Origin of the sequence: Micrococcus sp. TCR-5, assembly GCF_052220525.1 — a bacterium.
GTDB classification, from domain to species: Bacteria; Actinomycetota; Actinomycetes; order Actinomycetales; family Micrococcaceae; genus Micrococcus; species Micrococcus luteus.
Map to the genome: position 1 here is coordinate 56,829 of NZ_JBQPDO010000004.1, position 57,671 is coordinate 114,499.

Annotated in this window: 52 protein-coding genes (2 of these 52 cut by a window edge); 7 read left to right on the forward strand and 45 right to left on the reverse strand. The window is 74.4% G+C overall.

Annotated elements, in window-relative coordinates:
- The 4 genes from ctaD to ACTSKS_RS03740 all read right to left on the reverse strand — a co-directional run.
- Positions 1-385: the beginning of an aa3-type cytochrome oxidase subunit I gene (ctaD, locus tag ACTSKS_RS03725; protein ID WP_052007134.1), read on the reverse strand. 1,325 nt of this gene lie to the left of the window's left edge; only the first 385 of its 1,710 coding nucleotides appear in the window; it begins with the start codon at positions 383-385; its stop codon lies beyond the left edge, outside the window.
- Entirely contained in the window at positions 385-1,302 is a 918-nt protein-coding gene (gene ctaC / locus ACTSKS_RS03730) for an aa3-type cytochrome oxidase subunit II (RefSeq protein ID WP_036336539.1), read from the reverse strand. Before ctaC ends, ctaD begins: the two co-directional genes overlap by 1 nt.
- A gap of 278 nt (positions 1,303-1,580) precedes the next feature.
- Positions 1,581-1,973 carry an iron-sulfur cluster insertion protein ErpA gene (erpA, locus tag ACTSKS_RS03735; protein WP_002854644.1) on the reverse strand — a complete coding sequence of 131 codons (393 nt, stop codon included), beginning with the start codon at positions 1,971-1,973 and terminating at the stop codon, positions 1,581-1,583.
- A gap of 118 nt (positions 1,974-2,091) precedes the next feature.
- On the reverse strand, positions 2,092-3,495 hold the full coding sequence (locus ACTSKS_RS03740; RefSeq protein WP_036384731.1) for a dipeptidase: 1,404 nt from the start codon (positions 3,493-3,495) through the stop codon (positions 2,092-2,094).
- A gap of 80 nt (positions 3,496-3,575) precedes the next feature.
- Between ACTSKS_RS03740 and ACTSKS_RS03745 the strand changes: the two genes are divergently transcribed.
- Complete coding sequence (locus ACTSKS_RS03745; protein ID WP_036384729.1) at positions 3,576-4,196, forward strand: DUF3043 domain-containing protein; 621 nt, start codon at positions 3,576-3,578, stop codon at positions 4,194-4,196.
- A 66-nt stretch (positions 4,197-4,262) separates the two neighbouring features.
- Here the strand turns inward: ACTSKS_RS03745 and ACTSKS_RS03750 are convergent, their stop codons facing one another.
- On the reverse strand, positions 4,263-5,390 hold the full coding sequence (locus ACTSKS_RS03750) for a quinone-dependent dihydroorotate dehydrogenase (protein ID WP_442927301.1): 1,128 nt from the start codon (positions 5,388-5,390) through the stop codon (positions 4,263-4,265).
- Between the two features lie 55 nt (positions 5,391-5,445).
- On the opposite strand from ACTSKS_RS03750, the gene ACTSKS_RS03755 reads away from it, so the two are divergent.
- Positions 5,446-6,555 carry an alpha/beta hydrolase gene (locus tag ACTSKS_RS03755; protein ID WP_442927302.1) on the forward strand — a complete coding sequence of 370 codons (1,110 nt, stop codon included), beginning with the start codon at positions 5,446-5,448 and terminating at the stop codon, positions 6,553-6,555.
- Here ACTSKS_RS03755 and uppS read toward each other — a convergent pair.
- From uppS to hrcA, 10 genes are all read right to left on the reverse strand, one after another.
- Positions 6,495-7,358: a polyprenyl diphosphate synthase gene (gene uppS / locus ACTSKS_RS03760; RefSeq protein WP_442927303.1), complete on the reverse strand. Its 864-nt coding sequence runs from the start codon at positions 7,356-7,358 to the stop codon at positions 6,495-6,497. The two genes, ACTSKS_RS03755 and uppS, sit on opposite strands and share 61 nt — an antisense overlap.
- Positions 7,355-8,176, reverse strand: coding sequence for a DNA repair protein RecO (gene recO / locus ACTSKS_RS03765; protein ID WP_101967656.1), 822 nt, complete (start codon positions 8,174-8,176; stop codon positions 7,355-7,357). The genes uppS and recO overlap by 4 nt, the downstream gene beginning before the upstream one ends.
- Positions 8,173-9,906 (reverse strand): 2-isopropylmalate synthase, encoded by a 1,734-nt coding sequence (leuA, locus tag ACTSKS_RS03770; protein ID WP_101967655.1) that lies wholly within the window; start codon positions 9,904-9,906, stop codon positions 8,173-8,175. Before leuA ends, recO begins: the two co-directional genes overlap by 4 nt.
- Positions 9,907-10,243: 337 nt before the next feature.
- On the reverse strand, positions 10,244-11,209 hold the full coding sequence (gene era / locus ACTSKS_RS03775; protein WP_036336555.1) for a GTPase Era: 966 nt from the start codon (positions 11,207-11,209) through the stop codon (positions 10,244-10,246).
- 43 nt (positions 11,210-11,252) lie between these two features.
- Positions 11,253-12,578, reverse strand: a complete 1,326-nt coding sequence (locus ACTSKS_RS03780) for a hemolysin family protein (RefSeq protein WP_248086573.1) — start codon at positions 12,576-12,578, stop codon at positions 11,253-11,255.
- Between the two features lie 11 nt (positions 12,579-12,589).
- Positions 12,590-13,063: an rRNA maturation RNase YbeY gene (ybeY, locus tag ACTSKS_RS03785; RefSeq protein ID WP_010078622.1), complete on the reverse strand. Its 474-nt coding sequence runs from the start codon at positions 13,061-13,063 to the stop codon at positions 12,590-12,592.
- The gene (locus ACTSKS_RS03790; RefSeq protein WP_036336560.1) at positions 13,053-14,126 is read right to left on the reverse strand and encodes a PhoH family protein; all 1,074 of its coding nucleotides are present in this window, start codon (positions 14,124-14,126) and stop codon (positions 13,053-13,055) included. Before ACTSKS_RS03790 ends, ybeY begins: the two co-directional genes overlap by 11 nt.
- Before the next feature lie 40 nt (positions 14,127-14,166).
- Positions 14,167-14,928, reverse strand: a complete 762-nt coding sequence (locus ACTSKS_RS03795; protein ID WP_248086574.1) for a 16S rRNA (uracil(1498)-N(3))-methyltransferase — start codon at positions 14,926-14,928, stop codon at positions 14,167-14,169.
- On the reverse strand, positions 14,925-16,058 hold the full coding sequence (dnaJ, locus tag ACTSKS_RS03800; RefSeq protein WP_248086575.1) for a molecular chaperone DnaJ: 1,134 nt from the start codon (positions 16,056-16,058) through the stop codon (positions 14,925-14,927). The genes ACTSKS_RS03795 and dnaJ overlap by 4 nt, the downstream gene beginning before the upstream one ends.
- Before the next feature lie 75 nt (positions 16,059-16,133).
- Positions 16,134-17,147 carry a heat-inducible transcriptional repressor HrcA gene (hrcA, locus tag ACTSKS_RS03805; RefSeq protein ID WP_100059048.1) on the reverse strand — a complete coding sequence of 338 codons (1,014 nt, stop codon included), beginning with the start codon at positions 17,145-17,147 and terminating at the stop codon, positions 16,134-16,136.
- A gap of 170 nt (positions 17,148-17,317) precedes the next feature.
- On the opposite strand from hrcA, the gene ACTSKS_RS03810 reads away from it, so the two are divergent.
- Positions 17,318-18,178, forward strand: a complete 861-nt coding sequence (locus tag ACTSKS_RS03810) for a DUF3097 family protein (RefSeq protein ID WP_036317197.1) — start codon at positions 17,318-17,320, stop codon at positions 18,176-18,178.
- A 94-nt stretch (positions 18,179-18,272) separates the two neighbouring features.
- Positions 18,273-18,692 carry a DUF4870 domain-containing protein gene (locus tag ACTSKS_RS03815; RefSeq protein WP_002854682.1) on the forward strand — a complete coding sequence of 140 codons (420 nt, stop codon included), beginning with the start codon at positions 18,273-18,275 and terminating at the stop codon, positions 18,690-18,692.
- A 15-nt stretch (positions 18,693-18,707) separates the two neighbouring features.
- Here ACTSKS_RS03815 and hemW read toward each other — a convergent pair whose 3' ends face one another.
- Positions 18,708-19,988 carry a radical SAM family heme chaperone HemW gene (gene hemW, locus ACTSKS_RS03820; protein ID WP_036317191.1) on the reverse strand — a complete coding sequence of 427 codons (1,281 nt, stop codon included), beginning with the start codon at positions 19,986-19,988 and terminating at the stop codon, positions 18,708-18,710.
- Positions 19,989-21,848 (reverse strand): translation elongation factor 4, encoded by a 1,860-nt coding sequence (lepA, locus tag ACTSKS_RS03825; RefSeq protein ID WP_036317188.1) that lies wholly within the window; start codon positions 21,846-21,848, stop codon positions 19,989-19,991.
- Between the two features lie 111 nt (positions 21,849-21,959).
- On the opposite strand from lepA, the gene ACTSKS_RS03830 reads away from it, so the two are divergent.
- Together ACTSKS_RS03830 and rpsT are read left to right on the forward strand one after the other, a co-directional pair.
- Positions 21,960-22,622, forward strand: a complete 663-nt coding sequence (locus tag ACTSKS_RS03830; protein ID WP_061867301.1) for a type II toxin-antitoxin system PemK/MazF family toxin — start codon at positions 21,960-21,962, stop codon at positions 22,620-22,622.
- A 195-nt stretch (positions 22,623-22,817) separates the two neighbouring features.
- Positions 22,818-23,084, forward strand: coding sequence for a 30S ribosomal protein S20 (gene rpsT, locus ACTSKS_RS03835; protein ID WP_002854699.1), 267 nt, complete (start codon positions 22,818-22,820; stop codon positions 23,082-23,084).
- A gap of 101 nt (positions 23,085-23,185) precedes the next feature.
- On the opposite strand, the gene holA is transcribed toward rpsT, so the two are convergent.
- The 6 genes from holA to ACTSKS_RS03865 all read right to left on the reverse strand — a co-directional run bounded on the left by holA (position 23,186) and on the right by ACTSKS_RS03865 (position 32,811).
- Positions 23,186-24,205, reverse strand: coding sequence for a DNA polymerase III subunit delta (holA, locus tag ACTSKS_RS03840; RefSeq protein ID WP_036317182.1), 1,020 nt, complete (start codon positions 24,203-24,205; stop codon positions 23,186-23,188).
- Between the two features lie 10 nt (positions 24,206-24,215).
- Complete coding sequence (locus ACTSKS_RS03845) at positions 24,216-26,816, reverse strand: ComEC/Rec2 family competence protein (protein WP_223247540.1); 2,601 nt, start codon at positions 26,814-26,816, stop codon at positions 24,216-24,218.
- Complete coding sequence (locus tag ACTSKS_RS03850) at positions 26,813-27,670, reverse strand: ComEA family DNA-binding protein (protein ID WP_036313756.1); 858 nt, start codon at positions 27,668-27,670, stop codon at positions 26,813-26,815. The genes ACTSKS_RS03845 and ACTSKS_RS03850 overlap by 4 nt, the downstream gene beginning before the upstream one ends.
- 129 nt (positions 27,671-27,799) lie before the next feature.
- Positions 27,800-28,774 carry a DegV family protein gene (locus ACTSKS_RS03855; protein WP_036313753.1) on the reverse strand — a complete coding sequence of 325 codons (975 nt, stop codon included), beginning with the start codon at positions 28,772-28,774 and terminating at the stop codon, positions 27,800-27,802.
- Between the two features lie 46 nt (positions 28,775-28,820).
- Positions 28,821-31,328, reverse strand: coding sequence for a leucine--tRNA ligase (leuS, locus tag ACTSKS_RS03860; RefSeq protein WP_061867305.1), 2,508 nt, complete (start codon positions 31,326-31,328; stop codon positions 28,821-28,823).
- Between the two features lie 157 nt (positions 31,329-31,485).
- Positions 31,486-32,811: a YkvI family membrane protein gene (locus ACTSKS_RS03865; RefSeq protein WP_036336588.1), complete on the reverse strand. Its 1,326-nt coding sequence runs from the start codon at positions 32,809-32,811 to the stop codon at positions 31,486-31,488.
- Positions 32,812-33,083: 272 nt separating this feature from the next.
- Between ACTSKS_RS03865 and ACTSKS_RS03870 the strand changes: the two genes are divergently transcribed.
- Positions 33,084-34,139, forward strand: coding sequence for an alpha/beta fold hydrolase (locus ACTSKS_RS03870; protein ID WP_036336590.1), 1,056 nt, complete (start codon positions 33,084-33,086; stop codon positions 34,137-34,139).
- Between the two features lie 66 nt (positions 34,140-34,205).
- Here the strand turns inward: ACTSKS_RS03870 and ACTSKS_RS03875 are convergent, their stop codons facing one another.
- From ACTSKS_RS03875 to alaS, 22 genes are all read right to left on the reverse strand, one after another.
- Positions 34,206-36,368 (reverse strand): primosomal protein N', encoded by a 2,163-nt coding sequence (locus tag ACTSKS_RS03875; RefSeq protein ID WP_309225964.1) that lies wholly within the window; start codon positions 36,366-36,368, stop codon positions 34,206-34,208.
- 13 nt (positions 36,369-36,381) lie between these two features.
- Positions 36,382-37,644, reverse strand: coding sequence for a methionine adenosyltransferase (metK, locus tag ACTSKS_RS03880; protein WP_010078605.1), 1,263 nt, complete (start codon positions 37,642-37,644; stop codon positions 36,382-36,384).
- Between the two features lie 15 nt (positions 37,645-37,659).
- Positions 37,660-38,946, reverse strand: coding sequence for a bifunctional phosphopantothenoylcysteine decarboxylase/phosphopantothenate--cysteine ligase CoaBC (gene coaBC / locus ACTSKS_RS03885; RefSeq protein ID WP_098092671.1), 1,287 nt, complete (start codon positions 38,944-38,946; stop codon positions 37,660-37,662).
- Between the two features lie 7 nt (positions 38,947-38,953).
- Positions 38,954-39,394, reverse strand: coding sequence for a DNA-directed RNA polymerase subunit omega (rpoZ, locus tag ACTSKS_RS03890; protein ID WP_010078603.1), 441 nt, complete (start codon positions 39,392-39,394; stop codon positions 38,954-38,956).
- Between the two features lie 66 nt (positions 39,395-39,460).
- On the reverse strand, positions 39,461-40,111 hold the full coding sequence (gene gmk, locus ACTSKS_RS03895) for a guanylate kinase (RefSeq protein WP_010078602.1): 651 nt from the start codon (positions 40,109-40,111) through the stop codon (positions 39,461-39,463).
- A gap of 71 nt (positions 40,112-40,182) precedes the next feature.
- Positions 40,183-40,497: an integration host factor, actinobacterial type gene (gene mihF, locus ACTSKS_RS03900; protein ID WP_010078601.1), complete on the reverse strand. Its 315-nt coding sequence runs from the start codon at positions 40,495-40,497 to the stop codon at positions 40,183-40,185.
- A gap of 138 nt (positions 40,498-40,635) precedes the next feature.
- Complete coding sequence (gene pyrF, locus ACTSKS_RS03905) at positions 40,636-41,523, reverse strand: orotidine-5'-phosphate decarboxylase (RefSeq protein WP_036336596.1); 888 nt, start codon at positions 41,521-41,523, stop codon at positions 40,636-40,638.
- Positions 41,520-44,825, reverse strand: coding sequence for a carbamoyl-phosphate synthase large subunit (gene carB / locus ACTSKS_RS03910; protein ID WP_078025475.1), 3,306 nt, complete (start codon positions 44,823-44,825; stop codon positions 41,520-41,522). The genes pyrF and carB overlap by 4 nt, the downstream gene beginning before the upstream one ends.
- A 3-nt stretch (positions 44,826-44,828) precedes the next feature.
- Positions 44,829-46,013, reverse strand: coding sequence for a glutamine-hydrolyzing carbamoyl-phosphate synthase small subunit (gene carA, locus ACTSKS_RS03915; protein WP_041103701.1), 1,185 nt, complete (start codon positions 46,011-46,013; stop codon positions 44,829-44,831).
- A complete protein-coding gene (locus ACTSKS_RS03920) occupies positions 46,010-46,636 on the reverse strand; it encodes a PH-like domain-containing protein (protein ID WP_442927304.1) in 627 nt (208 codons plus the stop codon). Before ACTSKS_RS03920 ends, carA begins: the two co-directional genes overlap by 4 nt.
- Positions 46,633-48,012 (reverse strand): dihydroorotase, encoded by a 1,380-nt coding sequence (locus ACTSKS_RS03925; protein WP_442927305.1) that lies wholly within the window; start codon positions 48,010-48,012, stop codon positions 46,633-46,635. The genes ACTSKS_RS03920 and ACTSKS_RS03925 overlap by 4 nt, the downstream gene beginning before the upstream one ends.
- Positions 48,009-48,992: an aspartate carbamoyltransferase catalytic subunit gene (locus tag ACTSKS_RS03930; RefSeq protein WP_036313715.1), complete on the reverse strand. Its 984-nt coding sequence runs from the start codon at positions 48,990-48,992 to the stop codon at positions 48,009-48,011. Before ACTSKS_RS03930 ends, ACTSKS_RS03925 begins: the two co-directional genes overlap by 4 nt.
- Positions 48,993-48,995: 3 nt before the next feature.
- On the reverse strand, positions 48,996-49,604 hold the full coding sequence (pyrR, locus tag ACTSKS_RS03935; RefSeq protein ID WP_036313707.1) for a bifunctional pyr operon transcriptional regulator/uracil phosphoribosyltransferase PyrR: 609 nt from the start codon (positions 49,602-49,604) through the stop codon (positions 48,996-48,998).
- 168 nt (positions 49,605-49,772) lie between these two features.
- Positions 49,773-50,225 carry a transcription antitermination factor NusB gene (gene nusB / locus ACTSKS_RS03940; RefSeq protein ID WP_044659811.1) on the reverse strand — a complete coding sequence of 151 codons (453 nt, stop codon included), beginning with the start codon at positions 50,223-50,225 and terminating at the stop codon, positions 49,773-49,775.
- Positions 50,218-50,781 (reverse strand): elongation factor P, encoded by a 564-nt coding sequence (gene efp, locus ACTSKS_RS03945; RefSeq protein WP_002857030.1) that lies wholly within the window; start codon positions 50,779-50,781, stop codon positions 50,218-50,220. Before efp ends, nusB begins: the two co-directional genes overlap by 8 nt.
- Positions 50,782-50,901: 120 nt before the next feature.
- Positions 50,902-52,071, reverse strand: a complete 1,170-nt coding sequence (gene aroB / locus ACTSKS_RS03950; protein ID WP_081097731.1) for a 3-dehydroquinate synthase — start codon at positions 52,069-52,071, stop codon at positions 50,902-50,904.
- Positions 52,068-52,772, reverse strand: coding sequence for a shikimate kinase (locus tag ACTSKS_RS03955; RefSeq protein ID WP_044659812.1), 705 nt, complete (start codon positions 52,770-52,772; stop codon positions 52,068-52,070). Before ACTSKS_RS03955 ends, aroB begins: the two co-directional genes overlap by 4 nt.
- The gene (gene aroC, locus ACTSKS_RS03960; protein WP_036336604.1) at positions 52,769-54,004 is read right to left on the reverse strand and encodes a chorismate synthase; all 1,236 of its coding nucleotides are present in this window, start codon (positions 54,002-54,004) and stop codon (positions 52,769-52,771) included. The genes ACTSKS_RS03955 and aroC overlap by 4 nt, the downstream gene beginning before the upstream one ends.
- A gap of 79 nt (positions 54,005-54,083) precedes the next feature.
- Complete coding sequence (locus tag ACTSKS_RS03965) at positions 54,084-55,007, reverse strand: shikimate dehydrogenase family protein (protein ID WP_113914224.1); 924 nt, start codon at positions 55,005-55,007, stop codon at positions 54,084-54,086.
- Positions 55,007-56,275, reverse strand: coding sequence for an endolytic transglycosylase MltG (mltG, locus tag ACTSKS_RS03970; RefSeq protein ID WP_442927306.1), 1,269 nt, complete (start codon positions 56,273-56,275; stop codon positions 55,007-55,009). Before mltG ends, ACTSKS_RS03965 begins: the two co-directional genes overlap by 1 nt.
- The gene (gene ruvX, locus ACTSKS_RS03975) at positions 56,272-56,793 is read right to left on the reverse strand and encodes a Holliday junction resolvase RuvX (protein WP_052006958.1); all 522 of its coding nucleotides are present in this window, start codon (positions 56,791-56,793) and stop codon (positions 56,272-56,274) included. The genes mltG and ruvX overlap by 4 nt, the downstream gene beginning before the upstream one ends.
- A gap of 7 nt (positions 56,794-56,800) precedes the next feature.
- A protein-coding gene (gene alaS / locus ACTSKS_RS03980) for an alanine--tRNA ligase (RefSeq protein WP_113914220.1) crosses the window boundary here: on the reverse strand, positions 56,801-57,671 show its 3' end. 1,841 nt of this gene lie beyond the right edge of the window; 871 of the gene's 2,712 nt are visible here — the last part of the coding sequence; its start codon lies off the right edge, out of view; it ends in the stop codon at positions 56,801-56,803.

Genomic DNA, 57,671 nt, shown 5'->3' on the forward strand with positions numbered 1-57,671 from the left:
ACCAGAACGCCAAGGCGTTCAGACGCGGGAAGGACACGTCCGGAGCACCGATCTGCAGCGGCACCAGCACGTTGGCGAAGCCCGTGAAGAGCGGGGTCGCGAACATGAGCAGCATGAGCGTGCCGTGCATGGTGAACAGCTGGTTGTACTGCTCCTTCGTCTGCAGGATCTGCATGCCGGGCTCGAAGAGCTCCGCGCGGATCATGAGGGCCATGACGCCGCCGATGCAGAAGAAGACGAAGGACGTGATCAGGTACATGTACCCGAGCACCTTGTGGTCGGTCGTCGTCAGCCAGCTGACGACGATCTTGCCCAGCGAACGGGGCACCACACGAGGCTGCGCCTGTGAGCGCACCTCATCCGTTGCGTACTCGTAAGTGGTCATCAGTGGCTACCTCCACCGCGGGGGGTCTGGAGATCGCGCTCCATCGTCCCGGCGCCGTCAGGGTTGTTGTTGGGATTGCGGCTGTACTCGTCGCCCACCTGACCCGGCTCCATCTCCTCGAGGCGCTGGACGAACTCCGCCTCGTCGACGACCTCCACGTTGAAGAGCATCTCGGAGTGGGACTCGCCGCACAGCTCGGCGCACTTGCCGTCGTAGCTGCCCAGCTCCTGGGGGGTCAGGTACAGGTGGTTGGTCTTGCCGGGCACCATGTCGCGCTTCTGGAGGAACTGCGGGATCCAGAAGGAGTGGGCCACGTCACGGGACTTCAGCTCGAAGTGCACCGGCACGTCATTCGGCAGGTACAGGACCGGAAGGGTGTCACGCACGCCCTCGGTGCCGTCCAGCTGGGCCTGGATGCCGGAGTAGTAGGCCTCGATGACCTCGCCGTTCTCCTGCTCGTAGGAGTAGTTGAAGTCCCAGGACCACTGCTTGCCGTACACGGTGACGGTCAGCGGCGAGTCGTCCACGGGGCGGTCGACCTCGGTCTGGACGCGGTCGGTGAAGCCCCAGAAAGTGAAGACCATCAGGATCGGGATGGCCGTGAACATGGTCTCGAGCGGCACATTGTAGGCCGTCTGCTTCGGGAAGCCCTGGTCGTTCTTGCGGCGGCGGTACGCCACCATGCACCAGATCATGGCGCCCCAGGCCAGCAGGCCGACGACCATGGCCGCGATCCAGGAGTTCACCCACAGGTCGGTGAGCTGGGCGTTGTGGTTGGTGGTGTCCCGGGTGCCGGGGTACCAGCCGCGCTGGACCTCTGCCGAACAGCCGGTCAGCACCAGGAGCGCCGTGGTGCCCACGGCACCGGCGGTCCAGCGGCGGCGGGTCCGACGTCCGGCGTCATTCTGTGCTCTCACAGACGGCCTTCCTCTTCATCTCGTGTGCGAGGGGCGTCCCCGCTCCCCCGGCGATTCGGCGGCTTCTCGCAGCGTCCTCGCAGGGAGCACGGGTATGCCCTGATGATTCAGAGCCAGTCTAAGCCGAAACACGCGGATTCTCCGCACCGTGACACGTGCCGATCGTGTCTGGGAGTCGGGTCCGAGCATCCTGGGCGCGGTGCCCGGGCACGACGACGGCGGGCCGGCCGAGGCCGACCCGCCGGTTCGCGGTCCGTGGCGCTCCGGGCGCCCGCAGATCAGTGGAAGGAGTCGCCGCAGGCGCACGAGCCGCCTGCGTTGGGGTTGTCGATCGTGAAGCCCTGCTTCGAGATGGTGTCCTCGAAGTCGATGGTCGCGCCCATGAGGTAGGGCACGCTCATCTTGTCGACGATCACCTCGACCCCGTCGTAGTCACGGACGGTGTCGCCGTCGAGGACGCGCTCGTCGAAGTAGAGCTGGTAGATCAGGCCCGAGCAGCCGCCCGGCTGCACGGCGACGCGCAGCCGCAGGTCCGTGCGGCCCTCCTGCTCGAGCAGCGAGCGCACCTTGCCGGCCGCCACGTCGGTCAGCTCGACCTCGTGCGGGGGCAGGCCCTCGGCGTCCTGGGTCGCGCCGATCTCGACGCCGGTCTCCTCTGCGGACAGAGCCATCGTGACCTCCTCAGATCATGGGGCGCGGACGGGGCCGTCACGCGCGTGTGGTCTCCCGGGCAACACTAGCCGCCCACGGGGCATTCCCGGCCCGCCGCACCGACGGGCCGGGCGGCGCTCACGCCGAGAGCCGCGCGAGCCAGAGCGCCTCGGCCACGACGGCCCGCTGGAAGTCGTCGATGTGCAGCGACTCGTTGGCCGAGTGCGCCCGCGTGTCCGGGTCCTCCACGCCCGTGATGAGGAGGGTGGCCTCCGGGAAGACCTCGGCGAGGTCCGCGGTGAACGGGATGGAGCCGCCCATGCCGATCGCCCGGGGCTCGACGCCCCAGGCGTCCTCCAGGGCGGCCATCATCGCGGCCGCGGCGGGGGCCGAGGTGTCCGTCGTGAACGGCTGACCGAACTCCCCCGCGGTGACCGTGGTCTCCGCGCCGAGCACCGCCGCGGACTGCGCCTCCAGGTGGGTGCGCAGCGCCTCGAAGGCCTCCGCGGGCTCCATGCCGGGGCCCAGGCGCAGCGAGAACTTCGCGCGCGCCGCGGGCTGGATCGTGTTCGAGGACTCCGCGACCGAGGGCGCGTCGATCCCGATGATGCTCAGCGCGGGAGCGTTCCACAGCCGGTCCGCGACCGGGCCGCGGCCGGCCAGGGTCACCCCGTCCAGCACGCCCGCGTCCGCGCGGAAGACGTCCTCGGGGTAGTCCAGGCCCGCGGTCTGCCGCGGCTCGAGGCCGGGCACGGCGACCGCGCCGTCCGCGTCGTGGAGCGTGGCGATCAGCCGCGAGAGCAGGACGACGGCGTCCAGGACCGGCCCGCCGAACATGCCGGAGTGCACGGCGTGGTCGAGCACCCGGACGGTCACCGTGCCGTCCACCAGCCCGCGCAGGGAGGTGGTCAGCGCGGGCTCCCCCACGGCCCAGTTGGACGAGTCCGCGACCACGATCGCGTCGGCGTCGAGGCGCGCCCGGTGCTTCTCCAGGAAGGTGCGGAAGGTGGGCGAGCCGGCCTCCTCCTCGCCCTCGATGAAGACGCGGACGCCGACGCCGGCGTCGGGCAGGACGTCCCGCAGGGCGGCGAGGGCGGCGAGGTGGACCATGATGCCGGCCTTGTCGTCGGCGGCGCCGCGGCCGTACAGCCGCCCGCCGCGCTCGGTGGCCACGAGCGGCGGGGTGTCCCAGAGGTCCTCGTCCCCGAGCGGCTGCACGTCATGATGGGCATACAACAAGACGGTGGGCTTGTCGGAGGCGCCGGGCTTCTCGCCGATCACCGCCGGCCCGCCGGGCCGGTCGTCGTCGCGGGTCTCGGTCACGATCTCCACATCCTGCAGGCCCGCCTCGCGCAGCAGGCCCGCGACAGCCTCGGCGGACCGCTCGAGCTGGGTGCGGTCCGCGGAGTCCCAGGCGATGCCCGGGATCGCCACGAGGTCGGTGAGGGTCTGGAGGGTCGTCGGGAAACGGGCCTCGACGGCCTCACGGACGGCGGAGACGAGGGCCGCGTCCTGCGGCGCACGGGAGGTGATGTCAGTCATGACGGCCAGCGTAGACGGCGGCGGGGCCGAGGGTCGTGCCCCCGGCCGGGCCGGACGCGCCCCACCACTAGACTGGACGGGTGTTCAAGCGAGACAAGACCCCCGAGACCGCGCCCGCCCCCTCGACTCACGGCTCCTCGGCTGCTCCCGCCGAGGGCGCCGTGTCCGGGGCCGCGCCGCGCGACCGCTCGCAGGGCAAGAAGGGCCCGACTCCACGGCGCCGCGACCAGGAGGCCGCGCGCCGTCGCACCCTGGTCCCCGAAGATCGCAAGGCGGCCCGCAAGGCCGAGCGTCAGGCGATGGCCCAGGAGCGGATGCGCCAGCGCGCCGCGCTGGAGACCGGGGACGAGCGCGGCCTCCCGGCACGCGACAAGGGACCGCAGAAGCGCTGGGTCCGTGACTACGTGGACGCGCGCACCGGCATCGGCGAGTGGCTCATGCCCGTCGTCTTCGCCTACGTCCTGCTCATGTTCATCCCCGGCCGCGAGGCGCAGCTGATCCTGATGATCAGCCTGTACGTCCTCGTGGCCCTCGTGCTCATCGAGAGCTTCCTGGTCAGCCGGCACATCAAGAAGGGCCTCACGGAGCGCTTCGGCACGCCGGAGTCCGGGACCGGCTTCTACGGCATCATGCGGGCCCTGCAGTTCCGCCGCCTGCGTCTGCCCAAGCCCCAGGTCAAGCGGGGCGAGTACCCCGCCTGACACGACACCGCGCGACGGCCCGGACCCCGGTGGGTCCGGGCCGTCGCGTCCCCGGCGAGCAGACCGTCAGCCCCGCAGGGACCGGGCCAGCCCGGCGGTGATCCGGCCGGCCCAGAACGGGCCCTCGTAGAGGAACGCGGTGTAGCCCTGGACGAGGTCCGCGCCCGCGTCGAGCCGGGCCTGGACGTCGTCGGCGTCCGTCACGCCGCCCACGCTGACGACGGCGGTGCCCGTCGGCAGCGCCGCCCGCAGGACCTGCAGCACCCGCATCGACCGCTCCTGCAGCGGGGCCCCGGACAGGCCGCCCGCGCCCAGGGCGTCCACGTCGGCACGCGGGGTGCGCAGACCCTCGCGGGAGACGGTCGTGTTGGTCGCGATGACGCCGTCGAGCCCGAGGCGCTCGGCGAGCGCCCCGACGGCGCGCACGTCGTCGTCCGCCAGGTCCGGGGCGATCTTCACGGTCAGTGGCACCCGCCGGCCCGGGACCGCACGGTCGGCCTCCTCGCGCACCGCCGTGAGGATCGGCTCCAGCGCGTCGATCTCCTGCAGCTGGCGCAGCCCCGGCGTGTTCGGGGAGGACACGTTGACCGTCAGGTAGTCGGCGTGGGGCGCGAGCAGGCGGGTCGAGGCCCGGTAGTCGTCCGCCGCGTCCTCGAGCGGGACCACCTTGGTCTTGCCGATGTTCACGCCCAGGACCGGCCGGGTCGGACCGAAGCGGCGCTCCAGGGTCTGCCGGGTCCGCGCCAGGCGGGGGGCGACGGCCGCCGCGCCGTCGTTGTTGAAGCCCATGCGGTTGACCAGCGCCCGGTCGTCCACGAGACGGAACAGTCGGGGCTGCGGGTTGCCGGGCTGCGGCTGCGCCGTGATCGTGCCGACCTCGATGTGGCCGAACCCGAGGTCGGCCAGGGCGGCGGTCCCCCGGCCGTCCTTGTCGAACCCCGCGGCCAGGCCGAAGGGCGTCGGGAACCGCAGGCCCATGACCGTGCGCGCGAGCAGCGGGTCCGGGCGGAAGGCGGCGCGCAGGGCGGCGGACGCCCCGGTGCGCTCGACCAGCCGGATCGCGTCGAAGCCCCGATGGTGCGCCTGCTCCGCGTCCATGCCGCCGAACACGGCACGGAAGAAGGGCGGGTACAGGCGAGGCGCGCGGGAGGTCAGGAGGCCGTCGACGGCGGACTTGGGATCAGGCAGCTGCATGCCCCCATCCTCGCACGGGCCTCCCGCCCGCCCAGGGTCCTCCTAGAGTGGTCGGATGGCCCGTGACCCGATCCAGCCGCCGCCCCCGGACCCCTCCGCCCCGCACGGCGCCCCCGCCGGCGGACCGACGGAGGAGGACACCCGCCCGTTCCTCGACGACCCGCCGGGCCTGGGCTGGGTCCCGGACGGACTGCCGGGCTTCGAACGATGCACCCTCGGCCTCGACACCGATGAACAAGGACAGAACCTTGTCACAGTGGTGCGTCCGCGCACCGACGCCCCCCGTGACCCGGCCCGCCGGCCCATCCTCTCGGTGCACGGCTGGAGCGACTACTTCTACAACGCCCCGCTCGCCCACGCGTTCGAGGCCGCCGGCTACGCCTTCCACGCCGTCGACCTCCGCCACTACGGCCGCTCGCTGCGCGCGGGACAGACGCCCGGCTGGACGGACGACCTGACCCGCTACGACGCGGACCTCGAGGCCGCGTTCGAGACCATCGCCCAGGATCACCCGCTGCCGCCCATCCTCATGGGACACTCCACCGGCGGGCTGATCGCCGCGCTGTGGGCGGACCGGAATCCCGGCCGCCTCGCCGCGCTCGTGCTCAACAGCCCATGGCTGGAGATGCAGGGCAGCGCGGGGGTGCGCCTGCTGGCGAAGTCCATCGTGGGGCCCGTCTCCGCCATGAAGCCCTACGCCATGCTCACGCTGCCGCGCATCGACCACTACTGGCGCACCCTCTCGGACCAGGCCGAGGGCGAATGGGACCTGCACCCGCTCTGGCGTCCCCCGCACGCGTTCGAGGTGCCGGCCGCCTGGCTGAGCGCGGTCCTCTCGGGGCACCGGGCCGTGGCCGGGCGGCTCGACGTCTCCGTGCCGATCCTCGTGCTCGTCTCCGCGCGCGGGCATCGGGGCACGTCCTACGGCGAGGCGATGCTGACCTCGGACATCGTCCTGGACCCCGACGCCATGGCCCGCCGCTCCCTGCGGCTCGGCGACCGGGTGACCGTCCACCGGCTCCCCGACGCGCTGCACGACGTGTTCGCCTCCCCCGCGTCGGTGCGCGAGGCGGCCGGTGCCGCGACGCTCACGTGGCTGGGCGCCTACGCGCCGCCGTCGGCGTCCGAGGCCGAGTCCGGCGCGCCGGACGACGGTGCCGGCTGAGGGGTGTCCACGGCGCCGCCGTAGCGGCGGTCCCGTCGGGCGTAGGTCTCGACGGCGGCCCACAGGGTCCGCCGGTCGACGTCCGGCCACAGCACGTCCAGGAACAGCAGCTCCGCGTAGGCGGACTGCCACAGCAGGTAGTTGGACAGGCGCTGCTCCCCCGAGGTCCGCAGGAACAGGTCCACGTCCGGGACGACGTCGACGTCCTGACCCGTGCGGAAACCGCGGTCGAGGTAGCGGGTGATGACGTCCTCGCTGATCTCCCCCGGCCGCATCCGGCCGGCCCGGACCTCTTCGGCGATCGCCTGGACGCCGTCCAGGATCTCGGCCCGGCTGCCGTAGTTCACGCACATGTGCAGGGTGGTGCCGGTGTTGTGGCGCGTGAGCTCCTCGGCCTCCTGCAGCTCCCGGATCACGGGGGTCCAGAGGCGCGGGGCCCGCCCGTTCCACCGGATCCGCGCGTTCCACGAGTGCAGGGTGTCCCGCTGCCGGCGCAGCACGTCCCGGGAGAAGCCCATGAGGAAGCGCACCTCCTCCGCCGAGCGCCGCCAGTTCTCGGTGGAGAACGCATACGCGGACACGTGGCCGATCCCCAGCTCCACCGCCCCGGCGACGACGTCCAGCAGCGCCGCCTCGCCGGCCCGATGGCCCTCGGTGCGGGGCAGGCCGCGCTGGTTGGCCCACCGTCCGTTGCCGTCCATCACGATCGCCACGTGCCGGGGCACGAAACGCGGGTCGATCCGCGGGGCGACCGCACCCGAGGGGTGCGGCGGTGGGGGCTGCGGGGCTCGGTCGGCGCTCATGGTCTCCTCTCGACGCGCGGGGCGGGGAGGCCGAGGTCCTGGTCCAGGACGGACAGGGACACCAGGCGCCGCTCGGCGTGGAACTGCAGGTACGCCGCCACGATACCGGCCGCCTCGCGGCGGGCGGGGGCCCCGGAGGCGTCCGCGGTGGCCCAGTCCCCCGCCGCGAGGGCCGAGAGCAGGTCGAAGGTCTCCGGGGCCGGGTGAGCGGCACCGGGTGGCCTGCACTCGGGGCAGACGGCCCCGCCGAGGCCCACGTGCAGTGCCGTGTGCGGGCCGGGGGCGCCGCAGCGGGCGCACCGGTCGAAGGTCGGGGCCCAGCCGGCCTGGGCGAGCGCGCGCAGCAGGAACGAGTGCAGGATCAGGCGCGGGTCGTGCGCGCCGCGGGCCAGCGCGGCCAGCGCGCCGTGGAACAGGCGGTACTGGGCGCGCCGGCCGTCGTCGTCGACCGCGGGGACCCGCTCGACGGCCTCGGCGAGGGCGCCGGCGACGGTGTAGGCGTCGTAGTCGGCGGCCAGCATCGTTGCGTACGGGTGCAGCAGCTGCGCCTGGCTCACGGTGTGCAGCTCCCCCCGGCCGCGTGCGAGCTGGAGCGTGGAGTGCATGAACGGCTCCACCACCGAGCCCAGCCGGGAGGAGGTCTTGCGCACCCCCTTGGCCACGGCCCGGACCAGGCCGTGCTCGGGGGTGAGCGCCTCGATGATGCGATCGGCCTCCCCCAGACGGTGGGTGCGCAGCACGATGGCCTCGGTGCGGAACGAGTTCGCCGCGTAGCCGCCGTGCCGCGCACCCCGCCGGGAGGAGCCGGAGCCGCTCACGCGCGCAGGGCGCGGTTCACCGCGGACACCACGGCCTTCAGCGAGGCGGTGGTGGTGTTGTGGTCCAGGCCGACGCCCCAGAGGACACGGTCGCCCACGGCCGCCTCCACGTAGGCGGCGGCCATGGCCGCGCCGCCCTCGGACAGTGCGTGCTCGGAGTAGTCGAGCACGCGGACGTCCACGCCCTCCTCGCCGAGGATGCGCAGGAACGCGTCGATCGGGCCGTTGCCCTGCGCCGTGCGGGTCTGCGTGACGCCGTCGACCTCGAGCTCGGCCTCCATCCGGAACGCGCCGTCCTCGCCGGAGGCCGAGGAGACCGAGCGGAGCCGGTAGCGGCCCCACTGCGCCTCCGCCGCGTCGGCGGGCAGATACTCGTCCTGGAACACGCGCCACAGGTCGGCGCCGGAGACCTCGCCGCCCTGGGCGTCGGCCAGATCCTGGATGACGTGGGAGAACTCGATCTGCGCGCGGCGCGGCAGGTCCAGGTTGTGCTCGGACTTGAGCAGGTAGGCGACGCCGCCCTTGCCGGACTGCGAGTTCACGCGGATGACGGCTTCGTACGAGCGGCCGATGTCCTTCGGGTCGATGGGCAGGTACGGCACGGCCCACGGGATGCCGTCCACGTCCGTGCCGGCCGCCTTCGCGTCGACCTCCATCGCCTCGAAGCCCTTCTTGATGGCGTCCTGGTGGGAGCCGGAGAAGGCCGTGAAGACGAGGTCGCCGCCCCAGGGCGAGCGCTCGGGCACGGCCAGCTGGTTGCAGTACTCGACCGTGCGCTTGATGTGGTCCATGTCGGAGAAGTCGATCATGGGGTCGATGCCCTGCGAGTACAGGTTCATGCCCAGCGTCACCAGGTCGACGTTGCCGGTGCGCTCGCCGTTGCCGAACAGGCACCCCTCGATGCGGTCCGCCCCGGCCAGGTAGCCCAGCTCGGCGGCGGCCACGCCCGTGCCGCGGTCGTTGTGCGGGTGCAGGGAGAGGATGAGCGAGTCGCGGTGCTCCAGGTTGCGGTGCATCCACTCGATCGAGTCGGCGTACACGTTCGGGGTGGACATCTCCACCGTCGCCGGCAGGTTCAGGATCATCTTGCGGTCGGTGGAGGCCTCCAGGACCGTGGCCACCTCGTCCGAGATGCGCCGGGCGAACTCGAGCTCGGTGCCCGTGTAGGACTCGGGCGAGTACTCGTAGGTGATCTGCGTGCCCCTCAGCTGCTCCTCGAACTTCTTCACCAGGCGCGCGCCGGAGGTCGCGATGTCCACGATCCCGTCCTCGTCCTGCCGGAACACCACGCGGCGCTGCAGCACCGACGTCGAATTGTACAGGTGCACGATGGCCCGGTCGGCGCCCTCGAGCGCCTCGAAGGTGCGCTCGATCAGGTGCTCACGGGACTGGGTGAGGACCTGGATGGTGACGTCGTCCGGGATGTGGTCGCCCTCGATGAGCTGACGGACGAAGTCGTAGTCGGTCTGCGAGGCGGACGGGAAGCCGACCTCGATCTCCTTGAAGCCCATGCCGACGAGCAGCTGGAACATGCGCAGCTTGCGCTCGGGGCCCATGGGGTCGATCAGGGCCTGGTTGCCGTCGCGCAGGTCCACGGCGCACCACAGCGGCGCCTTCTCGATGACCTTGTCCGGCCAGGTGCGGTCCGGCAGGGCGACCTCGATCTGGTCCTGGAACGGGACGTACTTGTGGAACTTCATCCCCGACGACTTCTGCAGGTGGGCGCTCATGCGTGTTCTCCCTCGACGTGCGCGCGGCGGGCGCGCGAAAGGTGGGTGGTCGGTGGCCGGACCGGGAGGTCAGGGACTCCGCACGGGGTGTCCGGTCCGGTGGGAGGCGTCCTGCCTCCGCGTGCGCTCAGGCGGCGTGGATCACGGCCTGGCACGGGGACCCCGTGCGGCCGGGAAGTAGCAGGCGGGCCGTGGCCGGCGCTGTCGTCGCGAGGCGGAGGGACATGCCCCCGACCCTAGCACCGAGGTGGGCCGGGCCACAGGAGGCCGTCCCCGTGTGACGCACGACGACGGCGGCCCGCTCCGGCGCGTGCGCGCCCGGGCCGGGGCCTCCGGCTCAGAAGCCGAGTCGGCCGAGCTGTTTGGGGTCGCGCTGCCACTCCTTGGCGACCTTGACCCGCAGGTCCAGGTGCACCTTGGTGCCGAGCATGCGCTCGATGCCCGCCCGCGCCTGCGCGCCGATCTCACGCAGCCGGGAGCCGCCCTTGCCGATGATGATGCCCTTCTGGCTGTCCCGCTCGACGAAGACGTTCGCCCACACGTCCATGAGGGGCCGATCCGCGGGGCGGTCCTCGCGCAGGGACATCTCCTCGACCACCACGGCCACCGAGTGCGGCAGCTCGTCGCGCACGCCCTCCAGGGCCGCCTCCCGGATGAGCTCGGCGACCATGACCGCCTCCGGCTCGTCCGTGAGCTCGCCGTCGGGGTACAGGGGCGGCCCGGCCGGCAGCAGGCCCGCGAAGACGCCCAGGACGTCGTCGACCTGGCGGCCGGCCACCGCCGAGACCGGGACGACGGCCGCGAAGCCCTCCCCGTCGTTCTCCGGTCCGAGGACCTCGTCGCCCAGCGCGGTCACGGCCACGAGCTGCGCCATGAGCTGCTCCGGGCCCACCTTGTCCGTCTTCGTCACCACGGCGACCACCGGGGTGCGGTGCAGGTAGGAGAGCTGCTGGGCGATGAACCGGTCGCCGGGACCGATCGCCTCGTCGGCCGGCAGGCACATGCCCACGGCGTCGACCTCGTTGAGCGTCTCCGCCACGAGGTCGTTGAGGCGCTCGCCGAGCAGGGTGCGGGGCCGGTGCAGGCCCGGGGTGTCCACGAGCACGAGCTGGAAGTCCTCGCGGTGGACGATTCCGCGGATGGTGTGGCGCGTGGTCTGGGGCTTGGAGGAGGTGATCGCCACCTTCTCCCCCACCAGCGCGTTGGTGAGCGTGGACTTGCCGGCGTTCGGCCGGCCCACGAGCGAGACGAAGCCGGAACGGAAGCCGTCCGCGGCGCGGGCCGGATCGACGAGATCGGTCATGGGGTCATCCTTGTCAGGCGGGGCGTGGGGTGGGGCGGCCGGCTCAGGCCACGGGGTCGGCGGGCTCGGCGCCGTGGGCCCGCTCCTCGCGCCGGCGCAGCCGCACCGGACGGTCGGGGGTCTCGGAGACGCGCAGGCGCGCGACCCGGTTGCGGCGGGGCTCGAGGGTGTCCGCGACGAGCTCGATGCCCTGGACCACGACGCGCGAGCCCTGGATCGGGACGCGGCCGAGCTCCTTGGCGAGGAGGCCGCCGACCGTGTCGACGTCGTCGTCCTCGTCCTCCTCCGGCAGCTCGAACTCCTCCCGGAAGTCGTGGATGCCCATGCGCGCGTCGACGGAGTAGACGCCGGGCGCGACGGACTCCACCTCGGGGCGGTCCGGGTGGTCGTCCTCGTCGTAGATCTCGCCGACGATCTCCTCGATGAGGTCCTCGAGGGTCACGAGCCCCGCCGTGCCGCCGTACTCGTCCACCACCACGGCCACGTGGGTGGACTCGCGCTGCAGCTCCTGCAGGAGGGTCGCCACGGACTTCGACTCGGGGACGAAGCGGACGTCGCGCATGACCTCGGTGACGGGGGTGTCGGTCGCAGCGCCGTCGTGGTGCAGGGCGCGGGTGACGTCCTTGAGGTGCAGCATGCCCCGGATGTCGTCGGCGTCGTCGCCGATCACCGGGATGCGGGAGTTGCCGGAGCGCAGGAACAGGGCCATCGCCTGGCCGAGCGTGTGGTCGGCGTCGATGGTGACGACGTCGGTGCGCGGCACCATGACGGAGCGGACGATGGTGTCGTTCATGGAGAACACCGACTGGATCAGCTCCGCCTCGGAGTCCGCGAGCACGTCCGCGTCGTGGGCGCGGGCGACGAACTCACGCAGGTGGCGCTCCTGGAAGTCGTCCTCGTCCTCCGGCTCGACCTCGCGACGGCGCCGGTCCCGGTCCAGTCGGGCGGCGAGCGGGCCCAGGGCCCGGCGGAGCACCCACACGAGCCCGCCCAGGCGGCGGGCGACGGCGGCCTCGTTGCGGGAGCCGATCGGCCGCGGGCTCCAGACGCCCAGCAGGGCGGCCACGCCCACGAGCACGACCGCGGCGATCGCCACGGCGAGCCACGTGTCGTCCACCACCGCGTCGGCGGCCGCGGTCAGGCAGACGGCCGACAGGGCCTCGGCCACGAACCGCCAGACCCGCAGGGCGCCGAGGTGGCTCTCCCGCTCACGGGCGATCTCCAGGACCTTGGAGCCGGGTCGCTCGCGGACGATGTCCTCCGCGTCCCGCCGGGAGAGGTAGGAGAACGCGGACTCGGCCAGGGACAGCGTCCAGGTCAGGCCGAGGAAGACCAGGAAGAGGGCGAAGAGGACGGCGGGTGTCAGCATGGGCGGTGCCGTCAATCCTCGACGGTGGGGGCCGGGGCGGGCCGGCCGAGGACCTCGGAGACGAGCCGATCCTGGAGCGTGAACATCTCCTCGCGCTCGGCGTCCTCGACGTGGTCGTACCCGAGCAGGTGGAGCATGCCGTGGGTGAGCAGCAGGAGCAGCTCGTCGTCACGGGAGTGCCCGCCGCGCGCCGCCTGCTCGGCGGCGACCTCGGGGCAGAGCACGACGTCGCCGAGCACGCCCTCGGCCGGCGCCTCGGGCGAGCCGGGGGTCAGCTCGTCCATGGGCAGGCTCATCACGTCGGTGGGCCCGGGCAGGTCCATCCACTCCTCGTGCAGCTCGGCCATGCGTGCGGCGTCCACGACGGTCACGGCCGTCTCGGCGCGCTCGTGGACGTGCAGGCGCGCGTACACGTGCCGGGCCATGCGCAGCAGCGCGTCCTCGGGGACCTCGATCCCCGACTCGTTCAGGATCTCAACGGCCACGGCGGGCCCCTCCTCGCTTCTGGGACCGCTCCGCGGGGCCGCGGGCGGCGTCGTAGGCGTCCACGATGGCGCTCACCAGCGAGTGCCGGACCACGTCCGAGGAGTCGAAGCGGACCATCTCCAGTCCCTCGATCCCCTCGAGCACCTCGACGGCCTGGGCCAGGCCGGACTGGGTGCCGCGCGGCAGGTCCACCTGCGAGGTGTCGCCCGTGACGACCATGCGCGCACCGAATCCGAGGCGGGTCAGGAACATCTTCATCTGCTCGCCGGTGGTGTTCTGGGCCTCGTCGAGGATCACGAACGCGTCGTTCAGGGTGCGGCCGCGCATGTACGCCAGCGGGGCGACCTCGATGGTCCCGGCCTCCATCAGCCGCGGGATCGACTCGGGCTCGATCATGTCGTGCAGCGCGTCGTACAGGGGGCGCAGGTACGGGTCGATCTTCTCGGAGAGCCCGCCGGGCAGGAAGCCGAGCCGTTCGCCGGCCTCGACGGCCGGGCGGGTGAGGATGATCCGGTTGACCTCCTTGGCCTGCAGCGCCTGCACCGCCTTGGCCATCGCCAGGTAGGTCTTGCCGGTGCCGGCCGGGCCGATGCCGAAGACGACGGTGGAGCGGTCGATCGCCTCCACGTAGTCCTGCTGGTGCAGGGTCTTCGCGCGGATGCGGCGGCCCCGGCCCGAGAGGATCGAGTCCAGGTGCAGCTGACCCGCGCCGCGCCCGGTGGCGGCGTCGCGGACGTGGTGGACGACCTGGCCCATCACCTCGGGGGTGACGGCCTGGTCGCGGCGGGCGATCGAGCGCAGGTCCTCGACGACGCGCCGCACCGTGGCCACCTCGGCCACCGGCCCGGCCAGGTCCAGCCGCTGGTCGCGGACCGTGACGTCCACGGTGGGGAACACGCCGCCGAGGATCCGCAGCAGGGCGTCCTGCGGTCCGAGCGTGCGGACCATGAGGTCGGCGGACTCGAACGCGACCCCCTCGTGCGCGGTGGCGGGCGGGGTCGGGGTCGTGGGGGGCACGGTCACGATGGGGCGGATCACCTCGGGGTCGCGGGGGCGGGACATCCCGACCAGTCTAGGCGTCGGCGCGCCGTCCTGCCGGGGCTCACCAGCGGCCGAGCCGGTGCTGGAGCACGGCGAGGGCGGCGGGGCCGGCCGTGGAGGCGCGCAGCACGTGCGGGCCGAGCCGCACCGGCACGGCCCCCGCGGCCACGCAGGCCTCGAGCTCGGCCGGGCCGATCCCGCCCTCGGGGCCCACGACGACGGCGATCTCGGCGGCCGCGGAGAGTCGCTCCGCGGGCACCGCGGACACCCCGTGCTCCGCGTCCTCGTGCAGCACGAGGACGAGCCGGCCGCCGTCGTCGTCCCGGGCCAGCCCGGCGACCGCCGTCCCGGAGACGTGGTCTCGGACCGCGGGCACCCGGGCGCGACGCGCCTGCTTGGCGGCCGCGCGGGCCGTGTCCGCCCACTTCTGGCGGGCCTTGGCGGCCTTGGGCCCCTTCCAGCGGACGATCGAGCGCTCCGCCTCCCAGGGCACCACGGCGTCCACGCCGAGCTCGACGGCGGCCTGGACCGCCATGAGGTCCCGGTCGCCCTTGGCGAGGGCCTGGACGAGCACGAGCGCCGGGGTGGGCGCCGGCTCCTCCGCCACCGCGACCAGCCGCACGGACACCCCGTCCGGGGCGGCCGCGAGCACGGTGCCGTGGCCGAGCGTGCCCGACCCGTCGGCCAGGAGCACGGCCTCCCCGGGGGCCAGGCGCATGGCCGCGGCGGCGTGGCGGGCCTCGGGGCCGCCGAAGACGACCTCCACGCCCGCGCTCGCGCCGGCCAGGGCGCCCGGCTCGAGGTGGAACAGGGGGGCGGTCACAGGTTCCTCAGGTTCTCCCGCAGCCGGGCGAACATGCCCCTGGCCTGGGGTGCGCCGTGCACGACCTCCTCGCCGCGCACCTCGGCCAGGCGCTCCAGGAGCTGGCGCTGCTCGTCGTCCAGGTCGGTGGGCGTGGTGACCACCACGTCCACCTTGAGGTCACCACGGCCCTGCCCGCGCAGGCGGCCGACGCCCAGGCCGTGGAGGACCTCGACGTGGCCGGACTGCACACCCGGGTCCAGGCTGACGGACTGCTTGCCGTCCAGGGTGTCCAGCGTGACGGTGGTGCCTAGGGCCGCGGCCGCCATGGGGACGGTCACGGTGGTGGCCAGGTGGTCGCCCTCGCGGCGGAAGGTCTCGTCCGGGCGGACCGCGATCTCCACGTAGAGGTCGCCGTTCGGGCCGCCGCCCGGGCCGGCCTCGCCGCGGCCGGCGAGGTGGATGCGGGTGCCGTCGTCCACGCCCGCGGGGATGCGCAGGGTCAGCGACGTCCGGGTGCGGACGCGGCCCTGCCCGTCGCACTCGTGGCAGGGCGTCGGGATGACGGTGCCGAACCCCTGGCAGGCGGGGCAGGCCTCGGTGGCCATGACGGTGCCCAGCAGCGACCGCACGGGGCGCTGGATCATGCCGTGGCCCTGACAGGTCTGGCAGGTCTCCGGCTGGGTGCCGGGCTCGCAGCACGAGCCCCCGCACCGCTCGCAGCGCACGGCCGTGTCCAGCTCAATGGTCTGCTCGCCGCCGAAGACCGCGTCGCGCAGGTCGATCCGCGCGATCACCAGCGCGTCCTGGCCGCGGCGGGCGCGGCTGGCGGGGCCACCGCGGCCGCCCTGGCCGGCCGCGTTCATGAAGGTCTCGAAGATGTCGGCGAAGCCCCCGAAGCCGCCCGCCCCACCGAAGCCGCCCGGGAAGCCGGCCTGGCCGTTCTCATTGCCCGTCGTGTCGTAGGCCCGACGCCGGTCCTCGTCCGAGAGCACCTCATAGGCGTGGGAGATGCGCTTGAACTGCTCGGCCGCCTCCGGGTCGGGGTTGACGTCCGGGTGGTGGGTGCGCGCGAGCTTGCGGTAGGCGCGGCGGATCTCCTCGGTGCTGGCGTCACGGCTGACGCCGAGCGTCTCGTAGTGGTCGGTCACGGTGGGGATTCCTCTCGGGGCGAGCGGGACGTGGGGCGGTGCGGGACGGGGCCCGCCAGGACGCGCGGAGGCACGTCAGGTGGTCAGGATGCGGGAGAGATAGCGGGCGATCGCCCGGACGGCGGCCATGGTGCCCGGATAGTCCATCCGGGTCGGACCGATGACGCCGAGCTTCGCCACGGCGCCGGGGCCGTAGGCGGCCGCGACCACCGAGGTGTCCGCGAGCGATCCGGCGTTCTCGGAGCCGATCCGCACGGACACCCCGTGGGCGTCCTGCTCCATCTCCGTGAGCAGGCGCAGCAGCACCACCTGCTCCTCAAGCGCCTCCAGGATCGGCCCGATGGACGCGCCGAAGTCCCCCGGGGAGCGGGCCAGGTTGGCGGTGCCGGCCAGGACGATGCGGTCCTGCCGGCCGGCCTCGAGCAGGTCGTGGACGGCCGCGGCCACGAGGGCGGCGGACTGCCGGTGCTCCGGGCGGACCCGGGTGACGACGTCGTCCACCACGGTGGCCGCCTGCACCGGACCGAGCCCCAGCAGGGCGTCCAGCAGGAGGCCGCGGAGCACGGACAGCTCCGCCTCGTCGACCGGACGGTCCAGCACGGCGTGCCGCTGGTCCACCCGCCCCGTGGACAGGATGAGGACCACGAGCACGCGCGTGGGCGCGAGGGAGACCAGTTCGAGGTGGCGGATCGTGGAGCCGTCCTCGTGGGGGAACTGCGCGACGGCGACCTGCTGGGTCAGCTGGGCCAGGAGGCGCACCGTGGACTCCATCATGTGCTCGGTGTCCGTCTCCGGGTCCAGCAGGGTCCGCACGGCCCGGCGCTCGGCGGGGGACAGCGGCTTCACCTCGGAGAGGCGGTCGACGAACACGCGGTAGCCCTTGTCCGTGGGGACGCGCCCGGCGGAGGTGTGCGGGGCCACGATGAGGCCCTCCTCCTCGAGCGCAGCCATGTCGTTGCGCACGGTCGCGGAGGACACGCCCAGGGCGTGCCGTTCCACGAGCGCCTTGGAGCCCACGGGCTCGCGCAGCGCCACGTAGTCCTCCACGATCGCCTGGAGCACCTGCAGGCGGCGGGGCTGCTCCGACATCTCGGTCCTCCTCTGGTCCGTCGGGATCCGGGGCGACCCCGGAGGTGCCCCTGGCTGGCACTCCGGCGGGTCAAGTGCCAATGCTACCGTCCGACCCGGGGGACGACCCGACCGGCCCGCACGGCTTCGCTCACGGTGATCGCCCGCCCCCGTTGCTACCGTGCTCTCCCATGGACTGGAGCAGCTGGGGCCCCGCGGGCCACGACGACCTGACGCGCCGCCCCGCCCGGACCGTCCCCGATGTGCCCGCCACCCCCGGCACGGTGGTCGAGGACGTGGCCTCCGGGTTCACCGGGGCCGTGAGCGGCATCGAGCGCTCCGGCGGCGTGCACGTGGTGGTCCTGGAGGACCGCCGCGGCGTGCGCCGCGGCTTCCCCCTCGGCGGCGGCTTCTGGATCGACGGCGAGCCCGTGACCCTGGTCCCCCCGACCGCCGCGGCCCCGGCGGCGCCGGCCCGCACCGCCTCCGGCTCGCGACGGGTCGAGGGGGCGCGGGCCCGCACTGCCCGCGCCTCTCGCATCTGGGTGGAGGGCGTGCACGACGCCGAGCTGGTGGAGAAGGTGTGGGGCGAGGACCTGCGCCTCGAGGGCATCGTCGTGGAGCCCCTGCACGGCGTGGACGACCTCGCCGGGGCGATCCGTGCGTTCGCCCCCGGTCCGCGGCGCCGGCTCGGGATCCTCGTGGACCATCTCGTCACCGGGTCCAAGGAGGAGCGCCTCGCGGCCGAGGCCATGCGCGTGCCGGGGGCCGCGGGCAACGTGCTCATCCTCGGTCACCCCTACGTGGACGTCTGGCAGGTCATCAAGCCCTCCGTCTTCGGCATCCCCGCGTGGCCCGTCGTGCCGAAGGGGCAGGACTGGAAGACGGGGATCCTGCGGGGACTGGGCTGGCCGCACGGGAGCAAGGAGGCCACGGGGCTGGGGTGGAAGCGGCTGCTCTCCCACGTCACCACGTACGCGGACCTCGAGCCGTCCCTGCTGGGCCGCGTGGAGGAGCTCATCGACTTCCTCACCGCCGCACCCGAGCACTGATCTCGGCGCGGCCCCCGCCCGCCCGCGCTATGCTGGCCCATGCCCTGCGCCCGGTCCCCGGCGCGCGGGTCCCGCGATCCAGGAGGAGCCCCTCGTGAACACCCGCGCGCAGCCCGACGCCGGCCGCACCGGCCACGGCCCGCCCGCCTGGCTCGTCTCGGCCGGCGGCCGCGGCGCCCCGCTCACGGCGAAGCAGGACCGTGACCGCGCGGCGCTGGCCCATCTCAGTCTGGCGTTCGGCGTGCTCGGCCCGCTGGTCGTGTGGCTGCTCTATCGCGACCGCGGCCCGTTCACCTCGCAGGAGTCGCGGGAGGCCCTGAACTTCTCCGGGCCGCCCACGCTCATCACGCTCCTGTTCTTCTTCCTGTCCCTGTTGCCGGTGGTCGGCCCGATCTTCGCGATCCTCGGCGCGCTCACGTGGGCCGCCATGGCGGTCTACGGCGTGATGGGCGCCTCGCACGTGTCCAAGGGCCGTCCGTTCCGGTACCCGTTCAACCTGCGCATCCTGCGCTGACCCGGGGTCGGCCGGTCAGAAGCCGGCCAGCGCCCGGACGATCGCGTCGTTGCGCAGCCGCCCCTCGAGCGTCGGGATGATGCGCCCGTCGACGGCGGCGCGCCCGTCCAGCAGGCCCGCGGCGATGAGTTCGGCGATCGCCCCGCGGATCCGCGCGGCCTCCCCCGGCGTCTCCGAGACGAGCTCCGCGGTCGGGAGCCCGCCCACCGTGCGCACCGCGAGCATGATGCGCTCGAGGCGCCGCGCGTCGGCGTCGGGCCGCTCGCGGCCGACGGCGGGGGTGACCCCCGTGGCCAGCCGCTGCGCGTAGGCGGCGGGGTGCTTGGCGTTCCAGAACCGGACGCCGGCGAGGTGCGAGTGCGCGCCCGGGCCGATCCCCCACCAGTCCTGGTCCTCCCAGTACGCCACGTTGTGCCGCGCGCGGTGGACCCCGGACCCCCGCGGATCCCGCGCCCAGTTGGACACCTCGTACCAGCGGTAGCCGGCGGCGCTGAGCAGCTCCTCGGCGAGCAGGTACTTGTCCGCCTGGTCGTCGGGGTCCACGTCCGCCACCTCGCCGCGGGCCACCTGGGCCCCGAGCTTGGTGCCCTCCTCCACGATCAGCGAGTACGCGCTCACGTGGTCCGGGGCCAGGACGACTGCGGCCTCGAGCGTGGCCCGCCAGTCGGCGAGGGACTCCCCCGCGGTCCCGTAGATCAGGTCCAGGGACACCTCCAGGCCGGCCTCGCGGGCCGCGGCGACGGCGGCGGGGACGGACTCGGGCCGATGGGTGCGCTCGAGCGTGGCGAGCACGTGCGGCATCGCGGACTGCATGCCCAGGGAGAGGCGGGTGAAGCCGCCGGCCGCGAGCTGGCGGGCGTACTCCGGGGTGATCGTGTCCGGGTTGGCCTCGGTGGTCACCTCCGCGCCGGGCGCGATCCCGAACCGGTCCACCGCCGCCTGGAGGATGCGCACGAGGTCCGCGGCCGGCAGGAGCGTGGGCGTGCCGCCGCCGAAGAACACCGTGTGCAGCGGGCGGGCGGGCACGTCCGAGGACGCGAGCACGTCCGCGGCGAAGTCCAGCTCCGCGACCGCCGACTCCCAGTAGTCGCCGCGACCCGCGCCGGGGCCAAAGTCGACGGCCGTGTACGTGTTGAAGTCGCAGTAGCCGCAGCGCACCGTGCAGAACGGCACGTGGACGTACAGGCTGAAGGTGCGCGCCGCGCCGTCGCGGGCGGCCGCGCGCACCCGCTGCCCGACGTCGGCCGGCAGCCGGCCGTCGTCGGGGACGGGCTCGCCGAGGGGCAGGGCGGGCACTTACTTCTTCGCGGCCTGGTCGGCGCCGGCGCCGTCCGAGGATAGGGCGGCGATGAAGGCCTCCTGCGGGACCTCGACCCGGCCGACCATCTTCATGCGCTTCTTGCCCTCCTTCTGCTTCTCGAGCAGCTTGCGCTTGCGGGAGATGTCTCCGCCGTAGCACTTGGAGAGCACGTCCTTGCGGATCGCGCGGATGTTCTCGCGGGCGATGATGCGCGAGCCGATGGCGGCCTGGATCGGCACCTCGTACTGCTGGCGCGGGATCAGCTCCTTGAGCTTGCCCGTCATCATCACGCCGTACGCGTAGGCGTTGTCCCTGTGGGTGATGGAGGAGAACGCGTCCACCTGTTCGCCCTGGAGCAGGATGTCCACCTTGACGAGGTCGGCGACCTGGTCGCCGTCGGCCTTCCAGTCCAGCGAGGCGTACCCCTTGGTGCGGGACTTGAGCTGGTCGAAGAAGTCGAACACGATCTCGGCCAGGGGGATCCAGTAGCGGATCTCCACGCGTTCCTCGGAGAGGTAGTCCATGCCCTTGAGGTTGCCGCGCTTGGCCTGGCACAGCTCCATGACGGCGCCGATGAACTCCGCCGGCACGATGATCGTGGCCGAGGCCATGGGCTCGCGCACCTCGAGGATCTTGCCCTCGGGGAACTCGGAGGGGTTGGTCACGGTGACGACCTCACGGTCCTCCCGGGTGACCTCGTAGACCACGTTGGGCGCGGTGGAGATGAGATCGAGGTCGAACTCGCGCTCGAGGCGCTCGCGCACGATCTCCAGATGCAGCAGACCGAGGAAGCCGACGCGGAAGCCGAAGCCCAGCGCGACCGAGGTCTCCGGCTCGTAGACGAGCGCGGCGTCGTTGAGCTTGAGCTTGTCCAGGGCGTCACGCAGCACGGGATAGTCCGAGCCGTCGATGGGATACAGGCCCGAGAACACCATGGGCTTGGGGTCCTCGTAGCCACCCAGGGACTGCTCCGCCGGGTGGGCGTGGTTGGTGACCGTGTCGCCCACCTTGGACTGACGCACGTCCTTCACGCCGGTGATGAGGTAGCCCACCTCGCCCGCGGCCAGACCGTTCGTGGGCACGGGCTCCGGGGAGGAGACGCCGATCTCGAGGAGCTCGTAGGTGGTGCCCGTGGACATCATGCGGACCTTCTCCCGCGGGGAGAGCCGGCCGTCCACGACGCGCACGTACGTGACGACGCCCCGGTAGGTGTCGTACACGGAGTCGAAGATCATCGCGCGGGCCGGGGCGTCCGCGTCCCCCTCCGGGCCGGGGATGGCGCGGACCACGCGGTCCAGCAGGTCCTCGACGCCGACGCCCGTCTTGCCGGAGACGCGCAGCACGTCCTCGGGCTCGCAGCCGATCAGGGAGGCCAGCTCGGCCGCGTAGCGGTCCGGATCCGCGGCGGGCAGGTCGATCTTGTTGAGCACGGGGATGATCTCCAGCTCGTGCTCCATGGCGAGGTAGAGGTTCGCCAGGGTCTGGGCCTCGATGCCCTGGGCGGCGTCCACCAGCAGGATCGCGCCCTCGCATGCGGCCAGCGAGCGGGAGACCTCATAGGTGAAGTCCACGTGCCCGGGGGTGTCGATCATGTTCAGGGCGTAGTCCACCCCGTCCACGGACCAGGGCATGCGCACGGCCTGGGACTTGATGGTGATGCCGCGCTCACGCTCGATGTCCATGCGGTCCAGGTACTGGGCCTTCATGTCGCGAGGCTGCACGACGCCGGTGGCCTGCAGCATGCGGTCCGCCAGCGTGGACTTGCCGTGGTCGATGTGGGCGATGATGCAGAAGTTGCGGATCACCGAGGGGTCGGTGGCAGCGGGCACCGGGGGGTTCGACGCCAGGGGCGACACGGGCACTTCCTCTACGGGTGACGGGGACGGGACTCTGACCGCCTAGTCTCTCATGTCCCGCCGCCGACCCGACCCGGACGCCGGGCCCGCGCGTCCACTAGATTCACGCCCATGGCCTTCGACCTGCATCGCGCCCTGTCCCTCGGCCGCCGGACGGCACGCCTGATCGGCGCCCTCCGCGACGACGCCCGGCCGCGTCGAGCCGCCTCTGAGGCCGGTCGACGGGCCGGCGAACGGAGCGGCCCGTCGCCCTTCCCGGGCCCGCCCGGGCCTCCCGGGCCCGCGTGGGACCCCACGGAGCCCACCGACTCGTGGCCGATGCCCGGGCCCGGGCAGGAGCGCCTGCCCCGGCGACAGGACACCGACCGCCACGTGTCCCTGCCGGACTTCACCGGGACCGTCCGCGTCGAATACGCGCCCGCGCCCGGGCCGACGGCCGGGCCGGGCGAGGTCGTGTGGACCTGGGTGCCGTACGAGGAGATGGACGGCCGGGGCAAGGACCGCCCCGTGCTCCTGATCGGCCGGGACGGGGCGCTCCTGCTCGGGCTCATGCTGACCAGCCGGGACCGGAACAACGCGCTGACCCGCGACGAGGACTACGTGGACGTGGGCGCAGGCGCCTGGGACCGGTCCGGCCGCGCCTCGGAGGTGAAGCTGGACCGGGTGGTCCGCGTGGATCCGGCCGCGGTGCGCCGGGAGGGCGGCGTCCTGGACCGGGCGGCCTTCGACCGGGTCACGGCCGCGCTGGCCCGCGCCCGGAGGCGGGTGCGCTGAGTCGGCCGCGCGGATCGCGGGGTCTGGGTGGTAGGATCGTCCGCATTGTGTCCGCCGGTCGACGGGCACCCCCGGAACGGGTCATCATCGGTGTTCCCCACGCCGCTCAGTCCACGGATCCGGGCACCCTCCACGACCCCCTGTTCATGCGGCGCCCGGACCCTCGTCCGCGCCGCCGACGACGAAGGACCCGATTTGGCTAACATCAAGTCCCAGAAGAAGCGCATCCTCACCAACGAGAAGGCGCGCCAGCGCAACGTCGCGGTGAAGTCCGAGCTGAAGACCGCCATCCGCGCCGTGGACAAGGCCGTCGCCGCCGGCGAGGCCGAGGCCGCCGCCGCCGCCCTGCGCACCGCCTCCCGCAAGCTGGACAAGGCCGCCTCGAAGGGCGTCATCCACAAGAACCAGGCCGCGAACCGCAAGTCCGGCATCGCCGCCCGCGTGAAGGCCCTCCTCGGCTAATCCACGCCCCCGGCTGTGACCGCGGCCCCCGCCCCGAGCGATCGGTGCGGGGGCCGTTTCGTGTCCGGGCTGCCCCCGTGGGGTGCCGTCCGGCGGCGCCGTCAGCGGCTGACGGCGGTGGCCACGCGGATGACCGCGCGCTCGACGGCGAACTCCGGGTTGCGGGAGGCGCCCTTGGCCTCGGCGTCGGCCTGGGCGATCCACTCCACGGCCTGCGCGATGCCGGCCGCCGTCCAGTGCCGCGCCGCCTGCTGGATGTAGCGCACCTGGAACGGGGCCACCCCGAGCAGGGACGGCAGCTCGGCGGCGGGCCGGCGGGCGTCGATCATCCGCGCCACCTGCCGCGCCTTGAGCGCGAGCGCCGCGGTGATCATCACCGGGTGGACGCCGGTGGCCATCGCGTGCCGCACGAGGGACACGGCCCTCGCCGCCTGCCCCTCGAGCGCCGCATCGGCCACCGCGAAGCTCGTGGCCTCCACGCGGCCGCTGTAGTAGGTGTCCACGGTCTCGACGGTGACGACGCCCTCGGTGTCGTCGACGAGCTGGGCGCACGCGGCCGCGAGCTCCGTGAGCGAGGCGCCGGTGGCGCGGATGAGCGCGCGGGCCGCCTCCTCGTCGATGCGCCGACGCCGGTCGCGGAACTCGGCCTGCACGAAGGCCAGCCGCTCCTCGTCCTTCTTCAGCGGCACGCACTCGACCACCGTGCCGGCCTGGGCGACGGCGTCCAGCAGCTTCTTGCCGCGGTTGCCGCCGGTGTGGCGCAGCACGAGCGTGACGTCGTCCGCGCCGGGGCCCTGCTGGACGAGGCGCAGGGCGTCCTCGAGGAACGCGTCGTTCATGGCCTCGAGGCCCTCGACCGTGATGAGGGTGGGCTCGGCGAAGAGGGACGGGCTGGCCGCGGTGGCCAGCTGGCCGGGCTGGTACTCCCCCGCGCGGAGCCGGTGGATCTCCAGCTGGCCGTGGCGCTCGCGCAGAGCCTGGGTCACGCGGTCCGTCACCCAGCGGGCGGCATGGTCCTCGGGTCCCTTGAGGAGCATGAGCGGGGCGGGCTCGGCTCGCCGCCAGGCCAGCGGGTCGGTGCGGCCGGCTCGGCCGGAACGGGGGCTGCGGGCGGCGGACATGCGTCCCATCCTAGGGTCCGGTGCGGACGCTCGAGGGCGGGCGGACGGTGTGAGCCGTGATCTCGGGCGCGCCGTCGGGGTCGGGGCCGTCCGCGGCCGTGAGGGCCAGCGTGCCGTGCAGGTCGGTGCGGGCCACCGGCCCGAGGCGGCCGAGCGCGTCCACCGTGGCCCGGTGGGGGTGTCCGTACGGGTTGTCGGCGCCCACGGAGACCATGTGCAGGCGGGCGCCGACCGCGCGCGGCACGGCCGTCCCACCGTTGCGGGCCCCGTGGTGGGCGACCTTGAGCACGTCCACGCGCGGCGGAGCGGCGGCATCGGACCGGTGCCCCGCGACCCATGCCGCGGAGGCGTCCTCCTCCATGTCGCCGGTGATCAGCGTCGTGACCGGACCGGCCTCGCTCTCGACGGTGACCAGCACCTGGGCGGAGGCGTCGTTCTCCTCGGGGGCCCGCGCGTCGGCGAGCAGCACGTGCCACCGCACCGGCCCGGCCGTGCCCGTCGCGCCGGTGCGGAGCCGTGCCGCGTCGGCGGGCCGGTCGACGCCGTCCGCCTCGCCGCCGCGCCCTCCCCTGCCCTGCGCCGGCGCGTCCCGGGTCGCGTAGTGCACCGCCCCGCGGGAGGCGCGGTCGACCACGCCGGGCAGTCCCCCGGTGTGGTCGGCGTGCAGGTGGGTGAGCAGCACGGCGTCCACCCGGTCGACGTCGAGGTCGTCGAGGCAGCGACGAGCGAGCCCAGGCTCGGGCCCGACATCGACGACGACCCCCGCGCGCGGGCCGGACCGGAACACGGCCATGTCTCCCTGGCCGACGTCGCAGAACGCCACCGCCCAGTCCGGCGGGGCCGCGCCCGAGGCCCGCGGCACGAGGACCGCCCCGACCGCACCCGTGGTGGCCGCGGCCAGCGCGGCGGCGAGCACGACCAGGGCGGGGAGGCGCTCGCGGGTCCGCGGCGCGCTGCGGCCGACACGCCGCACCGGGGCGGCCCGGCGTCGTTCGAGCAGGAGCACGGCGGCGAATCCGAGGAGCGTCGCGGCCACCAGCAGGACGCCCAGCCCGGCGCCGAGGGCTCCGGCCGGCCACGGACGCAGCGCCCCGGGCAGGGAGGCGCTGGTGTGGGCGACCCACCCGATCCAGGCCGCGGGCCACTGGATCACGGCGACGAGGGCGGCGGCGATCCCCGGCGCGGGCAGGGCGAGGGCCGCGGCGAGGGTGCCCAGGACGGTCACGGGCGGCACGGCCGGGGCGGCCAGCAGATTGGCCGGCACCGCGTAGGCCGACACCTCACCGGTCATGGCCAGGATGATCGGCTGGCAGGCCAGGTGGGCGGCCACGGTCACCGCGAGCGACGCCGAGAGCCACCGCGCCACGACGTCGGGCAGCACCCGGCCGAGCCCGGCGTGCAGCGCACGGTCGAGGGGCGCGCCGCCCAGGACGATGCCCGCGGTCGCCGCCAGGGAGAGGTGGAAGGCCGGTTCCACGGCGAGGGCCGGCACCGCGACGAGCAGGGCCGTGCCGCCCACCGTCAGGAGTCCGAACGCCTGCCGCGCGCGGCCGAAGAACACCGCGAGGGCGCCGAGAGCGCCCATCACGGCCGCCCGGAGGACCGACGGCTCCGGCCCCACGACGACCACGAACACCCCGAGGACCGCCAGCCCGGCGCTGAGGACCACCGCCCGGTGCACCCGCGCGCTGCGCAGGGTGATCGCGACCGCGCCGAGGATCATGGCCACGTTGGCCCCGGACACGGCAGACAGGTGCGACAGGCCCGAGGCCTTCATGGCGTCGTCGAGGGCGGCCCCCTGGGCGGAGCGGTCGCCCAGCACCAGCCCCGGGATGAGCTCCGGCGCCGTGCCGACCGTGCCCTCCGCGGACTGACGGAACGCGGCGCGCAGCGCCTCCCGCCGCGGCGGGCCCGGGCCGCCGTCGGTGGCCCCGCCTGCCGGCTCCGCCCCGCCGGGGCAGGGTCCCGGCTGCGGGGCGGCCGCGGCGGCCAGGAACACGGTGGAGCCGGACCTCGACGGCCGGGCCACCACGCACACCCGCGATCCCGGCCCGCCGCCGGGGGCCGCCGTCCCGTCCAACGGCGCGGCGATCGTCGCGGGCGGTGCGCCCCCGCCCGTGAGTCGGGCCGTCACGGCCGCCTCGGGGGCCCGCGGCGGATGACCGAACGTCTCGACCCGCACGGGCACGCTCCAGCGTGGGCCGAAGGTCGCCTCGCTCCGGGTGGCGGGCCCGTCCAGGGTCAGCTCGAGCCGCAGCGGTGAGCCGGCGTGCACCGCGCCGGTCCAGCCGCTGGCGCTGGCCGCGGCGGCGGGCCCGGCCGAGTGCTGCAGCATCAGGGCCGCGGCCACGCCGGCCAGCGTCGTCGCGGTGGCCACGCCCCGTATCCGACCGGTCGAGCGGGCGGCGCCCAGGACAGTGGTCGCGGCGACGGCCAGCCCGGTGAGGGCCGCCGCCGAGCGGGCCGGGGCGTCCCAGGCGACGCCGAGGATCCCGAGGGTCAGGCAGACGAGCAGGGCGGGCACCCACCGGGCCTCGAGCGGGCCGGGCACCTCGCGGTGGCGGGCGCGGCGGTCCACGGGATCGCTGGGCGGGCCCGGGGCCGGGCTCACCACGAGACGTGGTCACGCAGCCGGTCGAGCGTGGCCGGGCCGATGCCGGGCACCGCGTCCAGGTCCTGCAGGCCGGTGAACGGGCCGACCGTCTCGCGGTGGGCGATGATCTTCTCCGCCGTGGCGGGGCCGACGCCGGGCAGGGTCTGCAGCTCCGTGGCGTCGGCGGTGTTCAGGTCCACGGTGTCGCCGGACTCGGCGCCGCCCGGCTCGCCTCCGCCACCGGCCCTGCCCGTGGTCGGCGTGGGCTGCGCCTGCGCGGCCCCGGCCACCCGGTCCAGGGCGTCCTGCGGTGTGCGGGCGGAGGGGACGAGGACCTGTTGGCCGTCGTCCAACGGGGCCGCGAGGTTGATGCGCTCCGCCCGGGCGTGCCGGGTCGGGCCGCCGGCGGCGCCCACGGCGTCGGCCACCCGGGAGCCCGGCGCGAGGCTGACCACTCCCGGCCGGGCGACCTCGCCCACCACGTGCACCCGCAGCGGGCCGGACCCGGCGGGGCCGGACGCCTCCCCCGACGGCCCCGCCTCGGACGTCCGCGCGTCGGTGCCCGCCGCCGACGGGGCGGTGGAGGGCGCGTCGGTCTGCGGGATGCCTGCACCGGCCGCGGCCGCCGGGATGGCCGCGGGCGGCGCCGGGGTGGTCAGCCAGGCCACCGCCCACCAGGCCGTGGCGGCGACGAGCAGCACGGTGACGGCCAGCAGGGCCGGCCGCCACCGCAGCACCGGGCCCCGAGGTGGGGTGCGCTCCCACCGGGACGCGGCGTGCGGGCCGGCTGTGTCGACGTCGGGGGCGGCCGCGGGCGCGGGGTCCGGGGCGAAGGCGGGCGGATCGTCGCAGAGGCGGTGGCTGGGGCTCATGCGGGCAGTCTGCGGCCCCGTCGCCGAGTCGGGCGCGTCCCGCACCCGACCTGGGGATGACCTCCGCGGTCCAGGGTGGTGTGCAGGAACGGACGCGCCCGTCTCCTCGGCGCTCCCGCACGGGCGGCCTCAGTCCCCCGAGCCCCCCGTGGGCGATTCCAGCGGGCAGATCACCACACCCAGGGCGCCCAGGCCCAGGTGCGCGGCGAGCACGGCGGGCAGCTCGACGACGGGCACGGGGGTGGTGGAGACCGGCTGGAGCCGCTCCGCGAGCTGCACGGCCGTCTCGGGGTCGCCGTACTCGTGCACGGCGATCCGCACCGGGTCCTCGCCGGCCCGCTCGGTCGCGAGCTCCACGAGCCGGTCGACGGCCCGGGCCGCGGACCGCGGGCGGTCGACCAGGCCGATCGCGCCGTCGTCGACGGCCATGACGGGGCGCACCTGCAGCAGCGTGCCCAGCAGCGAGGCCAGCCCGCTGATCCGCCCGCCCCGGCGCAGCTGCTCGAGGCTGGGCACCGTGAACAGCACGTGGCTGGAGTCCACGGTGGCCTCGAGCCGCTCGCGGATGCGGGCCACGGGCATGCCCACCCCCGCGTCCACGGCGGCGTCCACCACGGCCATGCCCAGCGCGAAGCCCACGGTGCGCGAGTCCACCACGGTCACCGGGCGCTCGGCCTCCGCGGCGGCCAGGCGCGCGGCCTCCACGGTGCCGGAGAGCTCGCCGGACAGGTGGACGGAGAGGATGCGTGCGTAGCCGGCGCGGGCCAGCTCGGCGTAGGCCGTCCGGAACGCGCCCGGCGAGGGCCGTGAGGTGCGCACCGGGGTGCCGGCGGCCAGGGCCAGCGGCAGCTCCAGCGCGAGCTCGTCCGTGCCCTCCGTGTGGATCTGCTCGCCCACCATGACGGGCAGCGCCACCTGGCGGATCCCCGCGGCCAGACCGTGTCCGAGGACGGCGCCGGGCAGGGCCGCGGCCGAGTCCGTGACGACGGCCGTGCGGTCCCGGCGGGGCGGGCGCAGCCCGTAGCGTGCCCGCCCGGCCAGCTGGGAGCGGCGGGAGCGCAGGCGGACGAGCGCATCGTCGCGCCACTGCTCGATGCTCGCCACGGCCTGCCTCCTCTCCCCCGGCCCGGTCGGGGACGGTCTCACGCGGTCAGCGGATCACCAGGTTCACGAGCTTGGGCTCGCGCACGATCACCTTGACGATCTCGGCGTCCCCGATGAAGTTCCGCACCTTCTGCGACGCGCGGGCGCGCGCCTCGAGATCCTCGGCGGTGATGTCCGCGGGCACCTCGAGGGTGTCGCGGACCTTGCCCTTGACCTGGACGACCGCCGTGACGGTGTCCTCGACCAGCAGCGCCTCGTCCACCGCGGGCCAGCCGGCGCGGACCACGGAGGGCTCGTGGCCGAGCAGCACCCACATGTCCTCGGCCGTGTACGGCGCCACGAGCGAGAGCAGCACGGCCACGGCCTCGGCGGCCTCGCGGACGGCGGGGTCGGCCGCGCCGGCGCCGGCGTCGATCTCCTTGCGGGCCGCGTTGACCAGCTCCATCGTCTTGGCGACGACCACGTTGAACTTGCCGTCGTCCAGCAGCTGCTGGGCCTCGTGCACGGTCCGGTGGGTCACCCGGCGCAGGGTCACGGCCCCGCCCGCCGGGTCCGTGCCGGCCGGGGCGCCCGTCGCGCGGACGTCGCGGGCCAGGCGCCACGCGCGGGCCAGGAACTTGCCGGCGGCGCCCGGGGCGACGTCGGCCCAGTCCACGTCGTCCTCGGGCGGCGAGGCGAACACCATGGTCAGGCGCACGGCGTCGACGCCGAACTCGTCCAGCTGGTCGCCCAGGTCCACGCCGTTGCCCAGCGACTTGGACATGGCCTTGCCGCCGTTGAGCACCTGGCCCTGGTTGAGCAGGGCGCGGAACGGCTCGGTGAAGGGCACCAGGCCGAGGTCGTGCAGGGCCTTGGTGAAGAAGCGGGCGTACAGCAGGTGCAGGATCGCGTGCTCCACGCCGCCCACGTACTGGTCCACGGGCAGCCAGCGGCGCAGGGCGTCGGGGTCGAAAACGCGGGCGTCGTCGTTCGGGGACGCGTAGCGGAGCATGTACCAGGACGAGTCCACGAACGTGTCCATGGTGTCGGTGTCCCGTCGCGCGGGGCCGCCGCACTGCGGGCAGTCCACCTCGACCCACGACGTCGCCGCGGCCAGGGGCGACTGGCCCTTGGGGGCGAGCTGCTCGCCCTTGAGGTCGGTCGGCAGGGTGACCGGCAGCTGGTCCTCCGGCACGAGCACCTCGCCGCAGTCCGGGCAGTGGACCACGGGGATCGGGGTGCCCCAGAAGCGCTGACGGGAGAGCAGCCAGTCGCGCAGGCGGTACGTGGTGGTGCCCCGGCCGGTGCCGCGCTCCTGCACGATCTCGATGGCCCGCGCGATGGCGGCGGTCTTGTCCAGGCCGTCGAGCTCCCCGGAGTTCACCAGGATGCCCTCGCCGGTCGTCGCGACGCCGGAGACCGCCGGGTCCTCCTCGCCGGTGTCCAGCACGGTGCGCACGGGCAGGCCCATGGCGCGGGCGAAGTCGAGGTCGCGCTGGTCGTGGGCCGGCACGGCCATGATGGCGCCCGTGCCGTAGTCGGCCAGCACGTAGTCCGAGGCCCAGATCGGCAGACGCTCACCGGTCAGCGGGTTCACCGCGTGGCGGCCCAGGAACACGCCGCTCTTGGGACGGTCCGTGGCCTGGCGGTCGATGTCCGAGACCTTCTTCAGGTCCTCGCGGTACGCCTCGAGTTCGGCCCGCACGTCGTCGCCGGCGAGCTCGGCGGCCAGCGGGGCGTCGGCGGCGACCACCATGAAGGTCGCGCCGTGCAGCGTGTCCGGCCGGGTGGTGAAGACCGTGACGACGGGGCCGTCCTCGACCTGGAAGTCGACGTGGGCGCCCTCGGAGCGGCCGATCCAGTTGCGCTGCATGGCGAGCACGCGCTCGGGCCAGTGGACGGTGAGCTGGTCCATGTCGTCCAGCAGCGCGTCCGCGTACTCGGTGATGCGGAAGTACCACTGGTTCAGGGTCCGCTTGGTGACCTCGGTGCCGCAGCGCTCGCAGCGGCCGTCCACGACCTGCTCGTTGGCGAGCACCGTCTGGTCCTGGGGGCACCAGTTGACCGGGGAGTCCTTCCGGTACGCCAGGCCCCTGCGGTACAGCTGCTGGAACAGCCACTGGGTCCACCGGTAGTACTCGGGGTCCGAGGTGTGCAGCTCACGGGACCAGTCCACGGCGATGCCGTACCGCTGGAAGGAGCGCTTCTGCGTCTCGATGTTCGCGTAGGTCCACTCGGCCGGGTGGGCGTCGCGCTTGATGGCGGCGTTCTCGGCCGGCAGGCCGAAGGAGTCCCAGCCGATGGGATGCAGCACGTCGAAGCCGCGCTGCATCCAGTGGCGCGCGACGACGTCGCCCATCGCGAACGCCTCGGCGTGCCCCATGTGCAGGTCGCCCGACGGGTACGGGAACATGTCGACCACGGTGCGGGTCTCGGAGCCGTCCTCGCGCGGGGCGAACGTCCCGGCCTGCTCCCAGTACCCGGCCCAGCGGGCCTCCACGTCACGGAACGAGTACTCCGCGTCGGCGGGGATGCTGGGGGTGGCCGGCACGGCGCTGTCGGGGGTCTGGCTCACGGCGGTTCGAGTCCTCACGCAGTCGGGATGGGGCGCCGGCCCTCGGGCGGCGCGGACGGGGCCGGCGGCACGGCCGGCCACCCCATCCTACGGCGACGGCGCCCCGGCCCGGCCGCAGGGCCGCTCCGAGACGCCGTGCCCGGCCGGGCACGCGGTTTCAGGCGGAGTGGCTGCCGCCTGCCGGACGCTCGGGCCCGGCGTCGGGACCGGGGCGCGCCCCTCCGGAGGTGAGCGCGTCGTCCTCCTCGAGCACCTGGGCGACCTCGTCCTCGAGGGCCTCCGTCACCGCGTCCGGGGCCGCCACGGAGTCCCCGACCGCCTCCTGCAGCTGCACTGCGTGCTGGGCCGTGAAGGTCTTCTCCGGATGCTCACGCAGGCGGAGCAGCGCGAGCAGGCGCAGACGCAGCCCCGACTCGGCGGAGATCTGCCGGCGGTGGGTGAGCCACCAGACGAGGAGCACGAGCGCGAGCACGATCCCCAGGTGGCCCAGCGCCGGGTAGACGACGTTCATCAGGTCGCCGAAGCCGACGAAGCTCACCGCGAAGGCCAGCAGCGTGACGCCGGCGAACACGGGCCGGTAGCGGCCCGGGCGGTCGGCCGTGAGGCGGCGTCCCAGCGCGTAGAACATGCCGATCGCGGTGTTGAAGATCATCAGGTAGATCACCACGACCATCGCCCAGCCCAGCCAGGGCGCGATCGAGGCGAACAGCCGCAGCATGGGGACGTCGGCGCGGCCGATCTCGGCGTAGCCGAGGTAGAGCAGCGTGGAGGCCATCAGGAGCAGGGCGGTGTACATCAGGCCACCGGTGAGGCCGCCGAGGAACGCCTCCCGGGGGTGAGTGATGGACCCGCCGATCACGAGGCACATGGACACGGCCATCACGACGACGAGGCCGAAGTAGTTGACCGAGGACAGCCACCACGGGTCCACCGGCGTGGTGGCCTGGACGGCGAGGGACTCGTGGGCGGTGAAGCCGCCGTCGCGGGTGACCAGGACGTGGACGAACCCGGCCACGACCGCGACGACCACCAGGGGCGTGATCAGGGAGATGATCGCGGAGACCTTCTCCACGTCCAGCATGCCCGTCACGAGCACGAGCAGGGTCATCAGGGTGGAGCCCGCCCACGTCGGCCAGCCGAACTGCTGGGCGAGCGTCGAGCCCGCCCCGGCGAGCATGACGACGCCGATCGCGAAGAGCGTCACCGTCACCACGACGTCCAGGATCCGGGCCATCACGGGGTGCGAGACGCTGCGGAAGACGACCTTGTGGTCGGCCGCGAGGAACACGCTGCCCAGCTGGAGGATGACGGCGCCGCCGGCGGTGACGAGCAGGCCGGCCAGTCCCGCGCCCACGACGCCGATCCAGCCGAAGCCCACGAAGTACTGGATGACTTCGGCGCCGGTGGCGAAGCCGGCGCCGACGAGCAGGCCGACGAAGGCGAGGGCGATCTTCAGGGATCTGAGCGCGACGGGGTGCTGCACGCATGGGCCTTTCGTGGGGGACGGGGTGCGCCCGTGCGGGCCCCGGGACCGAGGACGGGCCGGAGTACGGTAGGCACGCGCGCGCCATCGTGGCCAGGACCAGGCGTCGCCGGGTTCCGGGCAGCGTGGCCTCAGGCCCACCCCAAGGCCGCCCTCCCGCTGGCACGCCGCGGTCGCGATCAGGCCGAGCATCTCGGCGGACCCCGTCCCCGCGTCCAGCGGAGACGAGGCGCCACGGCGTCGGCGGTCGAAGGCCTGGCTAGGGTGGGGACGTGCCTGTCCCGACGCCGTCCGCCGCCCCGGGCCCGCCCGTCCGCCTGCGCGATCTGCTGCGCCCGCCCGCGGCGCCCGCCGATCCCCGCGTGCTCACGGGCCACCCGGCCCGGACGCCCCGCCGGCACACCCTGGCCGTCCCGGACCCCGTCAGCGGGATCCGGTCGTCCGTGGCCGTGTGGGAGTACACCCCCGTTCCGGTGGCCGCGCCGGGATCGCCCGGCGCACCCGAGGGGGACGCGGCCGCTGCCCCGCTCGTGTTCGTGCACGGCTTCCGCGGGGACCACCACGGCCTCGCCCTGCTGGCCGACGCGCTCCCGGAGCATCCGATCCACTCGATCGAGCTGCCCGGCTTCGGGGCTTCGGAGCCCTTCCCCCACGCCGAGCACACCGTGGCCCATCACGCGGACGCGGTGGCCACCGTCGTCGCCGCCCTGGGTCTGCGGGCGACCCCCGTGCTGGTCGCGCACTCCTACGGGACGACGGTGGCGGCCGAGCTGGTCGCGCGGGACCCGTCCCGGTGGGGACGGCTGGTCCTGCTCAACCCCATCGCCGAACCCGCGCTGGAGGCGTCGGCGTCCGTGTCGAGTCGGGTGCTGGCGGCCGTCGCCGAGGGGTACTACGAGGTCGCCGCCCGCCTGCCCGAGCGCCCGGCGCGGCTGCTGCTGGGCGCGCCGCCGGTCGTGTGGGTGACCACGCTCGCCATGACCCGCACCAGGGACAGGGATGTCCTCGCGTACACCCATGACCAGCACCGGCGCCACTTCTCGGACTTCGCCTCCGCACGCATGCTCTCCGAGGCGTACCGCGCCTCGAGCACGGGCTCCGTGGCCGACGTCGCCGCCCGCCTCAGCCTGCCGGTGCTGCTGGTCGCGGGGCGGGAGGATCCGCTGGGCTCGGTGCCGGCACAGGAGGCGCTCGCCGCGGCGATCGACGACGCGGGCGGCACGGCGGAGCTGCACGTCCTCGACGGCGTCGGGCATCTGCTGCACTACGAGCGGCCGGCCGCCTGTGCGGCGTTGATCCGCGACTGGCTCCGCCGCGCCGGCCGCTGACGCCGTCATCGCCCCGGCGTCGCCGCGCTCCGGCCCCTCGGGCTGCGGGTCGGTCCGGCCGCCCCCTCAGAGCACCCCGGCCGGGTCGAGCCGCACCCGCACCGGGGCGGTCTCCCGCCGAGCGCTCGCTGCGGACCGGGCGGCGCGCAGGGCGCCGACGGTGGCCTCGGCCGCCGCGTAGGGGAAGATCAGCAGGGCGCGGGAGCGGGTCTCGTCGGCGGGGTCCGGCACCGGCCCAATCCAGGGCAGCCGCGCCGGGCCGCCATCGAGCGGGGCCGAGTGCGGATCCTCGTGGACGTCCTCGTCCGGCCGTTCCCGGCGGGCGGCCTCCACGAGCTCGAGGTACTCCGCGACGGCGGCGGCCTCCCCCGTGACCTCTGCGAGGCGGCCGGCGGGAGGCAGGTGCAGCTCGCGCCGCTCGGCGACCTGGCGCGCGGCGAAGCCGTCGGGGTCCCGTCGGACGAGCGCGTTCACCGCCTCCCCCGCGTCCGCGGTGACCACCACGACGCCCCCGTCGGAGGCGGGGCGGACCAGGCAGGCGGCCGCGAGCCAACGGGCGAGCACGCGGCCCGGCACGTCGAGGCCCTCGCGCTGGAGCTGGCTGTCCCCGTCGAGCAGCAGGGCGGCCGCGTAGCCGTCGGGCGTCGCCGGCTCGGCCCCCACGGTCGCCACCACCAGGGAGGGCCCGGGCGGCACCGAGCCGAGCATGTGCTGCGCCGAGGAGGCGTGCACGGGCACGCGCGGGAACGCCCGGCCCAGCTCCTCGGCCGTGCGGTCCACGCCGCGGGCGCCGGCCCGCAGCGTCGTGCCGCCGCACTCGGTGCACCGGAAGCCGCGCTCCCGGGTGCCGCACCACCGGCAGGCCACCTCCCCGTGCCGGGCGGCCCGCGCGTCGCGGAAGCCCAGCGGCCCCGCGCAGACGCGGCAGCGGGCGGGCGTGCGGCACCGTTCGCACACGAGGGCGGGGATGAAGCCGGCCCGGGCCACCTGCACGAGCACCGGGCCCGGCCGTGGCCCGAGCAGCGCGGCGCGGGCGGCGGCCCAGGCGGCCTGCGGCAGCCGCGCCCGCTGCGCGAACGGGTCGCGCGCCGTCTCCCAGGCGTCGGCGGTGGAGACGACCCGTGGCCCGAGCTCGCGCTGGGTCGCGCGGGAGGGGCCCAGGTGCAGCAGCCAGCCCGACTCGACGAGCCGTTGCACCGGGACGGACCGGGAGGGCCCGGCGAAGAGCAGCGCCGCGCCGGTCGCGCGGGCCCGCTCCAACACGACCTCTCGGGCGTGGAAGTAGGGCGCGCGGGGTTCTGCCCACGCGTCGTCGCCGTCGTCCCAGAGCACCACCAGCCTCAGGTCGCGCACGGGCGACCACACGGCGGCCCGGGTGCCGGCCACGATGCGCCGGGTGCCGCGCAGCGCGGCCAGGTGGGCGCGGTACCGGGGCGTGTTGCCGTCCTCGGAGCCGATCCGCGCGTAGGCGTCCTCCCCCACGTGCTCGTCGAGGGCGGCGCAGAGCCGGTCGAGGTCGCGGTGGTCGGGCACCAGCAGCAGGACGCCGCCGTCCGAGGCGGCCACCGTGCGCGCCAGAGCGGCCAGCGCGCCCGCCTCGTCCCATTCGAACAGGCGCGAGGGCACGACGGCGGCCGCCCGCGCGGCGTCCCCGGCCAGCACGGCGGACACGAACGCGGTGCCCCCCTCGAGGGACTCCCACACCGTGGGCACGAGGCCCTCCTCCGCCGCGGGAGGCTCCGGGCGCTCGGCGTCCGTGCCGGTCAGCGTCACAGGGTGGTCCGCGGCGGTTTCCGCGTCCTCCGCCAGGGCGGCCTTCTCGACCTGCGCAACGCGCGGGGGCACCGCGGCCCGCAGCACGTCCGTGACGACGCCGGCCTGGCGGCGGGCCACCGCGCGAGCCGTCGCCAGGACCTCCTCCGTCAGCGGCGGGATGGCGGTGAGCACGCCGGTGAGCTCGGTGAGCTGGGCGCCGGTGGCCGGCTCCTGCTCCCGCGAGACGAGCCAGCCCGTCATGGCCCGTCCGCCGAAGCGGACGGACACGCGGGAGCCGGGGACCGCCCGGTCGTCCAGGGCCACGGGCACGAGATAGTCGAACTCGCGGTCCAGGTGCGGCACGGGCGAGTCCAGCAGGACGCGGGCGATCGGCCGCTCCGGCCACCCCTCGGCCCGCTCCGGCAGTCGGGGCGCGTCCTCCGGCTCCGGGAGGGCGAACAGCGTGTCCGTGATGCCCGCCTCCGGATCAGAGGCCGGCGGCAGCGCGCAGCTGCTCGACGCGGTCCGTGCGCTCCCACGTGAAGTCGGCGTCGTCCCGGCCGAAGTGGCCGTTCGCGGCGGTCCGTCGGTAGATGGGCCGCAGGAGGTTCAGCTCCTTCACGATGGCGGCCGGACGCAGGTCGAACACCGCGTTCACGGCCTCGATGATCTTCTCCTCCGGCACCGTGGCCGTCCCGAAGGTGTCCACGTACAGGCCCACGGGCCGGGCCGAGCCGATCGCGTAGGCCACCTGGAACTCGGCGCGCGAGGCGAGGCCGGCGGCCACCACGTTCTTCGCGACCCAGCGGAGCATGTAGGCGGCGGAGCGGTCCACCTTGGACGGGTCCTTGCCGGAGAAGGCGCCGCCGCCGTGCCGGGCCATGCCACCGTAGGTGTCCACGATGATCTTGCGACCGGTGAGGCCGGCGTCGCCCACGGGGCCGCCGATGACGAACTTGCCGCCCGGGTTGATGATGATCCGCATGCCGGAGGTGTCGAGGCCGGAGCGCTCGATGACGGGCCGGATCACGTGCTCCTCCACGTCCGCCCGCAGCTGCTCCTGCGTGACCCACTCGTGATGCTGCGTGGAGACCACCACGGCCTCGACCGTGGTGGGCACGTGGCCGGGCGCGTAGCCGATGGTGACCTGCGTCTTGCCGTCCGGCAGCAGGTACGGCATGGGCGTGTTCTCCGCCCGGCGCACCGCGGTGAGCCGCTCGGAGAGCCGGTGCGCGAGGTAGATGGGCATGGGCATGTACGCCGGGGTCTCGTCCGTGGCGTAGCCGAACATGATGCCCTGGTCCCCCGCGCCCTGCTCGTCCACCTCGTCCGCCGAGCCGTACTCGCGGGCCTCGAGGGACCGGGAGACGCCGGCGAAGATGTCCGAGGACTGCTGGCCGATGGAGATGTTCACGCCGCACTGGGCGCCGTCGAAGCCGTTGGCCGAGGAGTCGTAGCCGATGTCCAGGATGGTCTCGCGCACGATCTTGGGGATCTCCACGTACGCCGAGGTGTTCACCTCGCCGGCCACCTGCACCAGGCCGGTGGTGGTCAGGGTCTCCACGGCCACCTTCGCCGACGGGTCGGCGGCGAGGATCGCGTCCAGGATGGCGTCGGAGATCTGGTCGCAGATCTTGTCGGGGTGGCCCGCCGTGACGGACTCGGAGGTGAAGAGGCGGAGCTCTCCGCCGCCCACCCCCGAATACGGGTCGGCGTGGCGGGCGGGGCTCAGCGAGGCGGCATCGGTCATGCCGCACAGTCTAGGTCAGCGGCCCGACGCGCCGGCGGGGTCGCGACCGGCGAGGTCATCCACGATCGCCTGCACGACGGCGGCCGCCGCCTGGTCCTTGGAGCCCACGGTCTCCACGGCGGGGCGGCCGTCGGCGAACAGGATGGTCACGGCGGTCTCGTCCCGGCCGAACACCTTGTCCGTGCCGACCTCGTTGACCACGAGCATCTCGCAGCCCTTGCGGTCCAGTTTGGCCCGGCCGTACTCGAGCACGGAGGACGTCGCGTCGCCGGTCTCCGCGGCGAAGCCGACGATGAGCGGGGCCATGGGCCCGCCCTCGGAGCGGGTCCGCACGGCCGTGGCGAGCACGTCCGGGGTGCGCTCGAGCACGATGACGGGCGCGCCGCCGTCGTCGCCCTTCTTCATCTTGGCGTCGGAGACCTCGGCCGGTCGGAAGTCCGCGACGGCCGCCGCCATCACGAGGACGTCGGCGTCGGCGGCCTCCGCCAGCACGGCCTCGAGCAGGTCCTGCGTGGACTCCACGGGCACGACGCGCTCGACGCCCTCGGGCGTCGGGACGGACATGGACCCGGCGACGAACCGCACGGTGGCGCCGGCCTCGAGGGCGGCGCGCGCCAGGGCGGCCCCCTGCTTGCCGGAGGAGCGGTTCCCCAGGTAGCGGACCGGGTCCAGCGCCTCGCGGGTGCCCCCGGCCGTGATCACCACGGTGCGACCGGCCAGCGGGCCGGGTGTCGGCTCGGCGTCGGACCCGGAGGCCCGGGGACGGCGCGGGGCGCCCGCGGCCGCGGCGGCCTGCGCACGCTCCCAGATCTCGGCGGGCTCGGGCAGCCGCCCGGCGCCGGAGTCGGCCCCGGTGAGCCGGCCCACGGCGGGGTCCACGACCGTGACGCCGCGCTCGCGCAGGAGGGCGACGTTGGCGACCGTGGCGGGGTGGTGCCACATCTCGGTGTGCATGGCGGGGGCCAGGACGACGGGGCACGTGGCGGTGAGCAGCACGTTGCCCAGCAGGTCGGGCGCCATCCCCGCGGCGGTGCGCGCGAGCAGATCGGCGGTGGCCGGCGCGACCACCACGAGGTCCGCACGCCGGCCGAGCCGGACGTGGTTCACCTCGTCGACCGCCTCGAACGTGTCCGTGCGGACCGGGCGACCGGAGAGGGCCTCCCACGTCGCCGCGCCCACGAACTCGAGGGCGTTGGCGGTGGGCACCACGGTCACGCCGTGGCCGGCCTCGGTCATCAGGCGCAGCAGCAGCGCCGCCTTGTAGGCCGCGATGCCGCCGCCGACCCCGAGGACGATCTCCATGACGGGCTCAGGCCTCCGGGGCGTCCTCGGAGGTGCCCTCCTCGGCGCGCACCGTCTCGGCGGCCTCCTCGATGGCGGCGGGATCGCCCATCGGCTGGTGGGCGTCGGCCGACTCGAGGGTGGCGAACGGGTCGTCCTCGCCCGGCAGGGAGAAGTCGCCGAAGTCCTCGGCGGCCAGGTCGGCCTCCGGGGTGGCCTCGACGGCCTCGCGGGACACGAGCAGGTCGGCCTCGATCTCGCGCAGGGCGATGGACAGCGGCTTCTCGTTCAGCTGGGTGTCCACGAGCGGGCCGACGTACTCGAACAGCCCCTCGTGCAGCTGCGAGTAGTAGGCGTTGATCTGCCGGGCCCGCTTGGCGGCGAAGAGCACCAGGGCGTACTTCGAGTCGACCCGCTCCAGCAGGGAGTCGATGGGCGGGTTGACGATGCCTTCGTACTGTTCGGTCACGGGGTCTCCAAAGTCTTCATCTCACTGTCACGTCGGCGCCGGGTGCGGCGTCGGTGCGGCCGGTCCTCAGGCCTCGGTCGGACGGCGCTCGGGGTCCAGCCCCATGAGTCTCACCAGTTCCTCGGCGGCCCGCTCCACGCGGTCGTTCACGACGACGGCGTCGAACTCGGGTTCCGCGGCGAGTTCCAGTCTAGCCGTTTCGAGCCGGCGGCGCTGTTCCTCCGGGCTCTCGGTGCCGCGGCCGAGCAGCCGGGACACGAGTTCCTCCCAGCTCGGCGGCGCCAGGAACACGAAGGTGGCCTCCGGCAGCGCACGGCGGACCTGGCGCGCTCCCTGCAGGTCGATCTCCAGCAGGACGTGGCGGCCCTGCGCCACGGCCTCCATCACGCGGTCGCGCCGCGTGCCGTAGCGGTGGACGCCGTGCACGACGGCCCATTCCAGCATCTCGTCCGCCTCGACGAGGGAGTCGAACTCCTCCGGCGTCGTGAAGTAGTAGTGCACCCCGTCCTCCTCGCCCGGGCGCGCCGGGCGGGTGGTGGCGGAGACGGACAGCCAGGCCTCGGGGTAGTGCTCGCGGACATAGGCCGACACGGTGCCCTTGCCGACGGCGGTGGGGCCGGCCAGGACGGTGACGCCCGGGCCCGGGGGGCGTTCCTGGACGGCGGTGCGGGCCACCGGGACGGCGGGGGCGGGTCCGGGGTCGAACGTGTCGGTCACGCATCCTCCTGGTGGGACGGGCCTCGCAGACCCGTCACCCGGGCCGGCGCCGACCCGCCGGGATGTGGGGGTCACCGGCCAATATAGGCGATCAGCGCCTCGCGCTGACGACGGCCCAGGCCGCCCAGCCGACGCCGCGGCGAGATGCCGCACCCCGCCATCGCCTCCCGGGCCCGGACCTCGCCCACGCCCGGCAGGGCCAGCAGCAGGTCCACGGTCCGCAGACGGGCGACGGCGTCGTCGGCGTCCGCGCGCGCGAAAATGTCGGCCAGGCCGACCTCACCGGCGGCGAAGGCCGCCTTGAGCTCCGCCCGCGCCTGGCGGGCCTGGAGGGCCTTCCTCCGGGCCTCCGCCCTCTCCTGCACACTGAGCTGCCGCAACGCCATGGGTCTGACCTCGATGCCTCTCGTTCCCCACCGGCCCCGTCGTGACCCTTCCATGGTCAAGGACGACGAGCACAGCCGATCGAAAGGGAAGATACCATCCCGTCCACACGGCACGGGCGCGCCGGGAGGACGCGGGCGTCACCGCAGGGCGGCGCGATTCTCCTCGATCGTGTCCACCAGCGAGGCCACCGACGGGCCCGCGCTCAGGATGCCGCGGGACGAGGTCGCCAAGACCTGCGGCCAGGCCGTCCCGAAGTCGGCCCGCATGCCCCGGGCCGTGGCGCCCTGGGCACCGAACCCGGGCGCCAGCAGGGGCCCGCCGAGGGCCGGCAGGTCCAGGCCGAGGCGGTCCGCCTCGGCGGCCACCGTGGCGCCCAAGACGAGTCCCACCGGCCCCCACGCGTCGTCGCCGCGCAGGGCCGCGTTCTCGGCGGCCGCCGCCGCGGCGATGCGCCGGGCGACCGATCCCTCGGCCGACCCCTCGCCCACGTGCTGGACCTCGCGGCCCTCCGGATTGGAGGTCAGCGCGAGGACGAACACGCCGCGGCCGGCCTCGTGGGCGGCGCGGATGGTCGGCACGAGGGTGCCGAAACCCAGGTACGGGCTGAGCGTCACCGCATCCGCGGCCAGGGGCGAGGCGTCGGCGATCCACGCGGCGGCGTAGCCGTCCATGGTGGAGCCGATGTCACCGCGCTTGGCGTCCGCGATCGTGAGCACCCCGGCGTCCCGGGCGGCCGCGAGCAGCCGCTCCAGGGCCGCCAGGCCGGCCGATCCGTGGCGCTCGTACAGCGCCACCTGGGGCTTGATCGCCGCCACGCGGGGCCCCTCGGGACCCACCGCCGCCTCGAGGGCGGTCAGGGAGAACGCCTCGAGGCCCGCCGGGGTGTCGCTCAGGCCCCACTGCCGCAGCAGGCCCGGATGGGGGTCCACGCCGAGGCACAGCGGACCGGCCGTCTCCATGGCGTGGGCCAGCCGCCGCCCGAAGGGGGCGCGGGGCCCCGCGCCGCCCGTCGCCGTCGTGGTCACGCCGCGGCCTCCGGACCGGCGACAGCCTGCTGCAGGCGCGCGTCGTGCTCCTGCAGTGAGGTGACGGACCACTCGTAGGACCGCATGGCCTCGATGGCCTGCAGGCACGCCCCGAATTCGGCCGTGGTCGTGATCACCGGCACGCCGAGCGACGTCGCGGCCGCGCGGATCTCGTAGCCGTCCGTGCGGGCGTCGCCGCCGGAGGGCGTGTTCAGCACGAGGTCGACGGTGCCGGCGTGCAGCTGCTCCAGCACGGTGCCCGCGCCGTCCTCGTGCCCGGCGTCGGCGATCTTCGCCACGACCTCCGCGGGGATGCCGTTGCGCCGCAGCACCTCGGCGGTGCCGCCGGTGGAGACCACCTGGAAGCCGAGGTCGACGAGGCGCTTGGCCTGGCCCACGAGGGTGCGCTTGTCCCGGTTGGCGACCGACACGAACACGCGCCCCGAGGTGGGCAGCGGGCCGCCGGCGGCGGACTGGGACTTGGCGAACGCGGTGTCGAAGTGCTTGTCGATGCCCATGACCTCGCCCGTCGAGCGCATCTCCGGGCCCAGCAGCGAGTCGACCACGCGGCCCTCCGCGGTGCGGAAGCGGGTGAACGGCAGCACCGCCTCCTTGACCGCCACGGGCGCGCCGATCGGCAGGGTGCCGCCGTCGTACGCCGTGGGCAGCATGCCCGCCGCGCGCAGGTCGGCGATGCTCTCGCCGACGCCGATCCGCGCGGCCGCCTTGGCCAGCTGGACGCCCGTGGCCTTCGAGACGAACGGCACGGTCCGCGAGGCGCGCGGGTTCGCCTCGATCACGTACAGCACGTCCGAGGCGAGCGCGAACTGGATGTTGATCAGGCCGCGCACGCCGACGCCGGCCGCGATCCGCTCGGTGGCGCGGTGCACGCGCTCGAGCACGTCCGGGCCCAGGGTGACGGGAGGTAGCACGCACGCGGAGTCACCCGAGTGGATGCCCGCCTCCTCGATGTGCTCCATGACGCCGCCGAGGTACAGCTCGGTGCCGTCGTAGAGGGCGTCGACGTCGATCTCGATCGCGTCCTCGAGGAAGCGGTCCACGAGCATCGGCTGGTCGGGGGTGATCTCCGTGGCGTGCTCCACGTAGTGGGCCAGTGCTTCCTCGGAGTACACGATCTCCATGCCGCGGCCGCCGAGCACGTAGGAGGGGCGCACGAGCACGGGGTAGCCGATCTCGTCCGCCACGCGCTTGGCGTCGTCGAAGGAGACCGCCGTGCCGTTCTTCGGCGCCACCAGGCCCGCGCGCTCGAGCACGAGCGCGAACTCGCCGCGGTGCTCGGCCAGGTCGATGGCCGCGGGCGAGGTGCCCAGGATCGGCACGCCGGCGTCGGCGAGCTGCTGGGCCAGCTTGAGCGGGGTCTGACCGCCGAGCTGCACGAAGACGCCGCGCACGCCGCCGGAGGCCTCCTCTGCCGCGATGACCTCCAGGACGTCCTCGAGCGTGAGCGGCTCGAAGTAGAGGCGATCGGAGATGTCGTAGTCCGTGGATACCGTCTCCGGGTTGCAGTTGACCATCACGGTCTCGTAGCCGGCCTCGCGCAGCGCCATGGTGGCGTGCACGCACGAGTAGTCGAACTCGATGCCCTGGCCGATCCGGTTCGGGCCCGAGCCGAGGATGATCACCGACTCGCCCTCGTGCGGGGCGACCTCGGTCTCGAGGTCGTAGCTGGAGTACCGGTACGGGGTGAAGGCCTCGAACTCGGCGGCACAGGTGTCCACGGTCTTGTAGACGGGGCGCACGCCCAGGGCGTGACGCACGCCGCGCACGACCGCGGCGTCCATGTGCCGCAGCGAGCCGATCTGGGCGTCGGAGAACCCGTGCCGCTTGGCGCGGCGCAGCAGGGCCTCGTCGAGGACCTCGGCGTCGCGGATCTCGTCCGCGACCTCGTTGATGAGCACGAACTGGTCCAGGAACCACGGGTCGATCGCGGTGGCCTCGAAGGCCTCCTCGATCGTGGCGCCGGCGTAGAGCGCCTGCTGGGTCTGGGAGAGCCGGTCGGTGGTGGCCGTGCTCGCCGCCGCGAGCAGGGCCTGCGGGTCGGCGTCCTGCGGGAACGCGAGCTCCGAGCCCTTCTGCTCGAGCGAGCGCAGGGCCTTCTGCAGGGCCTCCGTGAAGTTGCGGCCGATGGCCATGGCCTCGCCGACCGACTTCATGGTGGTGGTCAGCGTGGGATCCGCCGCCGGGAACTTCTCGAACGCGAAGCGCGGGACCTTCACGACCACGTAGTCCAGGACCGGCTCGAAGGACGCCGGGGTCTTCTGGGTGATGTCGTTGGGGATCTCGTCCATCGTGTAGCCCAGGGCCAGCTTGGTGGCGATCTTGGCGATCGCGAAGCCGGTGGCCTTCGAGGCCAGCGCCGAGGAGCGGGAGACGCGCGGGTTCATCTCGATGACGACGACGCGCCCGTCCACGGGGTTCACCGCGAACTGGATGTTGCAGCCGCCGGTGTCCACGCCGACCTCGCGGATGACGTTGATCGAGATGTCCCGCAGCTTCTGGTACTCGCGGTCCGTCAGCGTCATGGCCGGGGCCACGGTGATGGAGTCGCCGGTGTGCACGCCCACGGGGTCCACGTTCTCGATGGAGCAGACGACGACGACGTTGTCGTTCTTGTCCCGCATCATCTCCAGCTCGTACTCCTTCCAGCCGAGGATGGACTCCTCGAGCAGGACCTCGGAGGTCGGGCTGTACTGCAGGCCGGCGCCGCAGATGCGGTACAGGTCGGCCTCGTCGTAGGCCATGCCGGAGCCGAGGCCGCCCATCGTGAACGAGGGGCGCACCACCACGGGGTACTTCAGGTCCTCGACGGCGGCCAGGGCCTCCTCCATCGTGTGCACGATGTGGGACCGGGCGGATTCGCCGCCGGCACGCTCCACGACGCCCTTGAACAGCTCGCGGTTCTCGCCGAGCTCGATGGCCTCGATGTTCGCGCCGATCAGCTCGACGCCGAAGCGCTCGAGCACCCCGTCCTTGTCGAGGGCGATGGCGGTGTTCAGCGCCGTCTGGCCGCCCAGGGTGGGCAGCAGGGCGTCCGGGCGCTCCTTCTCGATGATCTTGGCGACCACGGCCGGGGTGATGGGCTCGACGTAGGTGGCGTCGGCCAGCTCCGGGTCGGTCATGATCGTGGCCGGGTTGGAGTTGACGAGGACGACGCGGACGCCCTCCTCCTTGAGGACGCGGATGGCCTGGGTGCCGGAGTAGTCGAACTCGGCGGCCTGGCCGATCACGATGGGGCCGGAGCCGATGACCAGGACGGACTTCAGGTCGGTGCGCTTGGGCATGGATCAGGCTCCTTCGGTGGCGGGGGTGGTGGCGGTGCGGTGCTCGGTGAGCAGCTGCACGAAGCGGTCGAACAGGTCGAGGGTGTCGTTGGGGCCGGCCGCGGACTCCGGGTGGAACTGCACGGAGAAGGCGGGCCGGTCGAGCAGGCGCAGGCCCTCGACGACCTGGTCGTTCAGGGACCAGTGGGAGACCTCGACGCGGCCGAAGCGCGACTCCGGCGCCTCGATCGGCTCGCCGAGGGGGGCGTCCACGGCGAAGCCGTGGTTCTGGGAGGTGATGGCCACGCGGCCCGTGGCCTTGACCAGCACCGGCTGGTTCGGGCCGCGGTGGCCGAACTTCAGCTTGTAGGTGTCGAAGCCGAGCGCGCGGCCGAAGATCTGGTTGCCGAAGCAGATGCCGAAGAACGGCAGGCCGGCGTCGAGGACCTCGCGCAGCAGCTCCACCTGGGCGTCTGCCGTGGCCGGGTCGCCGGGGCCGTTGGACAGGAAGACGCCGTCCGGGTCCACGGCGCGGATGCCGGCCAGGTCCGTGGCCGCGGGCAGCACGTGCACGCGGATGCCGCGGGAGGCCAGGTGCCGCGGCGTGGCGGCCTTGATGCCGAGGTCGAGGGCGGCGATCTCGGCGATCGGCTCGCCCTCCCAGCCGTGCTCGGCCGGCTCGATGACGTACGGCTCCTCCGTGGTGACGGACTCCGCGAGGCGGGCGCCGGCCATCGACGGCTGGGCGCGCACCTCCGCCAGCAGCTCGGCCTCGGGGCGGGCGGCGTGCTCGCCGGAGAACACGCCGGCGCGCATCGAGCCCTCGGTGCGCAGGCGGCGGGTGACGGCACGGGTGTCGACCTCGCGGATCCCGACGACGCCGAACGCCTCGAGCTCCTCGTCGAGGGTGCGCTCGGCGCGCCAGTTGGACGGACGCCGGGCCGCGTCGCGGACCACGTAGCCGGCGGCGAAGATCGCCCGCGACTCCCGGTCGGCGTCGTTGACCCCGGTGTTGCCGATGTGCGGGGAGGTCTGCACGATGATCTGCCCCGCGTAGGACGGGTCGGTGAGGGTCTCCTGGTAGCCGGTCATGCCCGTGGTGAACACGGCCTCGCCCAGGGTGCGGCCGCGGGCGCCGTAGGCCCGGCCGCGGTGGACGGTGCCGTCCTCGAGGACGAGCAGGGCCAGGTCGTCGGTGGGGGTGCTCATCGGGGGTCTCCTTCTCCTGCGCGGCCGGCCGGGTCGGCCGGGGCGGGGTCGATGATGGTCTGCAGGGCGGCGAGGAGCCGGTCGCGGTCCTCGGGGCGGTCGGGGCGGAAGGCGGAGGTGAGTTCGACGTCGCCGAGGCACCAGCCCCAGGCGACGAGCCCGCCCGGCTCGACGAACTTGCCGGCGATCCCCGCGGACAGGCCGGCCTCGACGAGGTCGTCCGCGGGGATGAACAGGTTGGCGGCCCCGGGGCGGAGCACGAGCAGGCCGCGGTGGGCGCCGGCGTCGTGGACCTCGAGGACCGCGCGCGAGCGCAGGCCCAGGCCGTGCACCGCCACGCGGTCCAGCCGGTCCTCGCCGCGCACCGTGCCCACGTGCATGCCCTCCGCGGACAGCGTCGGCTCGGCGTCGTAGAGGGCCGTCGGCACGGGGGCCGGGGCCGGGATCCCGGCCTGCGCCCGGCGGCGGGCCCGCCACCCGAGGGCCAGCAGGCCGAGCAGCACGAGGACGACGGCCAGGGTGCCCAGGGTCACCGGCAGCCACACGTCCGCGTAGTCCTTCGTCGGGGTCCGCGGCGGGACGGGTCGGGCCGCCAGGGCGGCGGCCAGGGGGGTGATGCTCACGCGCGCTCCCCCGTCTCCGTCAGGGCCGGGTGGCGGTACGGCCGGGCGGGGGCGCCGTCGGCGACGACGCGGGCGCCGCGATAGACCGTGTGGCGTACCGCGCCCGGCAGGTCCATGCCCCGGTACGGGCTGTTGCGGGACTTGGTCAGGTGCTGCTCGGGGTCCACGGTGCGGCGGGCCTGCGGGTCCACGAGCACGAGGTTGGCCACGGCGCCGACGCGCGGGACGCCGCGCTCGTCGGCCTGGCCCTGGTCGCTCAGGCCGGCGATCCGGGCCGGCGCCGTGGACATCACGCGGGCGACGCCGGCCCAGTCCATCAGGCCGGTGTCCACCATCGCCTGCTGCACCACGGACAGGGCGGTCTCGAGGCCCGTCATGCCCATCGCCGCGACCGTCCACTCGCACTGCTTGGTCTCGGCGGTGTGCGGGGCGTGGTCGGTGCCCACGGTGTCGATGGTGCCGTCGGCCAGGCCGGCGCGCAGGGCCAGGACGTCGGACTCGCGGCGCAGCGGCGGGTTGACCTTGAACACGGGGTCGTAGGATCGGACGAGCTCCTCGGTGAGCAGCAGGTGGTGCGGGGTGACCTCGGCGGTCACGGCCACGCCCTGGGCCTTGGCCCAGCGGATCAGCTCGACGGAGCCGGCCGTGGAGACGTGGCACACGTGCAGGCGGGAGTCCACGTGCTGGGCCAGCAGCACGTCACGGGCGATGACGGCCTCTTCCGCCACGGCGGGCCAGCCGGCCAGGCCGAGGACGCCGGAGAGCTCGGACTCGTTCATCTGGGCGCCGGCGGTGAGGTTGGGCTCCTGCGCGTGCTGGGCCACGAAGCCGCCGAAGGACTTCACGTACTCGAGGGCCCGGCGCATCAGCACGGCGTCGTGGACGCACATGCCGTCGTCGGAGAACATCCGCACGCGGGCCTGCGAGTCGGCCATCGCGCCGAGGTCGGCCAGGGCCTCGCCGGCCAGGCCCACGGTCACCGCGCCCACGGGGTGCACATCGCACCAGCCCGCGTCCCGGCCCAGCCGCCACACCTGCTCCACCACGCCGGCGGTGTCGGCCGTCGGCGTCGAGTTGGCCATCGCGTGGACCGAGGTGAAGCCGCCCATCGCGGCGGCGCGGGTGCCGGTCTCGACCGTCTCCGCGTCCTCCTTGCCGGGCTGGCGCAGATGGGTGTGCAGGTCGACGAGCCCGGGCAGCAGCACCAGGCCGGCGCAGTCGACCTCCTCGGGGGCCGGGTCGAGGCCGGCGGCGTGGGTCGCGGCGTCCGGGCCGAGGGCGGCGATCCGGCCCTCGGCGACGAGCACGTCGGCGGTCTCGCCCGTGGTCAGGCGCGCGCTGCGCAGCAGCAGGGGGGCGGGGCTGGGGGCGCTCACGGGCGGACCTCCTGGTCGTGGTTGAGGACGAGGTGCAGGACCGCCATGCGGACGGACACGCCGTTGGCGACCTGCTCGAGGGCGGTGTTGCGGGGCGAGTCCGCCGCCGCCGGGCTGATCTCCAGGCCGCGGTTCATCGGGCCGGGGTGCATGACCACGGGCTCGTCGAGCAGGGCGCCCCGGCCGGCGGTGAGGCGGGCGAAGCGGTCATCGGTCAGCCCCCAGGTCCGGGTGTACTCCCCTGCGGACGGGAAGAAGGCGCCGCCCATTCGCTCGGCCTGGACGCGGAGCATCATGACGGCGTCGGGGCCGGCGTCGAGGGCCTCGTCCAGCGAGTAGGTGACCTGGCACGGCCACGCGGCCACGCCCACGGGCAGCAGGGTGGGCGGGGCGGCCAGGGTGACCTGTGCGCCCAGCGTGCTGAGCAGCCACACGTTGGACCGGGCCACGCGCGAGTGCAGGATGTCCCCCACGATCACCACGCGCATGCCGGTCAGGTCCCGGCCGACCAGGTCCTCTCCCGTCGCCGCGGCGAGGCGCCGGCGCAGGGTGAAGGCGTCCAGGAGGGCCTGGGTGGGGTGCTCGTGGGTGCCGTCGCCGGCGTTCACGACGGCGGAGCGCACCCAGCCGGAGTCGGCCAGCTGGCGGGCCGCGCCCGAGGACCAGTGGCGCATCACGATGGCGTCCGCGCCGATGGCCTCGAGCGTCTGGACGGTGTCCTTGAGCGACTCCCCCTTGGAGACGGACGACCCCTTCGCGGAGAAGTTGATCACGTCCGCGGAGAGCCGCTTGGCGGCGGCCTCGAAGGAGATGCGGGTGCGGGTGGAGTCCTCGAGGAAGAGGTTCACCACGGTGCGGCCGCGCAGGGCGGGCAGCTTCTTGACCTCGCGCTGGTTGACGGCGGCCATCTCCTCGGCGGTGTCGAGGACGGCGAGGGCGTCGGCGCGGGAGAGGTCGGCGGTGGACAGCAGGTGGCGCACGGCTCAACCCTCCCGGGTCGCGACACGGTCGACGATGCTCACGGCGTCCTCAGTGACCTCGCCGGTGCCCTCGGGGCCGTCGACCTCCATGAGCCGGACCTGGACGCGCTCGGCGGTGGAGGTCGGCAGGTTCTTGCCCACGAAGTCGGCCCGGACGGGCAGCTCGCGGTGCCCGCGGTCCACGAGGACGGCCAGGCGCACGGCGGCGGGGCGGCCCAGGTCGGCGATCGCGTCGAGGGCGGCCCGGACGGTGCGGCCGGAGAAGAGGACGTCGTCCACGAGCACGACGACGGCGCCGTCGAGGGGGACCTCGGGCAGGCGGGTGGGCATCGGGGTGCGGGCCGTGCCGCGGCGGAGGTCGTCCCGGTAGAGCGTCACGTCCACCTCACCGACGGCGGCGGTGGGGTCGAAGGCCGGCTCGATGCGGGCCAGCAGGGCGCCGAGCCGCCGGGCCAGGGGGGCCCCGCGGCGCGGGATCCCCATCAGGACGAGACCCTCGGCGCCCTTGTTGGACTCGAGGATCTCGTGGGCGATCCGGGTCAGCGCCCGGTCGATCTCGGACGTGGACAGCACGGTCCGGGCAGCACGAGGTGCGGCGGGGTCAGTTCCCATGCCGGCGCCTCCTTCCCCGCCTCACAGGACGGCTCTTAAAGGATGCGTGGTTCGTCCCGGGCGCCGGTGGGCCCCCGCGCGGGACGTCGCCGACTCTACCAGCGAGGCCCGCCCCACGGCGCGGATGACGCGGTGCGGGACGGGCCTCGTGACGGAGCTCTCGGCGGCTCAGGCGAGCAGCGTCGGCTTGACCTGCTGCAGGCGGCCGAGCAGACCGTTGACGAACTCGGGCGAGTCGTCCGTGGACAGCTGGGCGGCCAGGGCGACGGCCTCGGAGATGGCGACGGCGTCCGGCACGTCGTCCTGGAACAGCAGCTCCCAGGCCCCCACGCGCAGGATCGCCCGGTCGACGGCGGGCATGCGGTCCAGGGACCAGCCGCGGGAGTAGGAGCTCAGGGCCTCGTCGAGCCGCTCCTGGTCCGCGATGACGCCTTCCACGAGCCGCTGGGTGTAGGCGTTCACCTGCAGATCGGTGCTCTCGCGGCGGGTGCGGATGCCCTCCAGCGCGCTGGAGCCCCGCTGCTCGGCCTCGAACAGGATCTCCACCGCACGCTGCCGGGAGCGGCTGCGCGCCGTGGTCCCCCGCTTGGCAGCGGAGCCGGCGGAGGCCCGCTCAGTCATTGACGCGGCCGAGGTAGTCGCCGGTGCGGGTGTCGACCTTGACGCGGGTGCCCTGCTCGACGAAGAGCGGCACCTGGATCTCGGCGCCGGTCTCCACGGTGGCGGGCTTGGTGCCGGCGGACGAGCGGTCCCCCTGCAGGCCCGGCTCGGTGTAGGTGATCTCCAGGACCACGGACGCCGGCATCTCGAGGTACAGCGGCGTGCCCTCGTGCAGGGCGATGACCACCTGGGTGTTCTCGAGCATGTACTTCGCGGCGTCGCCGACCACGGCCCCGGGCACGGTGATCTGGTCGTAGTCCTTGACGTCCATGAACACGTAGTCCGCGCCGTCCTGGTAGAGGTACTGGTAGTCGGAGCGGTCCACGGTGGCGAACTCGACCTTGGCGCCGGCGTTGAAGGTCTTGTCCACGACCTTGCCCGTGGTGATGTTCTTCATCTTGGTGCGGACGAACGCGCCGCCCTTGCCCGGCTTGACGTGCTGGAACTCGGTGACGTTCCAGAGCTGGCCCTCCAGCTTCAGGACGGCGCCGTTCTTGATGTCGTTGCTCGTTGCCACGTGTGTGTGCTCCCGATCGGTCTCGCGGACCGTCACGGGTCCGCCTGCAGTGGGTGGGGTCTTGGATGTGCGCGGGCCAGTCTACGGGAGGCCCCGCGCGGGGCCGGGGTCAGCGGCGGCTCACTCTGCGATCTCCTGGTACGCCGCGAAGAGCAGGGACGCGTCCGGGATGTCCACGGTGGTGGGCTGCGCGAGCCCGTCCAGCAGGACGAAGCGCAGCTGGTCGCCGCGGTTCTTCTTGTCCCGGCGGATGCCCTCGAGCAGGGTCTGCCACCGGTCCCCGCGGTAGGAGACGGGCAGGCCCAGGGCCGTCAGCACCGACCAGTGGCGGTCCGCGGTGGCGTCGTCGAGCCGGCCGAGGGAGCGGGCCAGCTCGGCCGCGAAGACCAGCCCCACGGACACCGCGGCGCCGTGGCGCCACTGGTAGCGCTCGGCGAGCTCGATCGCGTGCCCCATCGTGTGGCCGTAGTTCAGCGCCTCGCGGGCGCCCGACTCGCGGGGGTCGCGGGAGACGACGTCCGCCTTGACCCGGATCGAACGCTCGATCAGCTCGCGCAGCCGCGCGGAGTGCGGGTTCTGGGCCTGGGCCGGGTCCTCCTCGATGAGGTCGAGGATCGCGGGGTCGGCGATGAAGCCGCACTTCACGACCTCGGCCAGGCCGGAGATCAGCTCGTTGGCCGGCAGGGTGAGCAGCGTGTCCAGGTCCGCCAGCACGCCGGCCGGATTGTGGAACGCCCCCACCAGGTTCTTGCCCTCGGCGGTGTTGATGCCGGTCTTGCCGCCCACCGCCGCGTCCACCATGCCCAGCAGGGTGGTGGGCATGTGCACGACGCGGACGCCGCGCAGCCACGTGGCCGCCACGAAGCCGGCCAGGTCGGACACGGCGCCGCCGCCCACGGAGACGATCGCGTCCGACCGGGTGAAGTCGTTCTGGCCGAGCACCTGCCAGCAGAACCCGGCCACCTGCAGGTGCTTGCCCTCCTCGGCGTCCGGGATCTCGGCGGTCAGTGCGGTCAGGCCCACGGCCTCGAGGTCGTTCTTGACGACGTCGCCGGTGGCCCGGAGGGCGCGCGGATGGATGACCAGCACGCGTCGGACGGTCGGGCCGAGCATGTCCGGCAGGCGCGCGAGCAGGCCCCGGCCCACCACCACGTCGTAGCCGCCGTGCACGGCCGCCTCGTGGCCGCCGGCCACGGGGATGACCGTCACGTCCTCGGGTGCGGCCGGAGCGGCCGCGGGCGCCGCCCCCGGGGTCTCCTGCTCGGTGATGTCCGGCTCACGGTCGGTCATGGGTGTGACTCACTCCTTCGGGGGCGGTGGGCGTCCCCCACGATACGCCAGGCCGCCTCGGCGGCCGTCAGGCCTGTGGTGTCGAGCACGAGGTCGGCGACCTCGCGGTACAGCCCCTCGCGTTCGGCGAGGATGCGCCGCCAGGTCCCGGCGGGGTCTCCGGCCAGGACGGGGCGGCCCGCGCCGCCGCCCACGCGGCGCAGCGCCTCCTCCTCTCCGACCGCGAGGTAGACGACGTCGGAGTCCGGCCCGGCCAGCGCGCGGCGGGTGCCCGGATGCAGGACGGCGCCGCCGCCGCACGAGAGGACGCACGGGGCGGGTCGGCCGAGCACATGGCCGATGACGCGCGCCTCCTCCGCCCGGAACGCGGCCTCGCCGTGCTCGGCGAAGAACTCCGGGATCGGGCCGTGCACCTGGGTGAACAGCTCGTCGGAGTCCACGAAGGGCAGCCCGGTCACGGCGGCCAGGGCCCGGCCGACCGTCGTCTTCCCGGCCCCCATCGGGCCGACGAGGACGATCCGGCGGGCCGGGCGCGCGGCCGGGTCCTCGTCGGCCGCGGCGGCCACCGTGGCCGCGGCCGTCAGGCGCGCCTCGAGGGCACCGATCATGCCCTCCCACGGGCACACGGTGACGGGCCCGGGGACGGGACGCGTGCTCGGGTCCGGTCCCGGGGCCGGCGCGGTCCCGGGGGTGTCGGTCACGGCAGGGGGTCGCCCATCGGGCCGTCCGCCACGACGTCGGCGCCCGGCTCCGGCAGGGCGGGGACCGCGGCCTGGAACGCTTCGAGGTTGCGGCGCGTCTCGGCCACGGAGTCGCCGCCGAACTTCTCGAGCATCGCGTCGGCCAGGACGAGGGCGACCATGGCCTCGGCGACGATGCCCGCGGCGGGCACGGCCGCCACGTCGGAGCGCTGATGGTGGGCCGTGGTCTCCGCGCCCGTGGCGACGTCGACCGTGGGCAGTGCGCGCGGCACCGTGGCGATCGGCTTCATCGCGGCGCTCACGCGCAGCAGCTCGCCCGTCGACATGCCGGCCTCGATGCCGCCGGCCCGGTCGGTCGTGCGCCGGGGGCGGCCGTCCGCGCCGCGGGCGATCCCGTCGTGGGCGGCGGTGCCGCGTCGGGCGGCCGTGGCGAACCCGTCGCCGACCTGCACGCCCTTGATCGCCTGGATGCCCATGAGCGCCCCCGCCAGCCGCGCGTCGAGGCGGCGGTCCCAGTGGACGTGGGAGCCCAGGCCGATCGGCACGCCGTACGCCAGCACCTCCACGACGCCGCCGAGGGTCTCCCCGGCGCGGTGGGCGTCGTCGACCTCGGCGACCATCGCCGCGGAGGTCTGCGGGTCGAGGCAGCGGACCGGGTCGGCGTCGAGGCGGGCCTCGTCCTCGGGGACGGGGAACGGGTGGCCCTCCGGCAGGGCGGCCTCCCCGAAGGCCACGGTGTGGGAGACGATCCGCACGCCGAGCTCGCCGAGGAAGGCGCGGGCGACGGTGCCCAGGGCCACACGGGCGGCGGTCTCACGGGCGGAGGCGCGCTCGAGGAGGGGGCGGGCCTCGTCGAAGCCGTACTTCTGCATGCCGGTCAGGTCGGCGTGGCCGGGCCGCGGGCGGGTGAGCGCCGCGTTGCGGGCCAGACCGTCGAGCTCCTCCGCGGGGACGGGATCGGCGGCCATCACCTTCTCCCACTTGGGCCATTCCGTGTTGCCCACCTGGATCGCCACAGGCGAGCCGAGGGTGCGGCCGTGGCGGACGCCGCCGAGGATCGTCACCGCGTCCTGCTCGAACTTCATGCGCGCGCCGCGCCCGTACCCCAGGCGGCGGCGCGCGAGCGCGTCCTGCACGTCCTGCGTCGTGACCGGGATCCCGGCCGGCAGTCCCTCTACGATTCCTGTGAGCGCGGGGCCGTGAGACTCCCCCGCTGTCAACCAGCGCACCATGGCGTGCAGTCTCTCACGCACGGGGCGCCGCGCCGTCACGTGTGACCGGACGGGACGCACCGGATCCGGCGTTCGACGCTCAGCCGGCGGCCGGTCCCAGGGCGTCCGCCGCGGCGCGCGTCACCGCCGCCCAGTCCGGCTCGGGCATCCCGGCCGCGGCGCGGGGCCGGGCCGTGAACAGCCGGACCTGCTCGATGCCCTGGTGCAGCAGCATGGACAGCCCGGACGCCACCGGACCGCCCTCCCGGGACCAGGCGGACGCCAGCACGGAGGGCCACGGGTCGTAGGCCGCGTCCAGCAGGGGCGGCAGGGCGGCGCCGGCCGGCACGTGTGCGGCCAGGGCGTCCGCGGCGCGCGGCGGCAGGGTGGCGACGACGGCACGCAGCCCCGGCGCCCGCCGGAGCAGATCCGCCTGGGTCAGGGTCGCCCAGCGCAGCCCGAGCGCGTCGGCCAGGGCCGTCACCTCGGCGGCGCGGGCGGGGTCGCGGACGCCGAAGAGCACCGCGTCCGCGCCGAGCGTGGCGGCGGCGAGGACGGCCGCCGTCGCGGTCCCCCCGTTCCCGAGGACGCCGACGGTCCCGCCCCGGGCGGCACGGTCGAGGCCGGCCGCGGCGAGGGCGCCGAGGATGCCGTCCACGTCCGTGTTCTCGGCGTGGACGACCCCGGGCGCGGAGGGGTGGTCGCGCACGAGGGTGTTCGCGGTGCCCAGGAGGCGGACGCGGTCGCTGACGTGCCCGGCGGCGGCGACGACCGCCCGCTTCAGCGGCATGGTGACGGAGCAGCCGAGCCAGTCCTGCCCGCGGGCCGCGGCCGCGCCGCCGTCGGCCGTGCCCGGGGCGCCGAGGTGCTCGGCCGCGAAGGCGAGCACCTCGTCCTCGCCCAGGTCTCGGCGGCCGTAGTCGACGTCGAGGCCCAGGACCCGGTAGCCGGCCGCGTGCAGCACCGGGGAGAGCGAGTGGGCGATCGGCCGGCCCAGGACCGCCGCGCGCAGCGTGGGGCGCATCAGCACACCCCCGGATTGGAGGCGCAGTAGCGCTGCAGGGTGCGCACGTGCTGCTGGTGCTCCTCATAGGTGCGGGAGAACTCGGTGTGGCCGGTGCCGATGTCCGTGGTCACCCAGTAGTAGGCGTCCGTCTCGGCCGGGTCGAGGGCGGCCTCGACGGCCGCGTCGGAGGGCATGCCGATCGGACCCGGCGGCAGGCCCGGGTGCACGTACGTGTTGTAGGGGTTCGACGCGTCCTGGCGCTGGCCCGAGGTGAAGCTGAGGCTGCGCACGCCGAGGCCGTACGTGACGGTGGCGTCGATCTGCAGGAGCCCGCGCGTCTCGGTGTTGTCCGGGGCGAGGCGGTTCTCGATGGCGCCGGCGACCTGCCGGTAGTCCTGGGGCAGGGCCTCCGCCTCGAGGATGGAGGCGATCGTGAGCAGGCGCTGCTGCTCGGCCGGGTCGCGGACGTCGAGGGCGTCGAGCTCGGCGAGGGTGGGCCGGATCAGGGAGTCGAGCACCTGCTCGGCGGTGGCGTCGACGGGGAGGCGGTACTCCCCCGCGTCGAGCCAGCCCTCGAGCGTGCCCGCCTCCCCGGGGACGCCGTAGCGGGTCGGGTCGTGGGCGGCGGCCTCGAGCTCCTCACGGGGCAGCCCCGTGGCCTCGGCGACGGCGTCCAGCACCTCGGTGAGTCGCCGGCCGCGCTCCACGAGCACGTAGTGCACGGCCCCGTCCGCGGCGCCCTGGAGCACCGCGAGGGCCTCGGCCGCGGGCATCCGCTCGCGCAGCACGAAGTCCCCCGAGCGCACGAGACCGCTGCCCGTGTCCCTGGCGGCGCGCTCGAACGCACGGGCGGAGGCCACGATGCCGGCCCGGTCCAGGCGGGCCGCCACGGAGCCCAGGTCCTCGCCCGGCTCCACCGAGAACGTCACCTCGTCGCCCTCGACGGCCGTGTGGTCGGGGCCGCCCAGGAACCCGCGCACGATCAGCCCGACCACGACGGCGAACGCCACGAGCACCGTGCCCAGCACCAGCGCGGTCCGCCGCCGGCCGGCGCCGCGATCGACCCGCGGGGCCGGGTGGGACCCGGAGCCCCGGCGACGCAGGAACGTGCGGGGCCGGCATGGGCCGGCCGCGTCGACCGGCTGGGACGGGACGCCGAGATCGGCCTCGTCCGCCTCGCCGTGGGCGAAGCCGAACACGTCGAGGTCGTCGTGGACGTCGGCCTCGTCGCCGAGCAGATCGTCCCAGTGGTCCTCACGCCGCGCGTGCCGGTGGTCGCCGGTCACCGGATCTGCTCCCGGTCCTGGCCGGCCCAGCGGCCGGTGCGGCGCTGCTCGTCCACGGCGGCCTGCAGGATCGCGACGGCGGCCGCCTGGTCGATCACGCCGCGGCTGTACTTGACGGACCGGCCCGCGGCCCGCAGTCCGGCCTGCGCGGAGACCGTGCTGAGCCGCTCGTCGACGAGCCGGACCGGCACGGGGTGGCCCGCCTCGACCAGGGCGGCGGCGACGGCGTCCGCGTAGTCGAGGGCGTCCTGCGTGGACGGCGTGTGCTCGCCCCGCAGATTCACCGGCAGGCCGACGTACACGGCGACGACGTCGAGCTCGCGTGCGTGGGCGACGAGCTCGTCCACGTCACGACGTCGACGCGCATCCCGCCGCAGGGTGGCCACGGGGGTGGCGATCAGGCCGTCGGGGTCGGCCGACGCGACGCCCACGCGGGCACGTCCGACGTCGACGCCGAGGGTGCGCCCCCGGCGCACGGCGTCGCTCGCCACGGCGGCCCCGTCCTGACCTGCGCTCACGTCCGCCTCAGGCCGCGCGCACCGCGGCGACGACGGCCTCGAGCGCGTCCCCGACGCGCGTGACGTCCTGGCCGCCGCCCTGGGCGACGTCGTCCTTGCCTCCGCCCCCGCCGCCGAGCACGCCGGTGGCGGTCTTGACCATGGCGCCCGCCTTGAGGCCGGCCGCGCGGGCGGCCTCGTTGGTCGCCACGACCACGAGGGGCCGGCCCTTGGCCTCGGCCGTGAGGGCCACGAGCACGGGCGTGCCCGCCGCGTTGCCGCCGGCCGACTCGATCCGGGCGCGCAGGTCCAGCACGAGGGAACGCAGCTGGTCCCCGGCCACGTCGCCGACGTGGTGCGCCAGCACCCGCACCGACGTCCCGGCGGACGTCGTGACGTCCTGGGCCTGCCCGGCGAGCTGCCCGGCCTGGGCCTGCAGCGCCTGGGCCCGCAGCTCCGCGACCTGCTTCTCGGCCGCCTTGAGCCGGTCCAGGGTGGCGCCGATGCGGTCCTTGAGCTCCTCGGCCGGGGCCTTGAACATCTCCGAGAGCTCGGAGACGAGGGTGCGCTCCGCGGCGAGGTGGCGGAACGAGTCCAGGCCGACGAGCGCCTCGACGCGGCGGTTGCCCGAGCCCACGGACTGCTCGCCGAGCAGGGTCAGCGAGCCGATCTGCGCGGTGCGGCCCACGTGGGTGCCGCCGCACAGCTCGCGGGACCAGGCGCCGTCGATCTCCACGACGCGCACCCGGTCGCCGTACTTCTCGCCGAACAGGCTCATCGCGCCGAGTGCGCGCGCCTCCTCGAGGCTCATCTCCTGGGTGAGCACGGCGTGGTCGTCGCGGATGGCGATGTTCACCACGTCCTCGACCTCGGAGCGGGCCCCGGCCGAGAGCGCCTCG

Coding starts and splice junctions, on each gene's coding strand:
- ACTSKS_RS03790 (WP_036336560.1), bottom strand. CDS start 14,126: ATGTCCCGCCCCCGCGACCCCGAGGTGATCCGCCCCATCGTGACCGTG.
- carB (WP_078025475.1), bottom strand. CDS start 44,825: ATGCCCAAGCGCACCGACCTGAAGTCCGTCCTGGTCATCGGCTCCGGC.
- ACTSKS_RS03750 (WP_442927301.1), bottom strand. CDS start 5,390: ATGCAGCTGCCTGATCCCAAGTCCGCCGTCGACGGCCTCCTGACCTCC.
- ACTSKS_RS03755 (WP_442927302.1), top strand. CDS start 5,446: ATGGCCCGTGACCCGATCCAGCCGCCGCCCCCGGACCCCTCCGCCCCG.
- nusB (WP_044659811.1), bottom strand. CDS start 50,225: ATGACTGAGCGGGCCTCCGCCGGCTCCGCTGCCAAGCGGGGGACCACG.
- erpA (WP_002854644.1), bottom strand. CDS start 1,973: ATGGCTCTGTCCGCAGAGGAGACCGGCGTCGAGATCGGCGCGACCCAG.
- aroC (WP_036336604.1), bottom strand. CDS start 54,004: ATGGTGCGCTGGTTGACAGCGGGGGAGTCTCACGGCCCCGCGCTCACA.
- coaBC (WP_098092671.1), bottom strand. CDS start 38,946: ATGGAGATCGTCCTCGGGGTCGGCGGCGGCATCGCGGCCTACAAGGCG.
- era (WP_036336555.1), bottom strand. CDS start 11,209: ATGACCGATCTCGTCGATCCGGCCCGCGCCGCGGACGGCTTCCGTTCC.
- holA (WP_036317182.1), bottom strand. CDS start 24,205: ATGTCCGCCGCCCGCAGCCCCCGTTCCGGCCGAGCCGGCCGCACCGAC.
- mihF (WP_010078601.1), bottom strand. CDS start 40,497: ATGGCGTTGCGGCAGCTCAGTGTGCAGGAGAGGGCGGAGGCCCGGAGG.
- ACTSKS_RS03850 (WP_036313756.1), bottom strand. CDS start 27,670: ATGAGCCCCAGCCACCGCCTCTGCGACGATCCGCCCGCCTTCGCCCCG.
- pyrR (WP_036313707.1), bottom strand. CDS start 49,604: ATGGGAACTGACCCCGCCGCACCTCGTGCTGCCCGGACCGTGCTGTCC.
- hrcA (WP_100059048.1), bottom strand. CDS start 17,147: ATGTCGGAGCAGCCCCGCCGCCTGCAGGTGCTCCAGGCGATCGTGGAG.
- ACTSKS_RS03780 (WP_248086573.1), bottom strand. CDS start 12,578: ATGCTGACACCCGCCGTCCTCTTCGCCCTCTTCCTGGTCTTCCTCGGC.
- uppS (WP_442927303.1), bottom strand. CDS start 7,358: ATGAGCGCCGACCGAGCCCCGCAGCCCCCACCGCCGCACCCCTCGGGT.
- ACTSKS_RS03810 (WP_036317197.1), top strand. CDS start 17,318: ATGGACTGGAGCAGCTGGGGCCCCGCGGGCCACGACGACCTGACGCGC.
- ACTSKS_RS03965 (WP_113914224.1), bottom strand. CDS start 55,007: ATGCGCCCCACGCTGCGCGCGGCGGTCCTGGGCCGGCCGATCGCCCAC.
- metK (WP_010078605.1), bottom strand. CDS start 37,644: ATGACCGATGCCGCCTCGCTGAGCCCCGCCCGCCACGCCGACCCGTAT.
- aroB (WP_081097731.1), bottom strand. CDS start 52,071: ATGACCGACCGTGAGCCGGACATCACCGAGCAGGAGACCCCGGGGGCG.
- ACTSKS_RS03830 (WP_061867301.1), top strand. CDS start 21,960: ATGGCCTTCGACCTGCATCGCGCCCTGTCCCTCGGCCGCCGGACGGCA.
- leuA (WP_101967655.1), bottom strand. CDS start 9,906: ATGAGCGCCCACCTGCAGAAGTCGTCGGGGATGAAGTTCCACAAGTAC.
- carA (WP_041103701.1), bottom strand. CDS start 46,013: ATGAGCACCCCCACCGACGACCTGGCCCTGCTCGTCCTCGAGGACGGC.
- ACTSKS_RS03740 (WP_036384731.1), bottom strand. CDS start 3,495: ATGACTGACATCACCTCCCGTGCGCCGCAGGACGCGGCCCTCGTCTCC.